General features: G+C 33.5%; 54 protein-coding genes (1 of these 54 cut by a window edge). 3 read left to right on the top strand and 51 right to left on the bottom strand.

Annotated features, from left to right (window positions below; all coding sequences use genetic code 11):
- Positions 1-787: the 5' portion of a murein biosynthesis integral membrane protein MurJ gene (murJ, locus tag C3E89_RS07505; RefSeq protein WP_236913448.1), read on the bottom strand. It extends 707 nt beyond the left edge of the window; the window shows 787 of its 1,494 coding nt (coding positions 1-787); its start codon is at positions 785-787; its stop codon lies beyond the left edge, outside the window.
- Positions 788-953: 166 nt separating this feature from the next.
- Here murJ (C3E89_RS07505) and C3E89_RS07500 point away from each other — a divergent pair, with 166 nt between their 5' ends.
- Positions 954-1,133: a hypothetical protein gene (locus C3E89_RS07500; RefSeq protein WP_236911831.1), complete on the top strand. Its 180-nt coding sequence runs from the start codon at positions 954-956 to the stop codon at positions 1,131-1,133.
- A gap of 46 nt (positions 1,134-1,179) precedes the next feature.
- Here the strand turns inward: C3E89_RS07500 and brnQ are convergent, their stop codons facing one another.
- From brnQ to C3E89_RS07455, 9 genes are all read right to left on the bottom strand, one after another.
- Entirely contained in the window at positions 1,180-2,475 is a 1,296-nt protein-coding gene (brnQ, locus tag C3E89_RS07495; RefSeq protein ID WP_236911830.1) for a branched-chain amino acid transport system II carrier protein, read from the bottom strand.
- A gap of 137 nt (positions 2,476-2,612) precedes the next feature.
- Positions 2,613-4,151 carry a murein biosynthesis integral membrane protein MurJ gene (gene murJ, locus C3E89_RS07490; RefSeq protein ID WP_236911829.1) on the bottom strand — a complete coding sequence of 513 codons (1,539 nt, stop codon included), beginning with the start codon at positions 4,149-4,151 and terminating at the stop codon, positions 2,613-2,615.
- Positions 4,152-4,242: 91 nt separating this feature from the next.
- On the bottom strand, positions 4,243-5,163 hold the full coding sequence (locus tag C3E89_RS07485; protein ID WP_236911828.1) for an S-layer homology domain-containing protein: 921 nt from the start codon (positions 5,161-5,163) through the stop codon (positions 4,243-4,245).
- 86 nt (positions 5,164-5,249) lie between these two features.
- The gene (locus C3E89_RS07480) at positions 5,250-6,362 is read right to left on the bottom strand and encodes an S-layer homology domain-containing protein (RefSeq protein ID WP_236911827.1); all 1,113 of its coding nucleotides are present in this window, start codon (positions 6,360-6,362) and stop codon (positions 5,250-5,252) included.
- Positions 6,363-6,556: 194 nt separating this feature from the next.
- Positions 6,557-7,267, bottom strand: coding sequence for an ABC transporter ATP-binding protein (locus tag C3E89_RS07475; protein WP_236911826.1), 711 nt, complete (start codon positions 7,265-7,267; stop codon positions 6,557-6,559).
- Complete coding sequence (locus C3E89_RS07470) at positions 7,267-8,037, bottom strand: ABC transporter ATP-binding protein (RefSeq protein ID WP_236911825.1); 771 nt, start codon at positions 8,035-8,037, stop codon at positions 7,267-7,269. The genes C3E89_RS07475 and C3E89_RS07470 overlap by 1 nt, the downstream gene beginning before the upstream one ends.
- A gap of 19 nt (positions 8,038-8,056) precedes the next feature.
- On the bottom strand, positions 8,057-9,049 hold the full coding sequence (locus C3E89_RS07465; protein WP_236911824.1) for a branched-chain amino acid ABC transporter permease: 993 nt from the start codon (positions 9,047-9,049) through the stop codon (positions 8,057-8,059).
- Positions 9,050-9,052: 3 nt separating this feature from the next.
- Positions 9,053-9,946 (bottom strand): branched-chain amino acid ABC transporter permease, encoded by an 894-nt coding sequence (locus C3E89_RS07460; protein ID WP_236911823.1) that lies wholly within the window; start codon positions 9,944-9,946, stop codon positions 9,053-9,055.
- 27 nt (positions 9,947-9,973) lie between these two features.
- Positions 9,974-11,137, bottom strand: coding sequence for an ABC transporter substrate-binding protein (locus C3E89_RS07455; RefSeq protein ID WP_236911822.1), 1,164 nt, complete (start codon positions 11,135-11,137; stop codon positions 9,974-9,976).
- A 326-nt stretch (positions 11,138-11,463) separates the two neighbouring features.
- Here C3E89_RS07455 and C3E89_RS07450 point away from each other — a divergent pair, with 326 nt between their 5' ends.
- Positions 11,464-13,554, top strand: coding sequence for a methyl-accepting chemotaxis protein (locus tag C3E89_RS07450; protein WP_236911821.1), 2,091 nt, complete (start codon positions 11,464-11,466; stop codon positions 13,552-13,554).
- 182 nt (positions 13,555-13,736) lie between these two features.
- Here the strand turns inward: C3E89_RS07450 and arcC are convergent, their stop codons facing one another.
- The 29 genes from arcC to C3E89_RS07305 form a co-directional block, all read right to left on the bottom strand.
- The gene (arcC, locus tag C3E89_RS07445) at positions 13,737-14,693 is read right to left on the bottom strand and encodes a carbamate kinase (protein ID WP_236911820.1); all 957 of its coding nucleotides are present in this window, start codon (positions 14,691-14,693) and stop codon (positions 13,737-13,739) included.
- A 100-nt stretch (positions 14,694-14,793) separates the two neighbouring features.
- On the bottom strand, positions 14,794-15,996 hold the full coding sequence (locus tag C3E89_RS07440; protein ID WP_236911819.1) for a phosphopentomutase: 1,203 nt from the start codon (positions 15,994-15,996) through the stop codon (positions 14,794-14,796).
- Between the two features lie 10 nt (positions 15,997-16,006).
- Positions 16,007-17,182: a YhfX family PLP-dependent enzyme gene (locus C3E89_RS07435; RefSeq protein WP_236911818.1), complete on the bottom strand. Its 1,176-nt coding sequence runs from the start codon at positions 17,180-17,182 to the stop codon at positions 16,007-16,009.
- Positions 17,183-17,191: 9 nt separating this feature from the next.
- A complete protein-coding gene (locus C3E89_RS07430) occupies positions 17,192-18,286 on the bottom strand; it encodes an aminotransferase class V-fold PLP-dependent enzyme (RefSeq protein ID WP_236911817.1) in 1,095 nt (364 codons plus the stop codon).
- 13 nt (positions 18,287-18,299) lie between these two features.
- Positions 18,300-19,202, bottom strand: coding sequence for a phosphotriesterase family protein (locus tag C3E89_RS07425; protein ID WP_236911816.1), 903 nt, complete (start codon positions 19,200-19,202; stop codon positions 18,300-18,302).
- A gap of 146 nt (positions 19,203-19,348) precedes the next feature.
- Positions 19,349-20,668 (bottom strand): YhfT family protein, encoded by a 1,320-nt coding sequence (locus C3E89_RS07420; protein ID WP_236911815.1) that lies wholly within the window; start codon positions 20,666-20,668, stop codon positions 19,349-19,351.
- 3 nt (positions 20,669-20,671) lie between these two features.
- Positions 20,672-21,040 (bottom strand): DUF2620 domain-containing protein, encoded by a 369-nt coding sequence (locus C3E89_RS07415; protein WP_236911814.1) that lies wholly within the window; start codon positions 21,038-21,040, stop codon positions 20,672-20,674.
- Between the two features lie 114 nt (positions 21,041-21,154).
- Positions 21,155-21,520: a PRD domain-containing protein gene (locus tag C3E89_RS07410; RefSeq protein ID WP_236911813.1), complete on the bottom strand. Its 366-nt coding sequence runs from the start codon at positions 21,518-21,520 to the stop codon at positions 21,155-21,157.
- 52 nt (positions 21,521-21,572) lie between these two features.
- A complete protein-coding gene (gene yhfZ / locus C3E89_RS07405; protein WP_236911812.1) occupies positions 21,573-22,511 on the bottom strand; it encodes a GntR family transcriptional regulator YhfZ in 939 nt (312 codons plus the stop codon).
- A gap of 160 nt (positions 22,512-22,671) precedes the next feature.
- The gene (locus C3E89_RS07400) at positions 22,672-23,904 is read right to left on the bottom strand and encodes an NAD(P)/FAD-dependent oxidoreductase (protein WP_236911811.1); all 1,233 of its coding nucleotides are present in this window, start codon (positions 23,902-23,904) and stop codon (positions 22,672-22,674) included.
- Complete coding sequence (locus C3E89_RS07395) at positions 23,901-24,350, bottom strand: 4Fe-4S dicluster domain-containing protein (protein ID WP_005583164.1); 450 nt, start codon at positions 24,348-24,350, stop codon at positions 23,901-23,903. The genes C3E89_RS07400 and C3E89_RS07395 overlap by 4 nt, the downstream gene beginning before the upstream one ends.
- Before the next feature lie 13 nt (positions 24,351-24,363).
- A complete protein-coding gene (cooS, locus tag C3E89_RS07390; RefSeq protein WP_236911810.1) occupies positions 24,364-26,247 on the bottom strand; it encodes an anaerobic carbon-monoxide dehydrogenase catalytic subunit in 1,884 nt (627 codons plus the stop codon).
- 90 nt (positions 26,248-26,337) lie between these two features.
- The gene (locus tag C3E89_RS07385; protein WP_109840504.1) at positions 26,338-26,754 is read right to left on the bottom strand and encodes an RrF2 family transcriptional regulator; all 417 of its coding nucleotides are present in this window, start codon (positions 26,752-26,754) and stop codon (positions 26,338-26,340) included.
- A 132-nt stretch (positions 26,755-26,886) separates the two neighbouring features.
- Positions 26,887-27,696, bottom strand: coding sequence for a pseudouridine-5'-phosphate glycosidase (locus tag C3E89_RS07380; RefSeq protein WP_236911809.1), 810 nt, complete (start codon positions 27,694-27,696; stop codon positions 26,887-26,889).
- Entirely contained in the window at positions 27,674-28,774 is a 1,101-nt protein-coding gene (locus C3E89_RS07375; RefSeq protein ID WP_236911808.1) for a sugar ABC transporter substrate-binding protein, read from the bottom strand. The genes C3E89_RS07380 and C3E89_RS07375 overlap by 23 nt, the downstream gene beginning before the upstream one ends.
- Before the next feature lie 41 nt (positions 28,775-28,815).
- Positions 28,816-29,784 (bottom strand): ABC transporter permease, encoded by a 969-nt coding sequence (locus C3E89_RS07370; protein WP_236911807.1) that lies wholly within the window; start codon positions 29,782-29,784, stop codon positions 28,816-28,818.
- Complete coding sequence (locus tag C3E89_RS07365; RefSeq protein WP_025640677.1) at positions 29,777-30,556, bottom strand: ATP-binding cassette domain-containing protein; 780 nt, start codon at positions 30,554-30,556, stop codon at positions 29,777-29,779. Before C3E89_RS07365 ends, C3E89_RS07370 begins: the two co-directional genes overlap by 8 nt.
- A gap of 186 nt (positions 30,557-30,742) precedes the next feature.
- Positions 30,743-31,582: a 3-methyl-2-oxobutanoate hydroxymethyltransferase gene (gene panB, locus C3E89_RS07360; protein ID WP_005585077.1), complete on the bottom strand. Its 840-nt coding sequence runs from the start codon at positions 31,580-31,582 to the stop codon at positions 30,743-30,745.
- A gap of 96 nt (positions 31,583-31,678) precedes the next feature.
- Positions 31,679-32,695: an HAD family acid phosphatase gene (locus tag C3E89_RS07355; protein ID WP_236911806.1), complete on the bottom strand. Its 1,017-nt coding sequence runs from the start codon at positions 32,693-32,695 to the stop codon at positions 31,679-31,681.
- 26 nt (positions 32,696-32,721) lie between these two features.
- Positions 32,722-33,687 carry a P1 family peptidase gene (locus tag C3E89_RS07350; RefSeq protein ID WP_236913447.1) on the bottom strand — a complete coding sequence of 322 codons (966 nt, stop codon included), beginning with the start codon at positions 33,685-33,687 and terminating at the stop codon, positions 32,722-32,724.
- A 31-nt stretch (positions 33,688-33,718) separates the two neighbouring features.
- Positions 33,719-35,176: an OPT/YSL family transporter gene (locus C3E89_RS07345; RefSeq protein WP_236911805.1), complete on the bottom strand. Its 1,458-nt coding sequence runs from the start codon at positions 35,174-35,176 to the stop codon at positions 33,719-33,721.
- A complete protein-coding gene (locus C3E89_RS07340; protein ID WP_236911804.1) occupies positions 35,145-35,351 on the bottom strand; it encodes a hypothetical protein in 207 nt (68 codons plus the stop codon). Before C3E89_RS07340 ends, C3E89_RS07345 begins: the two co-directional genes overlap by 32 nt.
- Before the next feature lie 31 nt (positions 35,352-35,382).
- On the bottom strand, positions 35,383-36,663 hold the full coding sequence (locus C3E89_RS07335; protein ID WP_236911803.1) for an ArgE/DapE family deacylase: 1,281 nt from the start codon (positions 36,661-36,663) through the stop codon (positions 35,383-35,385).
- Positions 36,664-36,750: 87 nt separating this feature from the next.
- Positions 36,751-38,241, bottom strand: a complete 1,491-nt coding sequence (gene panF / locus C3E89_RS07330; RefSeq protein ID WP_236911802.1) for a sodium/pantothenate symporter — start codon at positions 38,239-38,241, stop codon at positions 36,751-36,753.
- On the bottom strand, positions 38,241-38,561 hold the full coding sequence (locus C3E89_RS07325; protein ID WP_236911801.1) for a YhdT family protein: 321 nt from the start codon (positions 38,559-38,561) through the stop codon (positions 38,241-38,243). Before C3E89_RS07325 ends, panF begins: the two co-directional genes overlap by 1 nt.
- 123 nt (positions 38,562-38,684) lie before the next feature.
- The gene (locus C3E89_RS07320; protein ID WP_236911800.1) at positions 38,685-39,608 is read right to left on the bottom strand and encodes a ketopantoate reductase family protein; all 924 of its coding nucleotides are present in this window, start codon (positions 39,606-39,608) and stop codon (positions 38,685-38,687) included.
- Between the two features lie 37 nt (positions 39,609-39,645).
- On the bottom strand, positions 39,646-40,890 hold the full coding sequence (locus C3E89_RS07315) for a M20 family metallopeptidase (RefSeq protein WP_236911799.1): 1,245 nt from the start codon (positions 40,888-40,890) through the stop codon (positions 39,646-39,648).
- A gap of 68 nt (positions 40,891-40,958) precedes the next feature.
- The gene (locus C3E89_RS07310; RefSeq protein WP_236911798.1) at positions 40,959-42,290 is read right to left on the bottom strand and encodes an aminotransferase class III-fold pyridoxal phosphate-dependent enzyme; all 1,332 of its coding nucleotides are present in this window, start codon (positions 42,288-42,290) and stop codon (positions 40,959-40,961) included.
- 24 nt (positions 42,291-42,314) lie between these two features.
- Positions 42,315-43,712, bottom strand: coding sequence for an aldehyde dehydrogenase family protein (locus C3E89_RS07305; protein ID WP_236911797.1), 1,398 nt, complete (start codon positions 43,710-43,712; stop codon positions 42,315-42,317).
- A gap of 200 nt (positions 43,713-43,912) precedes the next feature.
- Between C3E89_RS07305 and C3E89_RS07300 the strand changes: the two genes are divergently transcribed.
- Positions 43,913-44,671, top strand: coding sequence for an IclR family transcriptional regulator (locus tag C3E89_RS07300; protein ID WP_236911796.1), 759 nt, complete (start codon positions 43,913-43,915; stop codon positions 44,669-44,671).
- A 58-nt stretch (positions 44,672-44,729) separates the two neighbouring features.
- On the opposite strand, the gene C3E89_RS07295 is transcribed toward C3E89_RS07300, so the two are convergent.
- From C3E89_RS07295 to C3E89_RS07240, 12 genes are all read right to left on the bottom strand, one after another.
- Complete coding sequence (locus tag C3E89_RS07295) at positions 44,730-46,460, bottom strand: 5'-nucleotidase C-terminal domain-containing protein (RefSeq protein WP_236911795.1); 1,731 nt, start codon at positions 46,458-46,460, stop codon at positions 44,730-44,732.
- Positions 46,461-46,548: 88 nt separating this feature from the next.
- Positions 46,549-47,391, bottom strand: a complete 843-nt coding sequence (locus C3E89_RS07290; RefSeq protein ID WP_236911794.1) for a transposase — start codon at positions 47,389-47,391, stop codon at positions 46,549-46,551.
- A 180-nt stretch (positions 47,392-47,571) separates the two neighbouring features.
- Complete coding sequence (locus C3E89_RS07285) at positions 47,572-49,554, bottom strand: 5'-nucleotidase C-terminal domain-containing protein (RefSeq protein WP_236911793.1); 1,983 nt, start codon at positions 49,552-49,554, stop codon at positions 47,572-47,574.
- A gap of 102 nt (positions 49,555-49,656) precedes the next feature.
- On the bottom strand, positions 49,657-50,583 hold the full coding sequence (gene ftcD / locus C3E89_RS07280; protein WP_236911792.1) for a glutamate formimidoyltransferase: 927 nt from the start codon (positions 50,581-50,583) through the stop codon (positions 49,657-49,659).
- 171 nt (positions 50,584-50,754) lie between these two features.
- Positions 50,755-51,837, bottom strand: a complete 1,083-nt coding sequence (locus C3E89_RS07275) for an ABC transporter substrate-binding protein (RefSeq protein ID WP_236911791.1) — start codon at positions 51,835-51,837, stop codon at positions 50,755-50,757.
- A 13-nt stretch (positions 51,838-51,850) separates the two neighbouring features.
- Positions 51,851-52,624 (bottom strand): ABC transporter ATP-binding protein, encoded by a 774-nt coding sequence (locus C3E89_RS07270; protein WP_236911790.1) that lies wholly within the window; start codon positions 52,622-52,624, stop codon positions 51,851-51,853.
- A 5-nt stretch (positions 52,625-52,629) separates the two neighbouring features.
- Positions 52,630-53,631, bottom strand: coding sequence for a FecCD family ABC transporter permease (locus C3E89_RS07265; RefSeq protein WP_236911789.1), 1,002 nt, complete (start codon positions 53,629-53,631; stop codon positions 52,630-52,632).
- A 54-nt stretch (positions 53,632-53,685) separates the two neighbouring features.
- Positions 53,686-54,021: a winged helix-turn-helix domain-containing protein gene (locus C3E89_RS07260; protein WP_236911788.1), complete on the bottom strand. Its 336-nt coding sequence runs from the start codon at positions 54,019-54,021 to the stop codon at positions 53,686-53,688.
- Positions 54,018-54,845, bottom strand: coding sequence for an XdhC family protein (locus C3E89_RS07255; protein WP_236911787.1), 828 nt, complete (start codon positions 54,843-54,845; stop codon positions 54,018-54,020). Before C3E89_RS07255 ends, C3E89_RS07260 begins: the two co-directional genes overlap by 4 nt.
- A 14-nt stretch (positions 54,846-54,859) precedes the next feature.
- Positions 54,860-55,666 carry a selenium-dependent molybdenum cofactor biosynthesis protein YqeB gene (yqeB, locus tag C3E89_RS07250; protein WP_336512937.1) on the bottom strand — a complete coding sequence of 269 codons (807 nt, stop codon included), beginning with the start codon at positions 55,664-55,666 and terminating at the stop codon, positions 54,860-54,862.
- A 24-nt stretch (positions 55,667-55,690) separates the two neighbouring features.
- On the bottom strand, positions 55,691-57,088 hold the full coding sequence (gene hydA, locus C3E89_RS07245) for a dihydropyrimidinase (protein ID WP_236911785.1): 1,398 nt from the start codon (positions 57,086-57,088) through the stop codon (positions 55,691-55,693).
- On the bottom strand, positions 57,069-57,671 hold a 603-nt coding region (locus tag C3E89_RS07240; RefSeq protein WP_236911784.1), incomplete at its 5' end, for an amidohydrolase family protein. The genes hydA and C3E89_RS07240, both read right to left, overlap by 20 nt.

Genomic DNA, 57,671 nt, shown 5'->3' with positions numbered 1-57,671 from the left:
AGTTTAACCAAGAAATAGAACCTATAGGCAATGTAGAAGCTATTGATTTATCTATAACTACATTAATCCTATTTATAGAAATCCCTATAACTATAGGTATAAACATTATAAAAAATTCTTTTATATATACATTCTTAAAATTTAATATCCTTTCATATCTATATCCTAAATTTATAGAAGCGGGTATTACAGAATACAGTTGTACAGCTGAAGCTAATATACCAGCTAACATCAATCCATAAACTCCATATTGATTCAAAAATATCAGAAACACTAAATATACTATATTATAATAAATCCAAGATTTAGTACCAGCTTTAAAAGCATGGAAACTTTGTAAAAAAGCAATAAAAACTGCCCTTATCATTATAAAAATAGTAATAGGCAATCCTATTTTCATAAGCTTTACAGTAGTTTTAAATTCTTCACCAATAAAACCTTTTGCTAAAACTTTAACTATTACTGGAGATAGGATCCAACCCAATATCATCAATATTATAGATAGAATTATTATAATGTGCAAAAGGTTATTTACATAATCTACCTTTCGCCAGCTTCCTTCCTTGTCTTCGATTTTTAGCAATATGGGTACCATGCCAGCACTAATCCCTTCTCCAATTATTTCAGCCAACAATGTGGCTGCCACAAAAGCTGTAAAATAAGCATCAGTTTCAAAACAACAACCTATTTTAGAAGCTATTAATGTTTCTTTCCAAAAGGTCAATATTCTATTTAGTATCCCAAATATAATAATAAATCTGGCAGATTCAAATGCCTTCCTCATCATCGATTTCAATTGTATTCCCCCGTGTTAATAATCACCATATCTACAATAGTGATTATTATGTTACCCTGATATAGTTTGATCAAAACATAAATGGCTAAAAGAAACTTAAAGGATACTTTTTATATTTTTGGACATAATAAGTATAAAAGGGAGAAGGGAGATATATATGGGGGAAAAATTTGTAGTGGTAGTAGATGAAAAATTTTCTGAACCTATGCCAAAAGAAGAAGCTATAAAAAAGGTTAAAAGCTATGATGATAAGACGGTTAATGCTTATATGGTATCAGAAGAAGAAGCACAAAGAATAAGATCTTCACAAAATTCCAATACTATGAAATTTAAATAGTCCAATGGCAAGGGAACACTTTCCTTGCCATTGAACTGTATTAGAATTATTGAATTCCTTCTTTTATATTCCTAGGCGAAACGAATGCCCCTATTATACCGCCAATTATAGCTGGTACTATCCAAGAGAACCCAGAAGATGCTAAGGGTAGCATTTTAACTAATTTCGATAAGTAACTTTTTATTCCTAACATTCCTAAAGTATCAACAGCACTTACTATCAAAGTAGCATAAATAGCATATCTATAAATATTATTATTTTTTATATAATCCCCTAAAAATACAATTAGTAAGATTAATACTATTACCAAAGGATACATAAATACTAAAATTGGTTCTGCGAAAGATATAAGGGACTCTACTCCTTTATAGGACATAATTCCACTAAATATGGTAGTAATTATTACTACCACTTCATATTTAAACTTGCCTTTACTTAATTGATTAAAATATTGACCTACAGTAGCGGTAAGCCCTATAGCTGTAGTTAAACAAGCTAAAGCTACGGCTAATCCTAATCCCAGTTCCCCAAAGGATTTTAAAGTATTGTTGGCAATATTCATTATTAAATCCGTTTTAGCTATATCTTTAGGAAATAATCCTCCACCTGTAGCTCCTAAATAACCTAATCCCCCATAAACAAATGTCAAACCTGCTATAGCAATTATCCCCGCCTTTTTAGTCATGGAAACCTGTTGTTTTTCATCTTTATATCCTTGTTGAATTAAAGAAGAAGATACTATTCCACCAAATAAAATAGCTGCTAAAGCATCCATAGTCTGATAACCTTGAGTAAATCCATCGGAAAAAGGTCTGGCCAAATTCTCCTCTATTGGCGTGCCCATAGGATGAATAACTCCCCTTATTATCAGTATGCCCAATAGTATCAATAAAGCCGGTGTCAATATTTTCCCAATTTTATCTATAATATCTGTTGGTTTTATAGTAAAAAATAGAACAATACTAAAATATATAACTGTAAATATAATAGGATTTGTATTGGGGAAGAGTGGCATAACACCCATTTCATATGCAGTAGCACCTGTTCTTGGCAAAGCCAATAAAGGTCCTATAGCTAAAACTATAGTAATTCCTAAAAATTTTGAAAATAATGGAGATACTTTATTTCCTAATTTATCTATACTGCCTCCTACTTTAGCCGATGCCATAATCCCCAAAAATGGCAATCCGATACCTGTTAAAAAAAATCCTACCATGGACCAATTCCACTTATCTCCTGATATTAATCCTAAAAATGGAGGGAAAATTAAGTTCCCTGCCCCAAAAAACATAGAAAACAATGCCAAGCCAAATATTAACGCATCATTTCTCCTTTTTGTCATTTAAGCACCTCACTTTTATACCTCTTTTAATATAGTCAATATTTTATCATTATTGAGATAATTTAGCAAACGTAAAATATTGTTAATTATCCGACAATTTGCTCCCTAAATATGAGCCGGTATAATTATTTACCGACTCACTTAATCAATCCTTTAATTAATATCCTAATCTCTTTTACTTTTAATGCGGAGCATAGTATGAAATATATCAGTGCACCAACTCCTATAGATGATAATAGTACAAATAGCTCACCTATACCAGTACTAATGAACCGACCTGTTAATCCAAAATACATAAAATATACTATTATTCCCATTACCATAGATGCAAACAGAGTTTTCATGAAACATATTAAATACCGCCTGATCCCCATAGGCCCTATTTTTTTTCTTAAACTTAAAAATAACAATAAAGTTGTAAAAGTAGCCGATATACTAGTAGCTAGGGCAAGGCCTGCATGATCCATAAATCTAATGAGAATTAAGTTTAATACTATATTCAATCCTACTGCCAATGCTCCATTTATCATAGGGGTTTTAGTGTCTTGAAAAGAGTAAAATACCCTATTTAACATAAGTCTTAATGAAGCTCCTACTAGTCCTAATGAATAAAATATAAGAGCTTGGGAGGTCATAATAGTAGCAGTTGAATCAAAGGCTCCTCTTTGAAAGAATATTCTTACCATGGGCTCCGCTAGTATTAATATCCCAATAGTTGCAGGTACAGTGATAATCAATATTATATTGATACCTTGTCCCATTATCTTTTTCACCTGCATATTATCATCCTGAGAAAAAGCTTTAGATAACATTGGAAATACTACCGTAGTTATAGCCATAATGAATACAGATATAATTAGATCCTTCAATCTAGAAGCATAAGTAAGAGCTGAAATGCTTCCTTCCACTAAGCTAGATGCTAAAGTCCTATCTATTACCGTGTTTATCTGTTGAACTGCTGAACCTACCATTACAGGTAACACTAAGATTAATGCCTTCTTTAAATAGGGTTCATGCAAGTTTATATCTACTCTATATCTATAACCCTGATGCTTAATAGCAGGAACCTGAATTAAAAATTGAGTAGAAGCTGCTACTACACTAACCAACATAAGCCCTTCTATATTTCCCTTATCTGCAAAAAACATTAAGAAAAATAGAAATACAAAATTATAAGGAATTCCCATAATAGCAGGAGGTCCAAATATCTCACTACTATGTAGATATCCAGAAAACACATAAGTAAAGCCTAGAAATATTACTATAGGCAAACCTATCCTATTCAGTTTTACTGCCAATTGGAATTGTTCTCCTTCAAAACCTTTAGCCAGTATTCTAATAACTATAGGTGATAGGAAGAAACCTAAAAGAGCCAATATTATAGTAATAAAAAATACCATATTAAGTATATTATTTAAATACTTTAATTTAGCTCTTCTGCCTCCCCTTCCTTCAATTTCAGTAAAAATAGGAATTAAAGTTGTATTTAAAGAAGCACCAATTGTAGTCATTAATATAGTTGTAGCAGTCATGGCAACAAAATATGTATCCGTCTCATAACCTGACCCATATTTAGAAGCAATTAATACTTCCCTTAAAAAACCTAAAAATTTGCTTATTAAAGTGAAAATTGCAATCATAGCTGCTGATTTAGCTACTTTACTTGTCTTTGTCATATATATTCTCCTTTTTTGCCTTCAAGTTCATACCTATTACTCATCAATTAAATATTATTCTACTCTATACATATTAATATATTATACCATACTAAACACGTACCAAAAATAAAAAATTACCCCATACAAAATTGTACGGGGGATCACCTAAATTTTTCTTATCTATTTCTACGGTTATAGTTTTATATGTTACCACTGTCAAATGTTCACTATTTTTACTTGGGGGAGTAATATTTAAGTAAACTTTATATTCTTCATCTTCATTAAGTATTTTTTCTATTCCCATAGAATAGCCAGAGGTTGGGAAAGACTTGGTAATAGTTACATATACCTTATCTTCTTCAACTCTAGAAATTATTCCTTCAATTCCTGAATAAGATTGGACAATTCCTGATAGTTTATAAGGAATATCCACAACTTCTGGCTCCTTAGGTTCTTCATTTTTTTTAACTGTCTTATCTTTAATTTCTTCTTTTCCATCTACCTGGTCTAAAAAATCATTAACTCTTTGTAACAGTATTATGACTTCAGCTTGAGTAGCATGAGCATAAGGATTGAATTTAGTCTTAGATTGGCCATTAATTAGGCCTGCATGGAATAAATCTGCTAATGCTTTTTTCTTTTCTACAGAAATTTCATCCATATCAGTAAAAGGAACTTTTTCCATGCTTGGCTCAATGGCCTTAATATCTAATAGCTTTTCTCCTAAGATCTGGGCCATTTCTATTCTAGTCATCTTCATTTTCCAACCTATTTCTGCTCTAGTATAGCCCTTGTCTTTTAATAAAGATGAAAAGGATAAAAGAAATTCATCTTCATAAAAGGGTTCATTAGGATTTAGGCGATTAAAGTTTTCTTTAGCCAGATAGGGAAAATAATAGAGCAAGAAGTCTTTTCTTATCATATCTTTAGACCAATGATCTCCTAATTTCTGTTCCATATCTACAGATGCAAAGACCAACGAAGGCATAGTTAGAACAAAAATTAGAATTAATAAAACCGCTCTTTTCATCCAATCACCCCTTAATCCATAGAAGTTGACAATATATTATCAACTCTATTATATCCCCTTTATCCTTTTAATTGGTTACATTATAGTTACAATTCTACAGGTAGGACCTTCCAATCAAATTTATAGGAACCTTTTTCCATATCATCCTTATCAATTTCTAGATGGATAGTCCTATAAGTTATCACTTGAGGTAAAATAGCATCTTTCTTTGGGGGAGCAATAATTACATAGGCTTTATATTTACCATCTGCATAAAGAATTTTTTCTATAGCCATAGCGTACCCAGGAGTAGGAAATTCTTTTGTGATTGATAGGGATATTTTGCCCTTATATTCTTTTACAGCTATCCCTTCCTTGCCATTATAAGTTGACTCTGTCTTTACTTGTTTAAAGGATACTTCCTTTACTATATCTGAATCCTCTATGGCTTCATCTACATAAAACTTATAAGGAGGCTTTCCTAAATATTTTGCATCTATTTCTATATTGGCTGTTAAATAGGTCACTACCTGTGGTAGAATTGTATTCTTCTCTGGTGGAATAATCGATAGATCTATTTCATACCTACTATCAACTTTCCTTATTCTATTTATCTTCATATCGTATCCTGGTGTTCTAAACTCCTTAGTAACAGATACAATTACTTTGTCCTTGTTCCTTGTGTAAACAATACCCTCTTTACCTTGTCTAGAATCAACAATATTTTTTACTCTGAAAGGAATAGTTTTTCTATTCCATTTATCTCCTTTCCATTCAAGTAACTTTCTGACTCTTTCTAAAATTACCTTTAGTTCTCCGTAGGTTACTTTACTGTTTGGATTAAATGTATGCTTTGATTTACCGTTTATTATTCCTTCTTTAAATAGCACTGTTAATTTCTCTTTTGTGGTCTTTTCAATATTTTTTATATCCTTAAAAGGTAATTCAGTAAAACTTATATCTATTATGTCTTCATCTATCAATAGTTCTCCTAAAATAATTATTAACTCTTCTCTGGTAACATTGCCTTTCTCTTTAGTAGGCTTCCAGGAATATCCATATTCTTCTAATAAAGAATTTAATGCTGAATTAAATTCTTCTCTGGATATTGGTTTGTTTTGATTTGGTTCTTTTGTTCTTCCACTTCTTTCTGCCAACACTGGTATTGTCATAGCCAAAATCAATACTACTACTAATGCCGAAGTTATGAACCTTCTCACTGAAATCACTCCTTTTTTTAAATTTTAGGGGTTCCCTAATCAACTATAGTATATAAAACAGAATTTACTAAAGTATTACATTCACATTACAATATGGTTACAAAGCCATAAATAGGTATATATGCCTATTAAAACAAAAGTCTTTTTCTACAACTAGAAAAAGACTTTTGTGAATTGCTTTCAATTTATAATCGTTACCTAGCTTCTCCTAAATAAGCTTCTTTAACCTTATCATCCTCCAGAAGATCTTTTCCTAGTCCCTCCAATACCAGTTCTCCAGTTTCTAACACATAGGCATAATCGGCAACTTCTAGGGCCTTTTTAGCATTTTGCTCTACTAACAATATAGTATTTCCTTGTCGATGTAACATCTTTATTATTTCGAATATATCCTTTACAAGAAGAGGAGCTAACCCTAGAGAAGGTTCATCCATCATAAGTACCTTTGGCCTTACCATTAAGGCTCTACCTACAGCTAACATCTGTTGTTCCCCTCCCGATAGGGTTCCTGCCTTCTGCCAACTCCTTTCTTTAAGTCTTGGAAACATATCATAAACTTTATTCATATCTTCTTTTATTCCATTATGATCTGTCCTAGTATATGCTCCTAGTATTAAATTTTCCTCTACTGTTAAATTGGCAAACACCTTTCTACCTTCCGGAACGAGTACTATTCCCTTCTTAACTATATCTTTTGTATGGAGATTAGTTAAATCTTCTCCATTATATTCAACTTTTCCTTCTGCCTTATCTACTAATCCCATAATGGCTCTTAAAGTAGAAGACTTTCCTGCCCCATTAGCTCCAATAAGGGTGACTATTCGATTTTCTTCTATGGATATATTAATTCCCCTAAGAGCATTAATACCTCCATACCTAACGTGTAGATTAGATACCTTAAGCATTACTCCACCCCCAAATAGGCTTCTATAACCCTTTGATCATTTTGAATCTCCTCTGGGTTACCTTGGGCAATTAAAACCCCATGATCTAAAACAAATATCTTTTCGCATATTCCCATGACTACTTCCATATGATGTTCGATTAAAAAGATGGTTAAATCAAATTCTTCCTTAATCTCCTCAATAAACTCCATTAGTTCTCTAGTTTCCTGAGGATTCATTCCAGCTGCAGGTTCATCCAATAATAATAGCTTAGGTCCTGTAGCCAATGCCCTTGCAATTTCTAATCTTCTCTGCATCCCATAGGGTAGAGAGTAGGCCTTTTCATCCATCTCATCCTTTAAGCCTACTTTTTCAAGAAGATAAAGGGATTTATCATACATCTCCTTTTCTTCAGTCCTATAATTAGGAAGTCGTAGTATTGAAGAAAATACATTGGATTTAATCCTTAAATGATTTCCAATAAATACATTATCTAAAACCGATAATTCTTTAAATAATCTAATGTTTTGAAAGGTTCTACATACGCCTAATTTTGCAATTTCATCAGGACTTAATCCTGTTAATAGATGCTCTTCTTCCTCACTTGGGCTAAATATAACTTGTCCTTCTGTAGGTTTATATACTCCTGTTACCACATTAAAGATTGTAGTTTTTCCAGCTCCATTAGGACCTATTAGACCTACTATTTCTCCCTTTTCTATATTTGCATTAAATTTATTACAAGCTATAACTCCACCAAATTTCATGGTCATATCATCTATTTTTAGCATCTTCCAATTCACATCCTTTTTAGCTTTCTTTCAATAATCCTTCTTTCCTAAATATAACTACTACCATAAGGATTATAGAAAAAACAACCATCCTCATTCCTGGCACTCCTTTTAATTGAACAAAGCCTAAGTTAATGGATTCATCTAAGAATCTTAAAGCTTCCATCATAACTGTAACTATTATGGCAGATATTACTGATCCCTTTATACTTCCTAAACCACCTAATACCACAATCAATAATATATTAAAGGTAAGAGTAATTCTAAACATATTTGGATCGATTGTACCTAATAATGCTGCTAGAAGCCCTCCACCAATTCCTGCTAAAAAGGAACCAAAGGTGAAGCTCATAACCTTATGTTTGAAAAGATTAATACCCATAGATCTAGCTGCTATTTCATCTTCCCTAATTGCTTTAAAGGCTTTACCATAACTTCCCTCCATTAAAAAGACCATAAAGCCAATGGTAATAAGTGCAGTTCCCCAGCTCCACCATACATTTGTACTATTTGGAATTCCCTTTAGGCCTAAAGCTCCATTGGTTATGGATTGGGTATTGGTAAAAACTACCCTTATTATCTCTGCAAAACCTAAGGTAGCTATAGCTAAATAATCATCGGTAAGCCTAAGAACTGGTGCTCCTATTAAAAATCCAAATAATCCTGCCATAACCCCAGCCATAAGGAGAGCAGGAAGAAAACTCCATTCCAAATTAGCTAAAAAAGGTACCATGGGTTTCATGAAAAAATTCATCTCTTTCATTGGAATAGGCATAGTAAGAATTGCTACCGTATATGCTCCTATGGCCATAAACCCAGCATGACCCAAAGAAAATAATCCTGTAAATCCATTGATAAGATTCATACTAAGCCCTAAAGTAATATAAATCCCACAAAGATTTATTATCCGTAATTTATAATCATCTAAAGTCCGATTGGCTATAAATAACCCTATTATTGTAACAACTATGATTATAATCGTAGTTTTATTAAATTTATTTTTTTCTTTCATAGTCTACACCTTCTCTGTAATTTTTTCTCCCATTAAACCTGTTGGCTTAACTAAGAGTATTACAATTAAAAGGACAAATGCAAAAGCATCCCTATATCCTGTTAAATTTGGAAGAAATGCGATTAACAAAATCTCTCCTAATCCTAATATAAACCCACCTATAACAGCACCAGTAATATTACCGATTCCACCTATAACGGCAGCTATAAAACATTTAAGTCCTGGCATAGCACCCATTAAAGGCATTAATTGTGGATATTTAGTCCCCCACATTACTCCTCCAACTGCTGCAAGGAAGGATCCTATAAAAAAAGTAATGGAAATAATCTTATTTATATCTATTCCCATTAAACTAGCCGTTTCATAATCCTTAGACAAAGCCCTCATAGCCATGCCAGTTTTAGTCTTGGTTATAAAGTAGGTAAGACCTAAAAGTAATATTATGGTAACTGCTGGAATAACAAAGGTGACTATACTTACAGATACTCCTCCTAGCCTTATTACCTTATTAAATAAATTAGGGACTGGGAAGGCCTTAGGCCTTCCCCCAAATACTACTATTCCAAAATTTTGTAAAAAGAAGGAGGCCCCAATGGCCGAAATCAAAATAGTAATCCTTGGAGATTCCCTTAATGGTCTATAAGCTATTTTTTCAAGGAGGAGACCTATAAATCCGGTAAATACTGAGGCAAATATAAACACAAGCCACCAAGGAATAGAGGTAAACACTATACCATAATAGGTAATATAAGCTCCTAACATAAATATGTCCCCATGGGCAAAGTTTATAAGCCTTAAAATTCCGTAAACCATGGTATAACCTATGGCAATCAAAGCGTATAAACTACCCAAGGAAATACCATTAGCCAAATGCTGCAAAAAATTTGAATTACCCATATTCAGTCCCCCTTATGACTAGAACCTTTATTTAGGTTCAACTGTAGTCAAATAAACAAATTCACCATTTTCAACTTTATTGATAACAGCAGACTTAACTGCATCCCCATTTTCATCTAAAGTAATATTTCCCGTTGCTCCTACAAATCCCTCTATTTTTGCTAATTCATCCCTTATGGCTTTTGGATCAGCAGATCCTGCTTTTTCTATAGCATCCATTATTACCATATAGGCATCATAACCTAAGGCAGCAAAAGCATTAGCTTCTTTGTCGAATTTTTCCCTATAAGCATCTAGGAAAACTTTAGATACATCAGTTACTGGCGATTCTGCTGTAAAGTGAGTACTGAATACAATTCCCTCTACTGAATCTCCACCAATGGATAAGAATTCAGGTGATTCCCAAGTGTCTCCTCCTAGAATAGGAGCGTCTATACCTAAATCCCTAGCTTGTCTTATTAATAGTGCAGACTCCCCATAGTTTCCTGGTGCAAATATTACATCTGGATTTTTTGCCTTAACATTGGTTAGCTGAGCGGAGAAATCCTGATCTCCTGTGTTATAAGAAGATATCTCTACTATACTATTTTCATCCCCTGTCAATTCTTTGAAAGCATCGATAAAATATTTACTAAGTCCTACAGAATAATCCTGTGTAACGTCTTGAATTACAGCTGCAGTTTTTGCTCCTAAATCATTTACTGCGTAGTTAGCCATTACCGTTCCTTGGAAAGGATCTATAAAACAAACCCTGAAATAATAATCATTATTCAACGTAACTAACGGATTAGTTGGAGAACATCCTACTGCAGGAACTTCTGCTTTTTTTACTATGTCTCCAGCTGCCATAGATAAAGAACTACCATAGCTACCAATAATAGCAGCAACTTCATCCTTCTCTATTAATCTTGAAGCTGCATTAGCTGCCTCTACTTTATCCGATTTATTATCGACTATAACTAATTCTACTTTTTTCCCTAATACTTCTCCTCTAGCTTCATTAGCCAACTCAATTCCTTCAACTGTCATTTGTCCACCAGCTGCATTAGCACCAGTCATTGGCTCAAATACTCCAATTTTTATTACATCAGAAGAGCCTCCACTAGAAGTATCTTGAGATTGACTACATCCTACTAAGGACGAAGCTACTAATACAAATATAAGTAACAATAATCCAAACTTCTTTTTCATTTAAATTTCCTCCCTTTTTATAATATTTAAGACATGTAATTTTACATGTCTTCTTAATTGGTCTGCGGAAATTGAATGAATCCTAGATAATTTAACAAATATTTTTATTTTTAAAAATGTTCGGTCTATTTAAAGTATATCCATCCACTTTGACTTTGTCAATATATTCTAACCCATCTAAGATATACATATTTGTGCAAACTATACAAAATTATTTATAAAATTCTAAATTTTTCATAAAAATAGAGGATTTTGCAAACTTTTGTCTAATATTCTAAGTATGGAAATAATAATCCTTAAATCTATTATAAAGGAGTGGGAGTTTAATGACCTCAAAAGGTAAGAAAAAGCCTAGAAAGAAAGTCACTAAAGTAGAAAAAAATAGCATAGGAAAAAGAATGATAATATCTACTACTTCTATCTTAATAGTATTGACTTTATCCCTAGGCCTTATTACTTATTTTATTTCTAAAGATGAACTAATTAAATCCTATAACGAATTTCTATATAATAAGGCAATAGATTCGGCAAATTTAGTTGATGAACAAATTAAAAGCTATACTCTTTCCATAGAAACTTTAGGAAATTTGGAAGCTATTGCTGATCCAGAAATTCCTATAGAAGAAAGGTATAAAGCATTAAATGTAGAAAGAGGAAGACTACAGTTCTCTACAATTGGTTTAGCAGATATACAGGGAAATTTATTGCTTAATAACGGTACGACAGTAGATGTTTATCAAGAAGAATATTTTAGAAGGGCTCAGGCTGGCCGTACATATTTTTCAGAACCTATAAGAAATACTGCTACGGGAAAAGTAGAAATAGTAGTAGCAGCTCCTTTAAAACATAAAGGTGTAATAGTAGGCGTTGTTGTAGCATATAAACCTGCTGAAGATTTCTACAGAATTGCTGACAGTATAAAATTTGGAGAAAATGGATTTGCCTATATATTAAATGAAACCATCGACATTGTATCTCATCCAACAGTAATAGGAAGAGCTACCATTGCCACTGACTCCGATGAAAATCCTAATTTTAGTGGTCTGAAGGATAGAGTACCTTCCAATATTGTAGATGAAGTCATAGAAATGGAAGAAAAGATAAAAGCTGGAGAACCAGGTATAGGTAAATATGCTGAAGGAAATAAAATAGTTCACATAGGATTTGCTCCTATTAAATCTAAAGGCTGGACTTTAGTGGTAAGCATAGATGAATCGGAGGTCTTAAGTGGATTAAATTCTCTAAAGCAAACTTTGCTTATTACCATGGGAATTGCTATAGTAGTAGGAATATTATTTTCCTTATTATTTAGTAGAAATCTTACAAAGCCTATTGCTAAAATTACGGATTGTGCCTATAGTCTATCCCAACTGGATTTTAGCATAGATATAGAAGAAAAATTATTAAAAAGAAAAGATGAACTTGGAAAAATGGGCTATTCTCTCCAATTAATAATAGACAATATGAGAAACTTTGCCCAGGAAGTCCAAGAGTCTTCTCATCAAGTAGCAGCTTCCTCAGAAGAATTAGCAGCCATATCTGAGGAATCAACAGCCGCAGCAACCAATATTGCTGAAGCCTCCAATGAGATAGCTGAAGCCTCTCATGCTCAGCTTAATGAAATACTAAATGTCACTTCCTCCATAAAGGAAATATCTGATCATATAGATAATGTGACTAAACAGACTAAAAACGCAGAAAACTTAGGAGGAGAAATAGTAGATAGGACCCAAGTGGGAAAGGAGAAAATAGAAGAAGTAATTGCTCAAATGGATAATATAGAAGACAGTACCTTAAGCGTTAAATCCTCTCTAAAGAATATTAGTCAGAGTTCTAAAGAGATGAACAATATGTTAGAAATAATTCAAAATGTATCAGAAGAAACCAACCTATTAGCACTAAATGCTGCTATAGAAGCAGCTAGAGCTGGTGATTATGGCAGAGGATTTGCAGTAGTAGCTGATGAAATTAGAAAATTAGCAGAAGAAACCCAAAAATCCACTGAAGAAATCCACAATCTCATTAATACAAACAATTTATTAATAGAAGAAGCCAATAAAAAGATGGATTCTAGTAGCCAAGAAGTGGAATTAGGAATAACAAGAGTTAATGAAGCAAAGGACAGTTTCAATAAAATTGCCGACCTGATTCATAAAATAACTATAGGTGTAAATGAAATTGCACAAGCCACAGGTAATGTAGAAAATTATGTTGAAAATATGGTAGTCTCTTCTACATCCATAGAAAAAATGAGCCAAGATATAGCTTCCCAAATCCAAAATTCCTCCGCAGCTTCGGAAGAACAAATGGCTTCTATGGAAGAAATTACTTCTTCAACTGAAAGCTTGGCAACTTTAGCAGAAGAACTTCAATTGCTTCTGGATAATATTAAACTAAAAATGCAGATAAAAAATTAGCCCCTTTAAGGGCTAATTTTTTTATGGGGTTGAAGATTAACAAAATATTTTGATAATCTTCATTTGTGTGTGGGTAGTTTAATACATAGACCATTATACCATAAAATAATCAAAAATGGATATTAAAATTATACATATTTTCACAATATAATCCTACCATTGTTATTACCTATAGTAGAAATTTATTTTTTACTATGGATATCCTCAATTTTAGTACCTACAGTTCCTTTCATACATTCCTTAGCTTTATCCAAGGATGTTATTATGGCCTTTCGCCCTTGTTTACTTTTTACAAATTTTATAGCAGCTTTTATCTTTGGAAGCATAGAGCCTGGAGCAAATTCACCTTCTTCTATGTATTTTTCAGCCTCTTCAATGGTAATGGTATCCAATCCTTTTTCCGTTGGTTTGTTAAAATTGATACATACTTTTTCTACTGCTGTTAGAATAATTAGTACATCTGCATCGACTATCTCCCCAACCAACTCTGCAGCTAGGTCTTTATCTATTACTGCAGAAACTCCTTTTAATTTTCCATCATCATCCCTTATTACAGGTATACCGCCACCGCCTGCAGTTATCACTATGAAATTTAACTCTACCAATGTTTTAAGTGTTTTAGATTCTATAATATTTTTAGGTTCTGGTGATGGTACTACTCTTCTCCAACCCCTGCCTGCATCCTCCTTCATTATATATCCCTTTCTCTTCTCTAATTCCATTGCCTCCTCCTTTGAAAAGAAAGAACCTACTGGCTTAGTTGGATTGCAGAAAGCTGGATCTTCTTCATCTATTAATACTTGGGTTATCATAGCCGTTATTCCCTTGTCTATACCCCTTTTTCTCATTTCTTCACCTATAGATTGTTGTAAATGGTAACCTATATACCCCTGACTCATTGCACCACATTCTGGGAAAGGCATATTGGGTATACCTATTGCCTTTTCATATACAGAGACAATTTGACCTACTTGAGGTCCATTGCCATGGACAATTACTACTTCATGACCTTCCTCTATAAAATCCACTATAGATGCTGCTGTTTTTTTAGCAGTTTCAAGCTGAGCTTCCGCTGATATATCCTCTGGATTTTCTTGAAGCGCATTTCCTCCTAATGCTATTACTATCCTATTTGCCATATATCCACCTTCTCATTTAGTTTTATCTATATAATTATAACTCAAATAAAATAAAAATAATAATAGTAAAGAAAAATTCTTTACTATTATTATCAACAATCTACTTAATATATTCTAAAAAACTATTTCCATTTTCAGTTTTTTCTACATTGAAATAATCAGAAATAGTTGCCGCAATATCTGATAAAGTATTTCTTTCTCCTAAAGCTACTTTATTCAACCTCTTACCATATACTAGTAAAAATGTTTTTTCCCTAGTATGTTGGCTAAAACCTATAGTTGGATCGTTGCCATGATCAGCTGTAATAAATAATATATCCCCATCCTTCATACTATTCATAATATCTCCAATATACTTATCCACAATCATTAGCTTTTTTACATACTTTTCTACATCTTGAGCATGTCCAGCTAAATCCGTTTCTTGAACCGTAGCTGCAATAATCCCTTCAGATAAATAACTCATAGAATCCAAGGTTTCTTTCATAACCTTTTCAGTATCTACTGCGGGAATTTTTGTCGCCTTTTCACATTCTATTACATCTTGCATCTTACCAATTAAGGTTACTTCATAATTGTTTCTAGCTAATATAGCACTTATCTGTTTTTCTGGATTTACCCCATATCCTAAGTGCCTACTTAAATAACCTTTATTATATACTCCAGATTTCGGTGAGTTAACACCTATTAGTCCATCTTTCCTTTTTTCTATGCTTCCTAGTATTTGCTCTACACTAACTCCTTCTCCACCGAGAGCTATTACTCTATTTACTTTTACAACAGATCTTACCTTTTTCCCTATATCTATAACTTTTTCGAAAGGAATAAAGTCTAATGGAGCAGTTACATTGTATATTTGACCGTAATCTGTTTCAATATTGTCTGCTACCACCACTAAATCGTCTACAAGAATATACGGTTTATTTTCTTCAGGACAAGTTACCTTATGGCCTTCCTTTATTAATTTGCCAATAACCTGTTCTCTAAAAAAAGAAAAGGGTTCTAATAAGGGTTTCTTTGGTTTAGTACCCATTATTTCTTGATGACCTACATAACTATCTGCACCATAATGTTCAAGATTTAATATGCCATAACTTCCTATATTGTCTATATTACTCAATCTATTATGGTTGATTATATTATTAATACCCAGCTTTTGAAAATTTGGTATTTCAATACTTTTAGCCTTATCCAATATATGACCAAAAGTATTTGCTCCTATATCTTGTGGCCTATATTTATGAACATCATTCATATAACCTATTCCCAAGCTATCAACAACTACCAAAATAGCACGTTTCATATTATCACCTCTACCTTAACCTATTACCAAAACTATCGTATATCCCTAAAACCCTAGGATTATTATTACTAATTCCTTCTACTAGAGCTACCTCAGATCTGGTTACAAAAATTTGTGTTCTAAAAGCATAGATTACCGTATCTCCTATAGAAATTTTTTTATCCCCTATTATCAGTTCACCATAATAATCAATATTGGTAGGTGAAATATCAGACGCTTCCAATATATTGTTTAACCCTTTTCCTAGGCTAGACCCTACCATCGCCTTTCTTATATTACCTCTTCTATAGTACCCCCCACCGAATACATAAGCTTTCCCATTATAGCAATGAGAAATTTCGCTAACATATACCATAGCTGGGATTTCAGGTTGATCCCTATATGCATTGATAGGAATAGTACCTGTAAATGCATGACCCGGTTCTCCATGAGTTCCACCAATATCTCTAATCATAGATATGGATGCTATAGAATTAGCACTAGGGGCATTTATTTGTTTTAATTTTATATTCAATTCTTTTTCTAATACCTTTGCACTATTAATCAATGTTTTTGAATTATGAGTTTTTTCTACTGTGCCTTTCTCTGGGTTATATAAAAAACAAGGGAAAACAGTAACTCCAACAATCCTTGCTCCCTTATATTTCATTATCTCCTTAGCAGATTCTAGCAATTTTTCAAATTTAAATCCACCTGTTTGTCCTTCATATATTAAATCATCACTATCTACTACTCTCAATAATATATCCTGTACTTTCCCTTGCTTTTCCGCTTCTAAGGCAATTTCTTTTGCTTTTTCAACCGAAAAAACAGTTACCACTTCAGGATCTAACTTTAATATTTCCTTAATCATATTAGATGGTATTTGAACTAAATGTCCTACGTTTCCTATCTTGATTCCATGCTTAGCTAATACCATAGCCTCCCAAGGATCTACAGCTACTGCCTTCTCTATGCCCACTTGAGCAATTCTCTTAGCTACTTCTGGATTTCTGCCAATTTGCTTAGTCATCATGTATATTTCTACATTGTTTTTATCCGCTTCTTCTTTTATTAGCTTTGCATTTTCTACTATCCTATCTAAGTCTAAAACATAAGTATTGGCTCGTATTTGCCCACTCTGGTGTAGATTAATTGCAGTTTCCACTAAATCTATATTCCTTCTCAATGTTATATCTAAAAACATTTAACCACCTCATATCAATACTTTATTTACTGCTTCTTTAAGAACCCTTATAATAGTATCAGCTCCAGATCTCATAGGATTAATCCTAATCATATAATCTTCTAGCTTAGGATTATGAGCTAAAAATGTACCCGATACTCTATAAAACATTCCCGTAACTTCATACCTTGACTCAGCTCCTACTGGATAAGGGGCTCCTCCTAGAATATTGGTATACTCTAGTACCTTTTTAGCTATAGGAGCTTCGAATTCTACAAGTATTACCCTTGACTGAGCATTTGCTATAAATGCAGACTTAACGCCTTTTATCTCTCCCTTATTTATTCTTGATACTACTTCATCTCCTACTTGTTTTTGAATGGCCAACATTACTGGAGCATATACTAAAGATCTCAATGCATCCATAGCCTCATAACCTTGTACCTGACTTCCACCAGAATAGTTCATATCTTTTATCCTATCTATGGTTTTCCTATCTCCTACTACACAACCTATTCCCTGAGGACCTAAAAGCTTAAATAATGAAAATGCGCTAATATCTCCGCCACTTTGAATTCCTATTTTCTCCGCCTTCATAACAACATAATTATCATCAATTAAAATATATAAATTTTTATTAATTTGTTTTAGTCTTTTAATTGCTTCCTCTAGGTTATATCTATCATCTATTCTTTGCCTTGAATGTTGGATGAGACAGAATTCCACTTCCTTAATTATTTTCTCATTAAAATCATCCATTATATTGAAATCCACCTTAACTTGTTCTAGTCCCATGGATTCAATAATAACCTTTGTAGTTGGATATATTGGTGCATCATGGATCAATATTTTATCATTAGGCTTAACTTTAGCATTTATAACATTTCTTATAGCACCAGTTCCAGAACCCCTTACTAATATACAGGCCTCTCCATGGAAAAAATCTGCTATTACTTTTTCTACTTTTTCAGTATAAGTAGGTTTCCCTATACCGGGCACTACTCCATAGTCTCCAGCATTTAAAAATTCATCACCTCTAAAATGTCTGTGAATTATATCTACAAGTCTAAATTGAAATTCTTTTGCCTTTTCTATATCCATGGTTTCTATTGGGTAAACCTTCAATCTTCTTCCTCCTTTAAGATATATTGAGTAATCTATTCGGATTATCCACCAAAAATTTACTAATCGTCTCTTCTTTAATTCCCGATTCAATTAATAAAGGTATAAATTTATCAACAATATAAGAATATCCAATTCCTTTATATTTTTTTAAATGGGATTTTCTAGTTAAATCTAAAGATAAGACAATTTGATTTTCATGTCCCCTTGCTACTAATTCTTTTATTAATTGAATTCTATTTTCATCAGGTTGATAATTTATTTTACCAATTGTATCAAACCCTAAATAACAACCCTTATCAGCAACTCTTAGATGATATTCCATATTATAATTTAAATCCATATGACCTATTAATACTTTTTCTAAATCAACATTTCTTTCTTCAAGTATTTGTATTTGCTCTAACGCCATTGTTCCCAAGGTAGTATGGGTAAAAATTGGCCTTCCTGTATTTAGATGTACATTTCCTATAATATAAAAAAGTCTTCTTTCTGTATCTGTAATTCTGTTATGACTAGTGCCCACTTCTCCTAAGACATGAGCCTTTATATGGGTTTCGTCCATACCTTCCTCAATATCCTTAATTAACATATTAGTTAATTCTTTATCACTTAATTGGTAAAAATATTGGGGTAAAAAGGGCTCTTTATAAAATCCAGTACTAGCAATTATATTTAATCCTGTTCTTTCGGCTAATTCTACCATTATTAGAACATCTCTGCCCATACCACGATTTGTAACTTCAACCAATGAATCCATTCCTTTTTTCTTAAGTTCTTTTAATTCTAACATTACCTCATTTGTATCGTTATAATTCGTATCAGGATCTTTTTTATGGCCTGATAAATCTAGTTTGATATGTTCATGTATATAGGTTTTACCAAGCCTTTTTACCTTTCCTTTTACTGTAGTAATCATATCCTTACTCCTTCTTTTTTCTAAATTTTTTAGATAAACCTGTCAATACTTTAATTACCATTAAAATACTGACAACTTTACCTAAATAGCAATTAAACTAAAGTTAAGGGAGAAGCTTCTCCCTTAACTTTAAAGGATTCCTTATTTTAGCTAATAGGGAATAAGCCTAATAGGTGAAGAATATTTACTATTAAACCCATTGTTATAGCACCAAGGGGTCCAATAGCCATAGATGCAATAGGCTTCTTTGAAACCTGATTTAAGAAAAATAGACCAATTACCCAAATATAACCTATAGTAGGAGCTATTGCATTAGCTGCTAACATACCACCAACAAGCAATGCAATATCTAATACTTTGGACATTGCAGTACGTGCATTATCTCCTAATTCTTTCATACCTGGAAATTTATCCATTCCTGTAGCTATAAATCCTAATAAAAGAATTTCTATTGCCATTATTAAAGCCCCAACAAAGAAAGAACCTACCATTCCCATGATCCCCATATTGATAAATAGGATTGCAGGAACATGAACTGCTTTAGTACCCGCCGGTGAATATACTCCTGAAATAATTGCAGTAGTCATTACTAAAGGTATAAAACCTAAAGTTCTTCCTAATGCAACCATTGCTGCTTCAGCATATTGACCCTCAGCCGTAAGAGTTAAAGAAGCTGGCCCTTCAGCAATTAACAATAGGGTTGTAGCCAATGCAACAATTCCACCACTAATAGCTAAAACAAACATATTTTTTCTAATCTTTTCTATATTTTTACCGAATACTGCAAATGCACTTGCTGTTTCCCCATCTGATTTCTTATTATGCCTTGCGGCAACAAAAATCATAGCAGCAATACCAAACAACAACGCCATACCATCAGCATTTAATACAACTTCTACTGTTTTTATAGAAAATTTACCATATAGAGATGTTATTTGTTTTATGATCATAGTTAAAACTAATACAATTCCACCTTTTACTACTCCTGCTTGATATGCAACTGCTATTGCTGGAAATACTGAAAAAGAAACAATTATTAAACTTCCTACTGTACCTAAATCCCCAGTAAAATCAATTGGTAGTACTGAAAAAATATCCATTATTACCTGCATGCCAAATAACAAAACAACTCCAAATAATGCACCTACCGATGTGGATATCCATTTGCCCTTTTCGTTATCCGGAAATAGAGTACCTATAATATCACAAGCCAACATAATAGTATGAACGATAATTATTTTGCCTGCAATAGATGTAGGAATACCAAATCCTATTACCAGACCAAATGATAAAGCAAAACTTGTAGCAAACAAAGTCTTTCTATCCATTGCTCCATCAAAATATTGAGAGTATAAAGGGCGTAAGCCATCATGAAATACTGCTATATTTTGGTTTGCTAGGTAAGTACAAATACCACCCAAAGCAGCCATGACAATTATGGTGAGTAAATTAATTTCAAATAACATTGTCTATTCCTCCTTATTCAATATTTCATCAATCAAAATTGGAATAACCTTCTCTGCGTCAGTATTTACAAAACCAAAAGCTTTCTTTCCATCTTTAACTGCTTTTCTCATTTCTTCCTCTGATAAAACCTTTCCAGGAATACTTACAGATAAACAATTTGCTGCACCGATTATGCCAATAGCCATAGCTAAAGCCCCTCCTGCTCCTGTTGCACAAGAACCAAAGTAATAATCTGCTTGTCCATTTTTTAGATCAAGTACAGCTTCTATATCCCCTTTGATATTAACTTTAACCTTTCCTTTACCATGTTCTTCAATGAGCTTTCCAATTTGTTGTTTATCCATCTGTCCACCGACAACAATATTTACCATTTAAATTCCCTCCTTTATTTTTTTCTATTTATATATCTATTAACTCATATATCCACAAATAATCACCTCTTTGCTTGTAATTCTTTTTCAACCTGTCATAATAGACAAGAGTCCTTAGTTATTTATATTATTTAAATTACATAAATGGAGAGCTATATATCCAAATTCTGATTCAGGTATTTCAATATTAAATTTTTCTTCCAATTTACTAATTAGTAAAGGTACTCTATCATAGATAGCAGAGGTTTTTACTTCTCCCATTAAAACATCATCAAGAGGCAAAATCTCTTCTCCTTTTTTAATCCTTGCTAAAGCCATTGCCATATGAGTTACTAGCATAGACCCGTTTTTCTCGGTTATTGTTAAAGACAATTCCCTCTCAATTATTTTTGTAAACTCCTTGATAATTTGTATTATATCTTCATCTATTTCTCCAGCATCTAATAATAAATTTAATCTCATTAACAACATATTATCCATTTCATTACCTCCAAAAGAATATACAGTTTTCAGTATATTGAAATTAAAAAAATTAATACATAGGAATAATCTGTCCTTCTAATACTCTTTTTTGAATACTTTCTATATATTCCATATCAATAAATTTTTTAATTATATTTTCAAGTTCTAAATTATTATTATTTATAACCATAACTGCCATAGTATCATTTTTATTTATTTCTAGGCTTTTTGGGTTTTTAAGCCTTTGCGTATTAAACTTTAAACCTTTTTCTTTAATCTCATCTTCATTCCATACTGCTGCATCTATTTCTTTATTTTTTAGTTTTTCTACTATCTGATTATAAGATGTTTCAATATATTTTACATCTTTTCCTTCACATTCATATTTAGTTAATAAAAACTGGTCTGGTGAAGTAGTATCTATTCCTATTTTCATACCATCCTCTATTTTATTAACATGATTATCTCTAAATAGTATAATATGCTCTCCTACATAACTTCCTTCTTTAAAAATATGCATCACATCAATAAATTTAAATTTATCTTTTTCATGAGTTGCAGCCAATTTAGACGTAATAGTGAAATCATATTTTCCCATATCTAATGCTTCAATTCTTTTTCCTGCCCCTCTCATGAAGGCTAAACTAAAGGGAATATCAGCTTTTTCAAAAGCTTTGTATAATCCTGTGGCTAAACCTTCATAACGTTTAGAATAAGGTAAAGGCATAACTCCCATTACTACTCCAAAGTCAGAAATACTCCATAATTTCTTATAATCAATAGATAATATAAAAGTACCCAAATGTCCTCTACTCTCAAGCCCTATTGCTCCTTCATCCTCTAAAAGCTTAATTGCAGATTGAACAGTACCTCTTCCAGTACTAAAATTCTCAGCATAATCTCCTACAGTTCTTATTCTATCCCCTATATTATAGCTAATAAGCTCTCTAGCTAAAAGCATTGCAACTTCGCCATTTTTAGACATTAACTTTCTCTTACAACTAAGCATATCTATCTTCCTCTTTCAACACATTATCAGTATACAAAATATTGTATATTAATAATAGCATATTAAGCAAAGGTTTGCAACGCTTTTTTATATAATTTAGAAGCAAAAAAATAAGTTCCCACTTTTCATCATTAAAACTTCTAATGGGAACTTACTAAATCTATATTATTTTATACTCAAACTCTCCATTGGGTTTAACATGGAAGAAATCTCCATAGCCTATCTTGAATATATTTTTATCTATTGAATCCATAGCAATTCCATCTCCAATTATCTTTGTAAAAGGGCCTATATAGGATATATCATTTTGAAATATAGCCCCATAGACAATACCATCTTTGTGCACTATCTTCTTATATATTTGTCCGTCATCATACATGCTAATCTGGTAACTATCGTCTTTAGGATTTGGATTACCTATAGATATAGTTGGAATACCATAGAAATTCATGGAGTTTTTAAATCCAAAAGAACTCTCTATTTTTTTATCAATCCCCACCATATTATATGCTGCAGATATACCTTCATTTACCGCTAAAGGCCATATACCCGGTTTATTTGCACAGACATCTCCTGCTGCATATATATCCTCTTCAGCCGTTTGACATCTATTATCGACTATAATCCCCCTGTCGAATTCAATATTTGTACCTTCAATAAAATCTGCATTAGCCCTAACCCCGGCAGCTACTACTACCATATCCGTTCCAATTCTTGTACCATCTGTTAATATTACCTCTACCACATTATTTTCTGAATCTAATACCCCCTTCTGAGCTAATTTATCCGTTAATATAGTAGCCCCTCTTTTCATTAACTCCCTTTCATAAGTTTTAGCACTTCTCTCATCCAATTGCATAGGCAATATATTTGGCCCCATTTCCACAATATGGACTTTAAGACCCCTATTTATAAGCTCCACAGCAATATCTATGCCTATCAATCCTCCACCAATAACTACTGCAGTTTTAGATATGTTTACAAGTTTGTCTATGGCCATAGCATCCTCTAAATTTCTTAGGGTAAATACATTTTTGCCTTCCCTTAAGTTTTCTACAGGAGGAATTGCCGCTGATGAACCTGTAGCTATAAGGAGTTTATCATATTCATGGAAAGTACCATCTTCTAATATCACCTTCTTTTCCTTTGATTCAACCTTACTAACCCTTTTGTTTTTTATCCATTCTATATTATTCCTATTGAAAAAATCTTTATCTATAAAGGATAAAGTCTCTAAATTTCTTTTTTTACCTATATATAGATAGAGCATACATCTGGAATAGACCTTATCATCAACAGATATTAGGGTAATAGAACTATTTTTATCTAATTTTCTCAAAGTTTTTGCTCCATTAATACCAGCCGCACTAGCGCCTAATACTAAATATTTCATTCCATCACCTCCACTGTATACAATGCTTTAGTAGGGCAGAATTCTACACATCTTGGAGTATCCTTGTTATCGCACATATCGCATTTCATAATGACTTCCTTATTTACTCTGTCTGGCTTTAAAACCCCATAGGGACAGGACATTACACACATAAAGCAAGCTGCACATTTATCTTTATCGTACTCTACTAATCCCGTTTCATCATTTTTAGTCATGGCACCACTCATGCAGGTAATTGCACACTCTGGTTCCTGACAGTGACGGCATACAATGGGAATGGGATTTTGCTTATGATCTAACTCTATATGATTTCTACTTTCGTTAGTCCTATCTTCTAAATCCAAATCATAAATAGACTTCCCCTTTTCATTGTGTTCAGCCATACATCCTAATACACAACCAAGACAGGCCATACATTTATCCTTATCGATCATTATCCTTTTCATCTCTAATCCCCCTTTAAATACCCAAGGCATTTCTTTTAGATAGGATAATATTTTCTAATTTATCTGCTGTACTTAAGACATCATCGTCCATGATTAACTTACCACCTGTTAATTCTTCCAAGTCTTCAGTCAAAACTTTAGTAACTATTTTACTGCCAGTTATATAAGGTGGTTTCGCTAAATGTAGAGGTAACCCTAAAGCAAGAGCAAAAGCACCATCTGCTAAAGCCTGTTCTTCTAACCATTGAGGCGCAGAAAGAATAAGTGGCAGTTGTGGCAAATCTATATTAAGTATTCTAGCTAATTCTGTAGCAACGGCTTCCAACCTTCCAATAGATAAACAGGGACCAAAGTTTAATACTGGAGGAATGCCTAATTGTTCACATATGCTTCTTAAACTATCTCCAGCTAATACTGCTGCCTGTGGAGACATAAGTCCAACATTTTCTAAACCTCCACTAGAACATCCTGCTGATAAAACTATAATATCCCTTTTTATAAGTTCCTTTGTAAGTTCAACGGTAAATACATCATGCCCGCCTGAAACCAGATTGGAACAACCAACGATTCCTGCAACCCCTTTTATCTTACCTGCTACTATTAAATCTATTAACGGCTTATAACTACCTCCTAAAAATTCCCTCAATGAATCCTCGCTAATTCCAGTTAAGGTATCATCATTTCCATGATTAGCTGGCATATTTATCTTTATTTTATTTCTTCTATTCTTATAGCTTTTTATCCCTTCTTCTATTACATAGAGAGAAATGTTTTCCCTATCTTCATAGGAATACTGAACAAATTCTGCCTTCTGCTTTTTAGCCACATCATCAATACATATCATCTTCACCATTAATTCTTCAGAAATAGGCTCTATACCTGGAAAAGTACAGTTAAACTCAGATAAAATCAAATCTATACCACCAGTAGCAATTAGAGCCTCACTAGTAAAATTGTTTCCAGAATGACCGGAAAATACATCCTGATAATGTTCTCCCCTTAACTGTAAATCTTGACCAACACAGGTTGAACCAACTAATTTAAATCCCTTTGCCCCAACCTCCTTAGCTTTTTCCTTTGCATAATATGAAACTAAAGCCTCTTGAAGGTGGGAGAATAAAGAATGCTGATGACCAGTAATCATGATATTTATATAGTCTGGATCTAAAACCTTAAACCCTACACTAGCAGGTCTTATCTGAGGCTCTCCTAGCATTATATCGTTCAGTTTGTTTGTTAAAAATAACCCATATAATCCGGTGGAAATACCAAGATTTAAAGCGTGTAACAACATATCTACAGGATCACTATTAAGGTTAGTAGAGGTTTTTACTAAGGAATCAAAGACTTCTGATTTTGCTCCTCCCGGTAATATGCCTAGTTCTTGCCATCTTTCGTATCGTGGTTCATAGGCTAGTTTTTCTACTAATTCCATTTCCTTAAATCTAGGTTTGTATAAATCCTCCAATACCTTTTCGCCAATTTTAACTGCTTTCTGATGATAACCTCCTCCATCAATTTCAAATAGTTCAGCTAATTGATTTAAAGTATTCTTGCCCCTTATCTCTCCCTTTTTTTCTCCAGTTTCTTTTAAATTCCAAGCAGCATTCTCTACTATATGGAGATAACAAGCGGATCCAGCAGTAACTGCTCTTAAAAAATTCCTAGCTACAATAGTATCCGATGTAGCACCACATACCCCTTTTGGAGCATCTGGAGTAATCCTACAGGGTCCATTAGCGCAAAGTTTACAACAAACTCCTTGGAGTCCAAACCCACATTTAATATCCTGAGTCTCTATCCTATGATGACAGGTGTCAAATTCCAATTCTGCAATAAAATTTTCCAATATTTTATCTGCAGAATTGCAAGTAGCAGCTTTCATTTTCAAAGCCATAAAAATACCCCCTTAATATTATACTTATCATGTTAACGTTTACCACTTTGGTGTACTTTTATTTAAAAATATATGGAAGTTATACACTTCCTATATTTTATAATCATCTAAAATGGTTTGAAAATTAATGGATTCTAAATCCTTTTTTAAATTCTCTTGAACATGATATAAAGCTTTATGAATAGAACAATTTTTTACACCAATATTATTACATTCCTCTGGGTCGTATAGACATCTATTTATATAAATAGGCCCATCTACGGCTTCTACCACATCTAATAAAGTTATATCCTGCGGTTTTCTATTTAAAACATATCCTCCATTTACCCCCATAAAAGATTCTACCAATCCTGCATTTCTCAATTTCTGTAGTAATTTTAATAAAAATCTAACAGGTATATTTTGTTCCTCTGCTATTATATTTGCACTTACCCTAGCTCCTGACTCCATTGTACATAGATAATATACAGCTCTTAGAGCATAATCTGCTTCTTGAGTTATTCTCATTGATCTTCTCCTTGTTTAAAGTTATACCAATTTAGTGTACTTTCATTATATGTTAATTATTTGGTATTGTCAATATCAAAAAAATATCAAAAATCAAATGGCAAAAATTTTTTGCCACTTGATTTCCTTATACTATCTATTCTCAGTTATTATCTCTGCTAATTTTATATTAGAAATTAAAGATTCAAGTTGAATTTTTGATGATAAACCAAAACTCAGTCTATCAAAACAAGCATTAGCTGCTGGATGATAATGTTGTCCTTTTTCTTCAGCTTCTTTACCAGCTCTAATAGCTTCCTCTAAAAAAGATCCATCTTTCAAGCGTTGATCCTTAGGTATTGGATTTAAAACTAGATTACAACCATATTCCAATTGATTTGCATCTTCATAGGATAATTTCTTTAATAGCCTATAAGGCTTAAGACTTAATATATATCCATCACAATATTCTGTTTCAAACCCTAATATATTTACCCCGTGATCCTTAAGCCAGTTTAAAGTCCCTTCTATATCTAGCATATCTTTAGGTGATGTAGCCACAAGGGTAATATCCATTTGGGAAAGAGCAGGTAAGTCATAACAAAGCCTTTCCTCTTTAATATCTCCTATTCCTCCTATACCAGCTGAAACTACTACCGGGCAGCCTATTTCTTTGGCTACTGCCATAGTACCTGAAGCTGTAAGATAGGCGTTTATATTAGTATTACACTCTTCTTTAACCTTACGGCCATCAAGTCTAGTCCAGCTATCCCTTTCCTGTCTTGATGTGATGAACTCCTCAATGGTTCCTATGCGTATTTTTCCCTTTTCCATCCAAGCTAACATTGCTCCTTTGGGCCAAGCAGATAATATCTCATAATCCTCTACGGATATAAGGCCATGGCCTAACAAAGCCGTTTCTACCAAGTAGTTTTTAGGTCTATTTCCATCCGTCAAAATCATTTATATTCTCCTTATTTACCACTGCAAGGGGAGAGTATACTGGGCCTTCCACTTCTTCACCTTGAACAATTTTTAGAGATAAAAGCAAAGCTGCTTTTGTATATACCGATGGAGAATAGGTAATAGAACCATCAAGACGCCCTTCCTTTATAGCTACCTGTGCCTCTTCTGTAAAATCTACACCATATACTATAATTCCATCCTTTTTATCAGCTGTTTCTAAAGCTTCTACTGCAGCAAGAGCCATTACATCATTACAAGCAAATATTCCTTTTAAATCTGGATGAGCTTGAATAAGATCTGTAGCAATATTATAAGCTGTATTTCTATCCCAATTCCCAGGTTGAATACTTACAATTTCAACACCTTCTGTGTTTTCAAAGACCTCTTTTGCTCCTTTAGTACGACCTTCACTCTGTCCAGCTCCAGGGATACCTTGTATTATTGCTACTTTGCCACCATCAGGCATTTGTTTTAACATATCTTCGGCAACCATTTTACCTTGATTCTCGAAATCCACAGTAATAATGCCATCCACATGTCCACCTTGTTCTTTTAATGCATCTTGATTTACTCCAGGCCCTAAATTTATTACGGGTACATTAGCTTGATTAGCTCTTAATAGCCCTGGAATTAAATTGTTACCATCTATTGGTGAAAATATAATAGCATCGTAATCCTTCACTATCATTCCATCTAATGTCTCAAGTTGGGAAGTAGTATCACCTTCTGTAGGTGCAGATAGCACTTCTACTTCAATTCCTAATTCTTCTCCAGCCTTTTCATATTTATCCTTCATATTTGACCAGAAGGGATTAGTAAGAGAAATTATTAAAACACCAATTTTTTCTCCTCCATCAAGTTCTGGCATTGGTTCCAATTGATCCATTAATATTTCTTCCATTTCAGCAATTTTAGAATTACCTTCCTCTTCACTATTATTTTCTTCTACTAAATCCATTTCTTCTGCATCCTTTGTACTATCTAATTCTGTAGTTTCCATATCCTTAGACGTACAACCAATTAGCATGCTAATTAACATAGTTAAAACTAATACTAATGATATAACTTTTTTCATTTTATTACTTCATCTCCTTTAAAATATGTTTTCTGCAATTATCAAATCTGTATCTGTCTTCTTTGCCTTATTTCTGATATTGATACAGATATGATAATGATTGCCCCTATGAACAACTGCTGATAATATGAAGAAATACTCAATAAAGTTAGACCATTTCTAACTACTCCTAACAGAAGGCAAGCTATTACTGTACCACCAATACTAGCTTTACCTCCTTTCATAGAAGTTCCTCCTAAAATGACAGCAGCAATAATATCTGATTCTAGCATAAACCCTGCATTAGGTTCAGCTGCATTAAGCCTTGATATATAGATTAATCCTGCTAATCCAGCCATTAATCCAGAAAATATGTAAATTGTTGTCTTGTAAAAATTAACAGAAACCCCTACTCGTCTTAAGGCCTCCTCATTTCCACCTAGAGCAAGGCTATATTGTCCCCATTTTGTATATTTAAGTAAAAAAACAGAGAGTATAGCCATAAATATTCCTAATATTATTGGAGGATTGATCTTACCAAGATCCCCTTTTCCAAAATATGTAATTTGGGGAGGAAAACCGTATATTGGCATACCCTCTGTTATTACCAAGCTAATTCCTCTAAATAGGGACATACTACCTATAGTCACAATAAAAGGAGCTATTTTAAGCTTTGAAATAATAACACCATTAATAGCACCTAATATCCCACCTATTAAAACCCCTATTATAGATGACAACACTACAGATACTCCACCCTTTAGCATTAATCCAATACATATTCCAGTTAGTGCAACAATACTTCCTACAGATAAATCAATACCTCCAGAAGAAATCACGAAAGTCATTCCTATGGCCATTATTAACTGTGTTGAAGTATGGTCAAGTATATTTCTTAAATTATTCCAAGTAAGAAAATATGGAGATTTTATTGACAAAAATATAACTAATAAAATCATAATTCCAAGTAAAAATAATTGTGTAAAAGGTTTTTCTATTCCAACAGACTTCTTATCATATTCTTTAATCAATACATTCACTCTCTCTTAAACAATTCTTAGCCCCAAGGCTAATTCTCTCCCTTAGTTCCTGCGGTGTAACTTGGTTTTTCATTACATCATCAACTACTTCACCATGTTCCAGAATAAAAATTCTATCAGATATATCAAATACCTGATATATATCATGACTTATAATTAGTACTGCAAATCCTTTATCAGGTAACGATTTTATCAAGTGATTAGCTGCTGTAGATTCCTTTACCCCCATGGCAGCTGTTGGCTCATCAAAAATTATTAGTTTTTTCCCCTGGTAAACAGCCCTTCCAATTGCCACAGACTGCCTCTGGCCTCCTGACAAATAACCTACAGGTGTTTTTAAATAAGGAATATTTATATTAAGGTTTTTTAGTAGAAACTCAGTTTCTCTATACATCTTTTCATAATCCAATATAAAACCGAATTTAGTTATCTCCTTACCTAAAAAAATATTTCCGGTCACATCCCTAAAATTATCTAAAGCCAAATCTTGATAAACTGTTGCTATACCTTTTTCATAAGCTAGTTTAGGTGTGATATATTTGTAAAGATTATCCTCTATGTATATACTCCCACTATCCGGTCTTATAGTACCAGATAGAATTTTAATAAGGGTACTTTTACCAGAACCATTATCTCCAACTATTGCTGTTATTTTATTCTTTTCAATTTCCATAGTTACATTCTTTAAAGCATTTACTTTTCCAAAACTCTTTGAAATATTTTTTAAGGATGCAAATACTATATTTCCCTTTGGCTCTTCCATAACTTTCTCCTTATTATCCTTATTATTCTTGAACCTTTAGCTATTTTAGCATAATTAATCCTTTTATTCCAATTAATAAAATCTATGTAAGTATAGATTGTATAGGTTTTTTTAATACTACCTATAAACAAAGACTCCCTCTCATTTTATATTGAAATAAGAGGGAGTTAAGGTGGGTTTTTGTCGCTATTGCTTCATTAGCTGGTCTAATACCTCCTGTTTCATATTGAAACTGTGAATATCTTCCGGGAATTTCTCTTCCCGGACTTCTTTCCCATATGCATTAAAGGCTTCCAATATAATATTTCCAACATCGGCATATTGTTTAACAAATTTAGGTACAAATTGGTCAAACATTCCTATCATATCCTGTGTAACTAATACTTGTCCATCACAATGTACACCTGCTCCAATCCCTATTGTAGATATTTCTAGGGTTTCAGTTATTAGTTTTCCCATTTGAGCAGGTACACATTCTACAACTACAGAAAAAGCACCTGCAGCTTCCACTGCTTTTGCATCTTCAAGTATCCTCTTAGCTGCTTTTACATCTTTACCTTGTACTTTAAACCCACCTAATTGAGAGCTAGTCTGGGGTGTCAAACCTATATGGCCCATTACCGGTATTCCTGCTGCTACTATTGCCTCTATCTTATCTGCCACATTCACTCCGCCTTCTAGTTTTATACAGTCACAACCCCCTTCTTTCATTAACCTTATGGCATTTTCCACTGCTTTTTCCACACTTACATTATAGGCGCCAAAGGGTAAATCTCCAACAATAAAAGTATTAGGTGCTCCTTTAACCACCGGTTTAATATGGTGAATCATATCTTCCATAGTTACCTTAATAGTTCCTTCGTATCCCAACATAACCATTCCTAAGGAATCACCTACTAATATTAATTCTATGTCTGACTTATCTACTAAGGCAGCCATTTGATAGTCATAGGCAGTGACCATTCTAAGTTTTTTACCTTCTTTTTTCATTTTTTTAAAGTCCAATGTTGTTATTTTTGTTTTCATTTTGATGTCCCCTTTCAATAGTGTTGCTAACTGTATCCGCTCATATACCTTGCTAATAATTGTGCGAAAACTAGAGCAAAATCATCAGTATGAATATTATTGATTTTTTAACAGAACTTCTCTTCTTCTTTCAATAGTTTCTTCTATGCTCAATCCCTTTTCATTGTTTATTATGGCTTTTTCCCAGTCTCCGTACATAGGATTAGGTAAAACTAAAAATTTTGTTCCCCATTTTTCTTTAAATTCATCTACGGCTTTAGCTCTTCCTTCCAATCCTAAAGAAGGTGAAAATGCATCAGAAAAATCTTCTAAATTATCACCTATCAATAATACAACTTCGTAATCTTTTTCTACTACATTTCTTCTACTTTCTTTGCTAGAGGGAGTCCCATCTTCCCTAACAAAAAGGTGCTTTTCATTATCTATTGGGAATCCAAGTTTTTCAAGACTTTCCAGAGTGGCTTCCCTAATTGCAGGCCATCTGTTGGTAATATAAAATACTTCACCACCGTTATCTACGACATAATTTAAGAATTCTACCGAACCTGGTATGGCTTTTGGTAAATCCGATGCCACCCATTCTTCCCAAGCTTGAGTAGTCCATTCTTTGCCACCCATTAATTGACAGGTATAAGATGTACTATCTATTATAGCATCGTCAATATCCACAATAACCGCAAGTTTTTCTTCACCTTTATTCCCTTCTAAAGCTTTATCATACAACATTTTTGCCAAATTAAACACTTGATAACTATTAGCCCTGTTTTCACCAGACATTAGCCATAATGTTCCCGAAACATTTTGCTCCAATCGCGGATCACTGGATATTTTACTACCATCTTCTATAACAACTCTGTTATTTTTAGCATCCCAAGACACTTTTTTGTTATCCTGTTCAGCGAATGTTCTTATGGGAACGTAGGTTTTGCCATTATATATAAATGGTTTTTCATCATCCTCAAATATAATGTCTTTACCATTCAATTGAATTTCAATTAAACTATCATCTACTTGTATGGTTTTAAGTATTGGTCTAGCAAATACTGTGCTCGCCATAATGGCAAAGACCATCAAAGTCATGAGCAAAGTTTTTTTATTAAAACTACGTTTCATTTATTATCCCCCCATTTTTAATTTATTTAACTCCGTAATTCCCTATAAGCCTTAAATCCATAAGCTGATTCTGCAGATTTAATTGCATTTATCACTGCTCTCTCCATAGTTCTTGCGGCTAAAAATCCCACCACATTAATATCTGCTTTCACTTTACCCGTAGCCATAGTGAATATTGTATCTCCATCGAATATAGAATGAGCTGGTCTCATGGTTCTAGCATAGCCGTTATGGGACATGGATGCTAATTTATTAGCTTCGGCTTTTGTAAATATTCCATTAGTAGCCACAACACCTATAGTAGTATTCCCGCTAAAAACATTCTTCTTTTCTGAGTATTTTTCAGCCATTACATTTTCTGTTCCAACTAATTTTTTCCCATCTTCATCTAGTAAACCAGCTAAAATCTCTCCCGTTTCTGGGTCTATTATATCCCCTAAAGCATTAACTGCTACAATAGCACCTACCTTTAAATCCCCTATTTGCAGAGCATAAGAACCTAATCCCCCTTTCATTGCCCTTTCTATTCCTAAAAACTTCCCTACAGTAGCACCAGTTCCAGCTCCTATATTACCATTAGGACATTCCTTATCTGTTGCATTAGTACAAGCTTTATATCCCATATTAAAATCTGGTCTTACCCTATAATCCCCTACTACCAAATCAAACAACACTGCACTACATACTATAGGTACTTTAGTTACCTGTACATCAAATCCAATATCCCTTTCTTCTAAATATTTCATAGCTCCAGAAGCTGCATCTAGCCCAAAGGCTGATCCTCCAGACAACATTACTGCATGGATTTTATCTACTAAATTTTGTGGATCTAATAGATCTGTCTCCCTAGTTCCAGGAGAACCTCCCCTTACATCGACGCCAGCTGTTGCTCCTCCTTCACATATTATGACTGTACAACCTGTAGCAGCTTTAAAATCCTGAACATGACCTACCTTTATACCATCAATATGAGTAAATGGTATTTCTTCCATTTTATACTCTTCCATAACTCAGCCCCTCCTTTTATGACATTGTCAATACCTGGATAATTGCAATTAATACTCCCGTAACCCCTTCTCCACCTAATAATCCTGATGAAACTATAGTGCCTTTATCTAATAGTTTTGGTTTTGTCTTGGAAACTACAAGATGAATTAATCCTCCTAAAAATGCGGTAGTTGATATGAACATAGGTAAATATATGCCAATACCTAAAGTCATTCCTGGTATATTGAGGATATATAATACAAATCCAATTACAAGGCCAGCAATAAAAGCACCTGTATTTGGTAAACCACCAACCATAGTGGATACAGCATAAGCTTGAGGTGCTGGCAACTCAGTCCCTGGACCCATAGTTCCATAGGCTTTATACATAACAAACATTACAATAACAGATACAACAGCACCAATTACTCCCCCTATGGTTTCAGCAATTAACTGAGCTTTTGGATCGGTTTTTAATATATATCCTGATTTAAAATCGTTTAACACATCTCCAGCTAATCCGCTAGCTACGGCAACTACACCTGCAACTAAGAATGCTTCCACACCGCCAATTTTCGTTATTGCTTTAACAACTAACAATACTATTATACCAAATATCTCCATTGGGTTAATCCCGGTTTGCCCGGTTATTGAAGCTGCCATAGCTGTAGTTAGCCATACTCCTAATATAGTTAAAACGGAGGCAATAAACCCCATATTAGTAAATACAGTTAATAGGAAAGCTATTGCTACCAATGCCATTGGTATCCATTTCATATTTACTCCGCCTTCTTTTGCTGCTTTTCCACTTATCATTGGTCCATAAATCTCTTTTGCTTTAGGAAGTATTCCCTTTACTAATATACCAATTCCAGTACCTACCATAAGACCAATACCTAAACTATCTTTAAAAGCAGTAGCTACCCCTACATCGGCAAACCAACCTACCTTCACCCCTATAGGTATTAAGAAAAAATAAGAAATTACAGCTCCTAAAAACCATACACCTGTAAACAAAGGTCCAATTAAATATCCAATTCCGACTGCCATAGGGGATACCCATAATCCAAAGAATATATTCTTCGCAGCTAACTTTTCTGGCAACCAAGCTCCTGGTATTTTGCCAAACCAATCTCTAATTGCTGTAAAAACTGCCGTAAGCCCTAGGGTAGAAAATAGGATCTTAGCTTTTCCTCCTCCTTCATCTCCTGCAAGAACAGTTTCAGATGCAGCAATTCCCATAGGGAAAGGTAATTTTTCACCTTCTATAAAATATTTCCTTATCAATGCTGTAAATATGACCCCTAAAATTGCTCCAGATAAGGTTACAGCTAATAAGGCCACAAAACTAACCTCTGCCCCTTGATCAAGCATCCAAATCCCTGGAATAGTAAAGGCTAATCCTCCAGCTACCATCCCCCCTGCTGACATAGCCGTATGAGTAACATTGATTTCATTTAGATTAGTATTTTTCATAAGTCTTAATATGGTCATAGACATAACTGCAACAAAAAATAGTTGGCCAAGGTAATGCACCCATCCTTAAAGCAACATACATAGAACTAGTAGTAATGATAACTGCTCCTATTGCTCCGATTATAATACCTCTAAATGTTAACTGCTCTTTAAAACTCTTTGCGTATTTCATGTTATCCATAGCAGGTTTCATCAAATTTACCCCCTTTGAACTTTATTTTTAGTCACTCTTCAACTCCTAATAACATGGCGGTAGCTAAGGCCATAATCTTTGCAGAATTTTTCATATCCTCTATTTTCACGTATTCATCTACCTTGTGGGCTAATACTAATGGTCCTGGTCCATATACTATGCATTCTTCCATATTCCCTTCTTTCACTACATATTTCTGGTCATCACTTCCAGGACTTAGTGAAAAATCCATTTCTTTTCCTAAATATTCATTTCCAGCTTTCAAGAAAGCATTTACAACATCTGTATCATCAGGAACTATGGTAGGCTCAACTTCCATGATTACATTAAATTCATAATCAAAATTAGGATCCTTGCTTTTTAATTCCTCGCATATAGATAATATCTTTTCTTTTGCCCAGGATACACTTTGTTCAGGGATAAGGCGCCAGTCGAATGTAGCTTTACAACGATTTGGAACCGTATTGACCTTATTCCCAGCCTCTACAGTCGTAATTGTTAATGTACTTTTTCTACATTCTACAGGTTGGATAGGATATTTAGAATCTGCCATTAATAACGGTCTAATTTTCTTATCAATAGCATTTATTACTTTTACCATATTTTCAATGGCATTCACTCCTTCATAAGGCATACTACCATGACTTTGAACCCCTTTTGTTGTCAACTCAAACCATAAAGTACCCCTATGCCCAAGACATACCTTATCCACATCTAAACATTCCGTTATTACACAGTAGTCTGTATTTTCCTTGTTCAAATATCCTTCTTTAACCAAATAACCCATTCCTGCTTCTCCTCCAGTTTCTTCATCTGGAGTAGCACTTGATATAATGGTTCCCTTTAACTTTATCCCTGCTTTTTTAAGAGCATAGATAGCGAATATTTGGGAGACAATACCAGATTTTTGATCAGAAGAACCTCTACCATATAATTTACCATCTTTTACAACTGCTTCATATGGGTCTACAGACCATCCATCCCCAGCAGGTACTACATCATAATGCCCAGAAAAATGTATATTAGGTCTATCACGGGTCCCTTTATATCTACCAATTACATTTACCCTTGGAAGACTTTCTCCTTTTGGCGCTAATTTAGGTAATAATTCCTCTGGAACATTAATATATTCTACTTCACAACCTATCCTTTTCATCATATTCCCAATTATCTCAGCACATTTAGGATAATATCTTCCAGGTGGATTCTCTGTCGGAATTCGTACAATTTCCTGGGCAAATTCAATTAATTCGTTTTCTAAGCTTTCTACAGCTTCATCTATAGCATTTTTTATCCCTTTATAATCTTTCATTAGACAATCCCCTCCATTTTGCCAATAGGTATCCAATACAAACCTAGCTTCATTAATAATCCTAATAATGAAGCTAGGTAGGATTATTTAAACGCCCCAGAAAATCTCAATTATTTCCTGAGATGGCTCTTCAGTTATATTAGAAACGATAATGAAAGCTATCAATGATAATATTAATGGTAAAACTATGGTATGCATCCCTAATGGTCTTGGCCATTTATAGCTAAACAATATATAACTTCCTATTCCAACTATCATTGAAGCAAGAGCACCTTCTTTGTTTGCTTTTTTCCAATAAAGTCCTAATATTACTGGCCACAAAAATGTTGAAATCAAACCAGCGTTAGCATAAAGATTTAACCACACCATTAATTCTGGTGGATTTAATGCTACTAAGAATATAATCAGTCCAATAATTAATGTAGCTATAAAACTAACCTTAGATATTTTTGCTGTATCCTTTCTATCCCCTGGTCTAATGTAATTTGCATAAAGATCATTAACCATAGCACCTACTACAATTAATAGTTGGGAATCTACTGTAGACATAACAGCAGCTAATGGTCCTGCTAATATTAAACCTGCTACCCATCCTGGGAACAAATCTACCGTTAAAGTTGGTACTACTAAATCTCCAGATTCTATCCCGGAAACCAAAGTCGTTCCAAAGGCACCAACTAAATGCATCAATAGCAATAGTATCATTGATATAATGGTTCCATATTTTATACCACGATGTAAACTATTGGTATCCTTATAAGACATAGCTCTTACAGCAACACTTGGAAGACCTACTATAGCAAAACCTACTAAGATCCAAAAGGAAGTAACATAAGCCTTGGTCATAAACCCTTCTGTTACACCAAAAGGCGATATTAAACCAGGGTTTATTTCCCTCATATTAGTTACAATATTACTAATTCCTCCCCCTGCTTGTACTGCAACAACAAATAGAATTATTGTCCCCATTGTCATAATAATCCCTTGTAGAGTATCCGTTAATGCAACAGCCCTAAAACCGCCAATAGTAGTATATACTATTACTGTTATTGCAAATATAGATAATGCAGTTACATAAGGTAATCCAACTGAACCTTCCAAAAGTCTAGCTGCCCCTATCCACTGGGCTGCCATTGCCGCTATAAAGAAAAATATAATAGATAGAGATACGATAATTACAAGAGGTTTACTCTTATATCTTGCTCTTATAAAATCAGTTATTGTTACCGCATTTATTTTCCTTGCAACTATGGCAAACTTTTTACCTAATACTGATAATGTAAAATAACCAGTGGGCATCTGGGTCATAGCTAAAAACACCCAACCTAACCCTTGAGTATAAGCTGTACCAGGTCCGCCAATAAAACTACCTGCACTTAAATATGTTGCAACCATAGTCATTGCAAGTACAAATCCACCTAAATCTCTACCACTAATTAAAAATTCATCTAAAAAACCTTCTCCAGTAGGGGCTGTTCTCGCTTTAGAAACATGTTTCATTGAGTAAAATCCAACTAAAAATACACCGATAAAATAAATAACTAAGGCAACTAATACCGATATATTTAAACCTGCCATTATCTCACCTCCCCAGAGAATTCCTTAGCTTCATCTTCATCCATATCTTCAAGTGGCATATTCTTGAAAAATTTATCTACCATTATAAAAGTTAAAATAGTAAACAATATGGCACCTACAACACTACTCATAAAAAACCAAGTAGGTAAACCCATTATATAAGAATATTCTTCGACAGGCTTTGAACCAAGACCATATCCCCAAGCATACCACCAGACTACATTGAGTATACCAAGAGCACCTGCATAAATAGCTTCTTTATTACATTGCTTATATCTAGGATCTTCAATAAATTTTTTATCATTGTCACCTATAGACATAGAGCTCCCTCCTTATACATCTAATTTAAGAAATAACGGACAGTTTTACCTCCCCTCTTTATAATTTAATAACTTTAAATGATATTACTTTTGGTGTCAATGATTTTATTATTATTGTAGTAATTAAACATCTCTTGCTAACTTCTCCTTAACTTTAATCATATCCATCAAAACTCTATTTACTGGTGTATCTAAACCTAACTTTTCTCCTTCTTTTACTATAGCGCCATTAATCTTCTCTATTTCAGTCTTTCTTCCATTCAATATATCTTGCAACATAGAAGATTTGTTTTCTCCAGTGGTTTTTGCTACATTTATTACACTAGAAATTACTTCTTCCTTACTAAAGTCTAATCCTAATCCATTGGCAACTTTAACTCCTTCGGAAACTGCTAAAGTTAATAATTCTTTACTTTCTTCCCATTTTAATAACTTACCATTTCTTATTTCAAGAATAGCAGTCAAAGCATTTATACCAACATTTACTAACAATTTAGACCAAACTAACTCCATTACATTGTCTGATATAATTGTTTCAAAACCAGCTTCGTTTAAAACATTTCTTATTATAGTGACATTTTCATCATTAATTCCTATTAGCTTTCCAATATAAGTTTTACCTTTCCCAGCATGCCTTATCTTGCCAGGTTGAATCATAGTTGCCCCATGAGATGTAGTTCCCAAAATAATATTATTTTCTGGTACATACTGACCAATCCCATCTGCATTTCCATAGCCGTTCTGTAAGGATAACACCATAGTTCTTGGCCCAATAATAGATAAATTATTTTCAATAGCATTTTTTGTATGGGTAGATTTAACAAAAACTATAACTAAATCCACAGGGCCTATACCTTTGGAGTCAGTGATCCCTCTAGGTTTTGTCATTAGTTCAATATTATCCTCTACAATTATCAAACCTTTGTCATTTATTCTATTTATATGCTCCTCCCAAATATCCACTAGATATACTTCATTATCCCCTTTAGATAAATAACCACCATAAAGACTTCCCATAGCACCAGAACCAATAATAGCTATTCGCAATAAATCACCTCCTTCCCAATTAATATTTCACTTTTAGTCATTCCTCATTTAAATAGTATAAAGCTGCTAAAATGTAAATTTTACTAATCTCTATAATATCCTCTATTTCACACCATTCATCTACTTGATGTGGAACCTCCCTATCCCCCGCTCCCGTCACAATAACAGGTATACCCTTTTCTACCGCTAAAAAGGTACCATCAGTAGCTCCTGGAACTCCGTTATAGATAGGCTTTTCCTTCATAATATTCTCATAGGCTTTAGCCACAGCTTTAACAACAGGTTCATCCTTTGAAGTAACTGTATAGGGCCTATCGTCCAATACTTCCATATAAGCATCAAATTTTTCATCGCCATAACGATATTGTTCCTTAAACCTATCTAATATTCCTTGAACCTGTCTCTTAATGGCATCATGTTCTTGTCCCGGTATTGTCCTTATGTCTAAAGTCATATATGCATCGGTAGGTATTACATTTATTTGGGCTATTCCCTTTATAGGGGTTTGTATTACAGTAGGGGTAATGCTCGGCCACCCTAAATATTCATGTTTTCCTAATCGATCTTTTTCAAAATTTTCTAGTCTCCTTAATTCATTAATAACTTTTCCCACAGCCCAATTAGGGTTATTTCCTGCTAAAGGCATACAACCATGTGCCATCTTACCTTTAAAGGAAATACCTATACGAATAGCACCTTTTTGATAGATGCATAAATGTTTTTCCTCTGGCTCGCATATTATTGCTGCATCTACATTATCTGCCCAACCTTTTTTGATAAAATCCTTTATACCTATCATTAATCCTTCCTCATCTACAGGTATGCATAATAGAATATTCCCTTTAAATTTCACACTAGAGTCCTTAATAGCCTTAACTGCATATATAGCTGCTGCTAGATTCTGTTTAGTATCACAAGCTCCTCGACCATAAATTCTTTTTTTCCCATCTACTTCCACTATTTGGCCTCCAAAAGGATCATAGGTCCATTTATCTATATCTCCTGCTGAAACCACATCTGTATGCCCTTCAAACAATAATGTTTTACCTTCCTCTTCTCCCCTTAGAAAGGCAATAACATTAGGTCTACCAGGAACTACTTCTTCTATATATACTTCAAACCCCTCTTCTAGTAAAAAATCATATATATATTTTGCTACTTCCTCTTCATTAGCTCCTTCAACTTCTGGATCATATACACTATTTATTCTAATTATCTCTTGGATAAATGCTATCATATTATCTACTTCAAGTTTATCTAACACCTTTTGATACTCTTCCATCCTATTCCTCCTAATCTTCTGAATACAAATATACAGTCTAAGCTTACAAATCCTATTTAATTTTTAGCTTATTCTATAATTGTATCTACATAGTCAAGCACCTGATCCATAATTTCCATACTCTCCCTTAATTGCTCTTCATTTATTATAAGAGGTGGTGCAACTATAATAATATTGTCATGGGTATAGGTCCAAAATCCTTTTTCAATTAACATACCCAGTATTTTTTTCATCAACCCTTCCGGGTCTTTACCATAGGGCACTAGTGGTTCTTTTGTTCCTTTATCCTTTACTAGTTCAATGGCAGAAAATAATCCTATATACCTTACATCTCCTACAGAAGAATGCTTCTCCTTCAATTCTTCAAGAATCTCTCCTAGTAGATATCCCATTTTTTTCGAATTCTCAATTAAATTTTCATCTTTATATACATCTATTGTGGCAGAAGCGGCTGCACATCCCATGGGATGACCACTATAGGTCAAACCACACCACAATACATTGTCATCAAAATATTTCGCTATTTCCTTACTTACAATGACTCCACCTAATGGAATATAGCCACTGGTACATCCTTTTGCTATGGTAATAATATCCGGTTTAACATTCCAATTATCCACTGCAAACCATTCCCCAGTTCTTCCCCATCCAGTCATTACTTCATCACATACCATTAAAATATTATACTCATCACAGAGTTCCCTTACTCCTTCTAGCCAACCCCTTGGGGGAATCAATATGCCATTACTTCCTACAACCGTCTCCTGGAAAATAGCAGCTATATGTTCCGGTCCTTCAAATTCTATTTGTTCTCGTAAAAGAGTCAAATAATATTTTGCAGCCTCTTCTTCAGAATCAAACTTTATGGGTCCACGGTAAGGATATGGATTAAAGTATTTGATAAAACCAGGAATTCCAGGTTCACTAGGAAATCTCCTTTTTTCACCAGTTAAATTAGCTGCACCATAGGATGCTCCATGATAAGATCTATAACCTGAAAAAATTTTGTACTTACCAGTATACATCCGGGCAATCTTTATAGCATTTTCATTGGCTTCTGCACCAGCATTGGTAAAAAACACCTTCCCCATATTATCCGGAGCTACTTCTAAAATCTTCCTAGCTGCTTCTGATTTAACATCAACTGCAAAACCAGGTCCAATATAGGGTAGCTTATCTGCTTGATCTTTTATGGCTTGAACTACTTTTTTATTGCCATGTCCAATATTGACATTTACTAATTGGGAGGACATATCAGTAAAACGTTTGCCTTCCGAGTTCCAAAAATAAATACCTTCCGACCTGGTGATAACCATTGGATTCAGCGTTCCTTGAGCTGACCAAGAATGAAGATTGTATGTTAAGCTTTCTTTTCTAACTTTATCTGTATAGTTAGCCATTTTATACCCCCTCACATAATTTAATTAATCATTCATTATATCTCCAAACAGCTCTTCATCTGTAGGAATAATTGGTGGAAAATATCTAGATACTAAAGTTGTGTTAATCATATGTTTCCATGTAATATTTTCAGAGGTAATATTTCCTCCCCAAGTACCACAACCTAAACTAGTAGTAAAGGGTACCCCATTAAACCAATTACCAGTATTAGCAAGAGCCTGTCCCTGATTAACGTTCATACGACTTACTTTAGTTTCAAGGGCTAATTTCATAATATTTTCTTCATTAAATGAATGTATTCCACAAGAATGGCCTCGTCCTTGGTAATTGGTTATTTCGTTAACCTTATCCACCGCTTCTTGAAAATCATGGTATTTATAAACCGTTAGGACAACAGAAAGCTTTTCCCCTGAAAAAGGATAATCTTTACCTATACCTTCCTCTTCCACCATAATAAACATGGTCTCTTCAGGAATATCTATATTTGCTATCCTTGCAATTTCTTGAGCTGATTGAGCAATAATTTCTGGATTTAAATGTCCATCTATCCAGAGAGCTGTTTGTAACCTTTTCTTTTCTTCTTCGTCTACTAAATATCCCCCTTCAGCTTTTAAAGCGTCTAACATAGCATCATACACTTTGCTTTGTACAATTATAGAATTTTCAGCTGAACAGGATGTGGCAAAATCAAAAGTCTTACTAGCTCTAATCTTTGAGGCTGCATCTTTCAAATCAGCTGTTTCATCAACGACTACCACTGCATTACCTGCACCTACACCATATGCAGGTGTTCCAGATGAATAAGCCGCTTTTACTAGTCCAGTACCGCCAGTGGCTAATACTAAATCCGTTTGTTTCATTAACTGGCTACTTATCTCCATAGTTGGTTCATCAATCCCTATTACTAAATCCTCAGGTGCATTATACTTTTTTAAAGTTTCACGAACAATTTTTACTATTAAAGCATTGGTTTTTTTAGTACGTGGATGAGGAGACAATATAATAGCATTTTTGCCTTTAATAGCGTGAGCAATTTTTACTGTAGGTGTAGCTTCTGGATTAGTACAAGGTACTAATGCTCCAATAACCCCTACGGGTTTTGCAATTTTCATCAATTTCCTTTCTTCATCTATTTCTATAACTCCTACAGATTTTTTACCTTTCATATCTCTAAGGGCACCCTTGGCCTTAGCCATTAGCTTATTATACTTGCCTTCATAATTACCCATTCTTGATTCCTCTACTGCTAATTTGGATATCTCCTGGGCTGGACCATCTTTAACTATATTCCAAACAATAGCTGTAACTAATCTATCTACCTGTTCTTGGCTATAATCTTCAATGGATTCCTGAGCTTTCCTAGCTCTTTTTACCAAACTAGCTACAAATTCAGATTCATTATAATTCATACTATTTGACATAATCATCCCTCCTATTACAATTTGATATGGATTAAAAAATCAATGTTGTTCCTTATTGTGGAATTTATTACTGCATTGCGGTATTTAGTTTTATTGTACCAAATATTCTGAATATTGACAAGCGTTTTTTATTACTATTTCAAATATTTTTTATTTTGATATACTTAGATATAGGATAATATTTAATGGAGGTATAAATTTTGAAAAACAATGAATTAGATAGGAATATCATAAAATCTGTTATAAAAGTATTTGCTATTCTTGAAATATTAGCAGAACATGAAAAGTTAGGGGTTAGTGAATTAAGCGAAATCACTGGATTTGGTAAAAGCACTACACATAGAATGTTAAATACCCTTAAGTATTTAAATTATGTTGATCAGGATCCAGAAACCGATGATTATTTTGTTTCCATCAAATTATATGAGTTAGGTAATAAGGTGGCTAATAAAATTCCTATTAAAAAAATAGCAAGGCCCCATTTAGAAAATTTATTTAACAGAATAAATGAAACGGTTAATTTAGGCATATTAGATAACCAATCTGTAATTTATTTAGATAAAATTGTATCTAAGGAACCTCTAAGAATAGAATTAGATATAGGCCTAAAAGTGCCCATATATAGTAGTGCTCTTGGAAAAACTTTAGCAGCTTTCAACTATGATATAGATATAGAAAATATTAAATATGTAAAATATACGGCAAACACTATTAGCTCCTATGAAGAATTTAATAAAGAATTGGAAAAGATAAGAAAACAGGGATATGCTTTTGACAATGAGGAGTATATAAAAGGATTGGTATGCATTGCAGTTCCAATCTTAAATTCAAACCAGGAGGCCGTAGCAAGTGTAAGTATATCTCTACCTGCTGCAAGATTGGATGAAGGAGACATAGGCTACTATGTAACAGAATTAAAAAAATGTACAAAAAATATAAAAGGAGATTTATTTCCATAAAAAAACAAGTTCTCATTTACAGCGAATAACTGTAAATGAGAACTTATATATACTCAATCTATTTTGCAGGTACTAATATCTTTTGTCCAGGGAATATTAAATGTGGATTATTGAGCTCATTATATTCTGCAAGTCTTTCCCAGGTTAGTCCAAATTTCTCAGCAATTCTCCACAGTACATCTCCCGATTTTACTATATAGGTTTCTTCTACTGCTACTTCTGGTTCTTCTATCTTTTCTGATTCTTCTCCTTTTTCTACTTCTGTTATCCTACCTTCAACAGAAATATCTACTTCTCCTAATTCTTGTATATACTGAGCTAACATCTCATCAAAAGCTGCAAATTCAGCCACAATATTTCCGTTTGCTAAAGCTTCATAACCATCTCCACCAGCAGCCATAAAATCATTAGTAGCTAATTTATATACCTTATTTAAATCTACAGGTTCGCCTTTAATTACTAGGTCTTTTACTCTATTGCCTGGTTCTCCAGTTGGATCTATTTTAAAGGTCATACCAGCTACTTGAGGGAATTTCCCTGCAGACTCTGGATATTCTGTAACCCCATGTTCTAGAGCATTCAATATATCTATACCTTTGATCTCCATCATAACTCCATAGTTACCAAATGGGAAAGCTTCTAATACATGGCCTTTAGTAATTTCACCTATTTCAATAGGAGATCTAATTCCTCCACCATTTGTTATAGCCACATCAGCTCCCGTTATACTAAGCATAGCATCAGCCATTAGGTTACCAAAATTAGACTCTTGGGTCCTAACTATTTCCCTATCTCCATCTAGTCTCACCTTAGTACTTCCAATTACCGTTGATAATACTTCCTTATTCTCTTCTTCTAAGCCTTCGATTATTCCTTTAACTTCTTCATCTTCTTTTAATTCTTCCGCTTCTTCCCTAGTAAATAGTGTGGCTTCTTTTTTAGTTATTTCACCATCAGTAAATTCTATATTTACAATTCCAATATTGTTAAGATAGTTTCCTGTTTGAACTAGTAAAGTATCTCCAATTAATCTTCCCGCTTCTAAAAGGGTATGGCTATGTCCATCTACCATTAAATCTATCCCTTCTACTTTTTCTGCTATATCAGAAGACTTTGGATTGCTTTCATCGTCTACACCAATATGAACTAAGGCTATTATCATATCTACTTCTTCTTCCTTTAATTTTTGAACCATTTCTTCTGCTTTAGCTACTGGATCTACAATATCTATCCCTTCAGTATTTTTAGGATTAGATTTATACTTGCTTTCTTCTGTAGCCAATCCAAATATACCTATTTTAAGTCCATCTACCTCTTTTATAGTATATTCCTCTAAATCCTTAGTGCCATCATCTTTAATAACATTTGCAGCTAATATTGGAAACCCTGCCATTTCATTTAATTCAACCAGCCTATCATAACCATAGTTAAAATCATGATTTCCTGGAGTCATAGCATCATAACCTATTTCATTCATTAGCCTAATCATTGCTTCCCCACGGGAAACGGTTATTATTGGTAAACCATGAATAGTATCACCTGCATCTAATACCAATACATTTGGATTCTCTTCCTTTAACTCTTTTACCTTTGTTGCTAACCTAGGGAATCCAATTTCATTGTCACCAGTTGTAACCCTACTATGAATATCATTAGTATGGACAATGGTAAGTTTGACTACTTCCCCTTCCTCAGCGAACACTAAATTTTGTACCGGTACTAAAAGCATACCTAATACTAGTGCTAAGGATAAAAATAGACTTAACAACCTTTTGTTTCTTAGAAACATTTTTAAATCTCCCCCTTTTTTGATTAAATATATTGATTATCAATTACCCGTTTTATGGGTATTATACACATCAACCTTTGTCCTAAACCTACTTTTTTAGGATATTTCTGGTGGAAGTCCCTGAAACTCCTATATTCTCCCCTATCTGCCTATATGAATATCCTTCATCTCTCCCCAGTTGTATATATTTAATTTTATATTTTGTTAAATACCTTTTTCTGGAACCCTTTTTTATAAGATTGAATTCATTTTCTGTAGGACAAGATCTCTTCAATATTTCATCTAAGGTAGTTCTTTCATCTTTTTTCGTTTTCTCAAAGGATCTTATAAATGCCTGTGAGCCTATTATTCCATTTCCTTCATAAAAATTCTTCAGATTTTCATAATTAGATATTTCTTGATCCATTAATTCAACATATTTTGTCAAAGATTCTTTCCTATCTAGAGAAAGTGTATCTAATAGAACATCTATATCTACTATATTTCCTATGTTCATTCTATAGAATATATCACTACTCCATTTGTATTCTTCTATTGAGTTACATATATTAGCTGCCACTGGATTATTGTGTATATATCTTACAAGTTCTAGTAAATAACTTTCATCTTGAATTAACACACTAGTATATCTACCTTTAAATACTGGACCTCTTCTCCCCATTTTCAAATTATAATATTTAGCATATTTACTGTTTATATTATGCATTATCCTACTAATAGAAATATTAAAAGTCCGCATTAAAAGATGATAATAATTATCCATTATAACATAGGCAAATATTTTGAAATCATAAATATCCCTAGATTCATTTAATAGTTCCAATAAATAAAGTTTATCTTTCTCCTCTTTAAAAACTAATCCCCTATTATTTCCCCTTTGGATTATATGATAAATAGCACCATAATATTGAATTCGAGGCTTTCTACCCATATTGTTCCCCCTAATCTAATTATCCTATATAGAATATTCTACATAAATTACATATTTCCTTCTTTTTCTTTATTTTATCCTTTTCCCGGGAAATATATAGGATTTAATATAAATTAGTCGAAAACTTTTATTATAAATAAGTTCCCATTAGCAAAAATGCAAATGGGAACTGTATGATAATTAATTTGCAGGAATTAATATTTTCTGTCCAGGGAATATAAGATGTGGATTCTTCATTTTATTATATTCGGCTAATTTTTCCCATGTAGTATTGAATTTTTCAGCAATTTTCCACAACACATCTCCTGATTTTACTACATATTCGTCTACTTTTACTTCTTCTACTACTACTGACTCTTCTACTTCTATAGATGAAGATGCATGTTCTCTTAACACTTCTTCAGGTATTAAACCTTCTTTAATCAATTCATATACATTTAAGGCCCTACTATTAATACTTCTTCCGTCTTCAGAAGTTGGAATTTCTATTTTACCTTCATTAACTTGTTCTATTATATAATCTCTAAGTGGATGATCTAAATCTGCACCAATTATTTCCCAATTATTATCAACCTTTGGTTCTATAGTCCCTGACTCCCTTATATATTGGGCTATATAGGATCTTAAAGATATTGGGTCTGAGTTGAAATAGGGTTCTCCACTAATAATTCCCATACTTTGAAGACCACTAAGTCTATAGTTGTTTATAGTCAATTTAAAAGTATCTTCATCTTTAACAGGTTCACCTTTAAACTTCAAATCAACTATCCTCTCACCTGCCGGCTTAGAAATATCTATTTTATAGTCTACTCCTTGGAACATATCATAATTATAAGCCCTAATATCTGGATTAAAGCTTATAGTTATATCTCCTGGTTTATAGGTATTATAATAGGAAGCTGACCATTCCATATAATCCTTTAATTCCTTACCTGTAACTTCTACTCCTACAAGGGTATTTGGGTATTTATATATGTCGAAAATACTACTATAAGTAATATCCCCTTTCCTTATATTAGAAGAAGGTTGGAATAATGCAGCTGAAGATATATCTGCTCCTGAATATTTAAGCTGTACATCGTTGATTAAATCCATTACTGCCGTGTCTCTAATTTGTCCCTCTGGAATACCCTTCACTTCAGAAGCTGGATGGAAATCTTCTGTTGCTTGACCTATTACATCTTCTAAAAATTCTAAGGTAGCTTCATGGTATTCCTTAGCATATTCTTTTAATTCCTCTGAAGCTTCATAGTCGGTTACTTCAATTAATTCTACCTTCCTATCAATTACATTCCATGTTTCTCCATCCTTCTTAAGAGTTAAATCAAATCTTACTACCTGTCTTCCCGCATCCCTTGCACCACCAACCAATGTAGTACCTACGGTTTCAGCCACTGAAGCATGACTATGGCCGACTAGCATAGCTTGAATTTCTGGATTCTTTTCAATTGCAAGCCTTACTGAATCTGCTTCACTATATTCTTCCTCTAAACCAGCATGGGCTGTAGCAATTATTATATCTACTTGATCTTTTAATTCCTTTACATATTTGTCTGCAGCTTTATCTATAGCTTCAAACTCTAATTCCGTTACCTTAGGTCCATCCCATCTTGGAATATTTGGATTACCAAGACCTAAGATACCAATTTTAATACCAGCTACTTCTTTAATAATATATGGTTTAGCAAAATTAGTTCCATCTTTCCAGTAGATATTAGCACCTAAGATCGGAAATTCTGCTTCTTCAACTATTTTGTCGATTAATTCAAGTCCAAAGTTAAACTCATGGTTTCCCAAAGTCATAGCATCATATTCCATAAAATTCATAACATCGATTACTGGATGAGGTAAATCTAGTTTTGTATTATATAAGTCATCTGAAAGGATTGTTCCTTGAATAGTGTCTCCGTTGTCCAATAACAGGGTATTAGGATTTTCCTCTCTAATCTCCTTAATTACCGAATATACTTTAGCTATACCTAAATCCTCTACCTCTTTCCCATCTTCATAGGACCAATTGTATATATTTGCATGTAGGTCAGTAGTTCCTAAAATAGTTAATTGTACCGTTCCTTCTTCTGCTTGTGCCGGTAAAGTAAAAACTCCTATAATCAGCAAAAATGAAAGCACAAGGCTAAACAGTTTTTTACCCTTATAACTCACGCTAAATCCCCCTTTTTAAATATAATTAGTATGTTTATACCCTTTTATGGTAATAAAAACCTCCCATTTTGGTATCAGACACCTAAGGGAGGTCTACAATCATTATTCCATTAGATGAGATTCTAGTATTTGGTCTCGTCTCAACCCTTGTAATCCCAAATAATATTCTAAATTGTTTAGCAAATAATCTAATTTCACTGGTCCTACTAATTCTGAACCGGTAACGGCCACTCCATACTTTTTAGCCTCTTGTTTTACCAATTCAAAAGTTCTATAAAGTGGTGTAGATGCACAGTCAAACATATTCATAGAAACTACTACTCCTTCTCTTTCTGGGAATTTAATACCAACTGCCCTAACTGTAGAGAATCCGCCACTAGGTCCTCTTACTGCTTTTGCTATTTCTTTAGCTATATTTACATCTTCTGTAGCTAAAAACACATTATAGGCAGTTAATCCTTCCATATCAGCACTAACTATAGTTGCTCCGGATTTTTCGCTTAACTTTCCTTCTACTGATAAGTCTGGCTTTCTATTATCATAATCCGGATGATTAGAATCCTCTAATAATGCCTTTAACCCTTCATATTGTCCCTTTCTTATATAGGAGATGCTTTTTTTATCTTTTGTTCTAGCATTTTCTGCTGAAAAGTATATTGGTACTTTATACTTTTCAAATAATTCCTTTCCTATTTCTTCTGCTAACTGGACACATTCTTCTAAAGAAATATTTCTCAGTGGAAAAATAGGTATAGTATCCTGAGCGCCAATTCTTGGATGGGTTCCTTCTTGTTCCCTCATATCTATAAGCTCATAGGATTTCCCAGCCATAGCAATTAAAGCTTTCTTTAAAGGCTCTGGTTCACCTACTATTGTAACTACCGTTCTATTAAAATCATGTTCTGGTTCATAACTTACTAGTTTTACGCCTTCTCTATCCTTAACTTCAGCTACTATGGCTTCAATTACATCCTTTCTTCTACCTTCACTAAAGTTTGGAACTGCTAATATGTACTTCTTAGCTACCATATTTAAGCCCCCCTTTATCTATAATCCTAAATATGATAGCATAAATTCTATAACTTTTCTTTGTAGGTTTTCTATAAAGATATTATTTTACAAGGCTTTAAATTATTACAATTATATTACAAATAAGTTGCCTATTATGTACCAACCATAAATTAGGCAACTTATTATAAATTAATATCTTGTAGAATTTCTCAACAACTCTTCTATTTCTCCCTCAGTTAGTTGATAATGGTAGAATAGATTATAAAACTCCTTTACCTCTTCCGCCATATTATAATCGAAAATATCTGGATATAGAAGATTTCCTAACCATTTCACTCCTAATATCCTATTTACAGAAGGTGGTCTATCAAACCAATTGAAAGGTTTGTTAGGTATTTCATATATTTCTCCATTTTCTACCGCCTTTATACTTTGCCAAGCTGGGTCCTCAAATATCCCTGAATAATAACCTCCTCTTTCATCATCCCAAGAGATGATTAAATCTGGATTCCATATTAATAACTGCTCTATTGATACTTCCGATTTTCCCTTATCCCCTTTTATTTCTACCTTCGCTACATTTTCCCCTCCTACCATATCAATTATTTCAGCATGCCAGGAGTTGGAAGGTTCCGTTTCTAGCCCATTAGGTCCTTCTGCATAGTATACTCTTACTTTTTCTTCTTTATTCATCCTAGATATATTATTTTCTATATCTTCTATAGTTTCCTTGCAGTAATTACCCAGTTTTTCTGCTCTTTCTTCTTCTCCCAATGCCTTCCCCAATATTTTATAAGCCTCATCTAATTTATGTAAATCAGAATCCAACAAAATTACAGGTTTTCCCGTTTGTTCTTCCAGTTCTTCAGCTTTTGATATGGTACCATCATCTAATTCTTCCATTATTATTAAAAAAGCTGGATCCATCTTTTGCATTTCTTCTATATTAATAGCATTTTTACCTGCACCACCTAGATTAGGTAAGTCATGGTATTCTTCATCAATAAATCTTTTTTCTCCTTCTCTTAAATTATAATTCCATCCTATCATTTTTTCTGGATTTAAAGAGTATAAAAGTATGGTTCCTGTAGGTATGGTGGCGAAAACTTTTTCAGCCTTAGCTGGTATTAATACTATTCTTCCAGCCATATCTTCTATTTTAATATACTCTTCGTCTTCTAAGTCTTCATTTGCTACCTCATTATTACAACCTACCAATAGGGAAAGTACCAATACTAAAATAATAAATAAGGAAATACTTCTTCTAAACATATTATTCCTCCTTTCAAAATGCAGGTATGCATATTTTGCTAGCTTTATCTTTCGAATCTATTTCTATAATTTTTAAATCCACATTATATAGTTCTATTAAATCCTTTTCTTTTAAATTCTCCTTTGGATTATCTATTTCTACTACCTTTTTATCCTTTACTAATAGAGCTTTCGTTCCATATAGAAAAGCATGTTCAGGACAGTGGGTAGCCATTATGACTGTAACTCCTTCCCTTATCCATTCCTTTAAATGTCCTAACATAACTATTTGGTTGCTAAAATCCAAATTGTTAGTCGGTTCATCCATAATTATAATTTCAGATTGCTGGGCTAAAGCCTGAGCTATTTTTACCAATTGTCGTTCCCCACCACTTAATTGAGAGTATATCTTGTCCTTAAGATGTAAAATTTTGAGTTTTTCCATGGCTTCTTCAGCAATTTGTTCATCTTTTTTAGAAGGAAAAGAGATAAGGCTTAAATAAGAATTTCTTCCCATTAAAACTATATCCTTAACCTTATATTGAAAAGTAGAACTAAAGGATTGAGGGATATAGCTAATCTTATTTGCTCTTTTTCTCCAATTCCAACTTTTAATATCCTCATTATCTATTAAGATCTCTCCTTCAAAGGGTTTTAATAGACCTAGAATTGTCTTAATTAAAGTGGATTTACCTGACCCATTTGGCCCTAGTATACAGATAATATCTCCGGAGTTCCCAGTAAAGCTTACATCTTCTAACACTCTCCTTTCTCCATAGCCACAGGTTAAGCCTTTGATCTCAATCATTTATCTCAACTCCTTACCTTATTTAATAATAGAAATATAAAAAAGGGAGCTCCTATAAGGGAAGTCAATATCCCAAGAGGTATTTCTACTGTTGTAACTGCCCTTGCTATATTATCTATTATCAATAAATATGTACTGCCTAATAATAGGGTTGTAGGCACTAAAATTCTATAATCAGGACCTACTAATATTCTCCCTAAATGAGGAATTACAAGGCCTATCCAACCTATTATGCCACTAATAGAAACAGAAGCTGCTGTCATAAGAGTAGAACAGATTACTACTATCATCCTAATCCTTCCTGTATCAAGACCTAAAGTCTTAGCCTCATCTTCATCTAAGGAAAGTACGTTTAGTTTCCATCTTAGTAGGTATAAAGGTACTATCCCTACTGAGATAGGAACGAATACCCTTTTAACGTCTTTAGGTAAAATTCCAGATAAACTTCCCATTAGCCAAAAGGTTATTGTAGGTAGTTTGTCCTCTGTATCAGCAATATATTTTATTATTGAAGTAAGAGACGTGAATATGGAGCCTACTAATATACCGATAATGACGAGCGAAATTAAAGGATCTTCTTTTACTTTTATACTAATTAGATAAACTAAAGCTACCCCTAATATGCCGAATAAGAAAGCTGATATTTGTATTCCTACCGTATTAAAAGATAAAAATATGGCTAAAGCAGCTCCAAAAGCAGCCCCTGCTGAAACTCCTAATATATCAGGGGATACTAATGGGTTTTTAAACATTCCTTGATATACTGCCCCAGATAAGGAAAGGGATCCTCCTACCAACATTGCTGCTAATATTCTAGGAAGTCTAACCCTAAAAACTATAGTATCTATTGTGTCTGCCCAAGTTTTATCTATAGGAAAAACCTTAGATAAAAGAACTTTTATTAAAGTTCCAATGGGAACAGGATATCTTCCGATAGCAAAGGATAGGAAAAAAACAAATATTAGTAATCCCCACAAAAACCTCCTTTTATTTACTGCATCTTTCATAAAAATCTACCCCTTCATCGTTATTCTTTAGTTAATATAACGCTTCCAAAAAAATTAAATATCTTTAAAATATTTATTGAAAATTTCTTCCACCGACTTCTCTGCTTCTTTACAAAATTCTTCATATGCCTTTACTATCGCCTTTCCACCAGAGGTTAAGTAGGACCCTCCTCCATCAACACCACCTGTTTCCCTTTCTAAGAGGAAATATCCTAAAACTCTTTCTGCTCGATTTATAATAGACCAAGCCTTGCTATAAGACATGTTTAATTCCTTTGCAGCCTTGTTTAGGCTCCCAAGTCTATCTATGGTTTTCAACAATATATAAGGTCCTCTTCCAAAAACTTTCTCCCCATTTTGTACCATCCAAAATCTACTTTCTAATTTCAAAATTTCCACCTGCTTTTATAAAGATGAGGTACATCTTTTCCATATTTTACTGCCTGTATTTCTGCCATAATGGATAAAGCAATTTCTTCGGGAGTTTCTCCTCCTAAATCCAATCCTATTGGACTATAGACCTTTGATAAATCTTCCTTTGAACAGCCCCTTTCTAAAAGATTGTTAAAAGTAGTTTTAACCTTATTTTTGCTTCCTATCATCCCAATATACTTGGCCTTGGATTTTAGTACTACTTCTAAAACATCTTGATCATGTTTATGCCCGTGGGTTACTATTATAATGAAGGTATTATTATCTATATCCATCTTTTTTAAATTTTCCACTATATTGCCTAGAATTAAATTTTCAACTTGAGGAAATAATTGTTCATTTACTCTTTCTTCTCTATTATCTAAAACGGAAATGGAATAACCTAGTATATTAGCCATCTTAGCAATTCTTTCTGCCACATGACCAGCTCCTGCTAGGATTAACTTTTCTCGGGAGTTGTATACCTTAATAAATAGACTCACTTTACCACCACAAGCCATAGGCAAAATATTGCCAGTTTTTGAATCCCTATCTAGATTATAGTCTATTAATGAGGATTTGTTTTCTTTTATGCAATTAATTGCATCTTTTCTTGCTTTTTGTTCTAAAACTCCACCACCGATTGTCCCTTCCAGTATATTTCCTTCCCCATCTACTAGCATCATACTTCCAACACCTCTAGGTGTCGAACCCTCTGCTTCTACAATAGTTATCATAGCTACAGATTGATTTTTTTCTAAACATTTATTAAGTTTTAATAAAACTTTTCTATCTTCTAGCATATTTGGCACTCCTTTCAAATGGATTTCTTGTTTCTTAAATATTCTATCCCTTCTAAAACTCCATCACCAATAACTTTTGCCTTATCTGAAATAGTAAAAGCATATTCCTTTATACATCTAGGATCTATATCTCCTATTTTAACCCTCTTTTTTACATACAATCCCTCTCTTATCATGCCTCTTAAAATCCCCTTGAAAGGTGCTATTACTTTTTCATCTCCTACTTGACATATTGCATTTCCTTCATATACTATATCTCCTATTTTATAATAGACTTTAACCACCCCATTACAAGGGGCTCTAAGTACTCTCTCCTCTTTATATCCCATTACTTCTCCAGGAATACCTGTATCTTCCTCTGCCTTTCCATAGTGAATTATTTTTCCTAAATTTGGTCCCCTATTACTTTCTATTACTAAATCTACATCTTTTTCTGCTTGAAACCCAGGACCAATTCCTATGGTAATTGGAGCCATAGATTTATTGGTGCCTAAGTTTCTCTTTGCAATTATAGCATCTACAACTGCTAAGGGTTTAACCTCCTGAATTATGCCCCCTTCTTCATCTATATAGACTGGAATAGCATCTGCATTCCAAATTTTATAGATATCATCTTTATCTTTAGCTAAGATTCCTTTAATACCTTCTACTATTGTTTCACCCTCATAGACAGCCTCACTAAAAGCCACCTTTCTTCTAACGGTTAAAGGTTTGTCTATTTCTAAAATGATTATTTTATACCCAGCTTTATGAAGTTTATAGGCTATCCCTGACGCTAAATCTCCACCACCTCGTATTATTATGGTATCCAATTTTGTCACCTTCTTGTATAATAAAGTTTAAGACTAGTCGTATTCACTTCCCCTAATGGTCAATTTCCTTTTCTGATACGTTCCCAAAGGTTTTGATATCAAAAGTTTCTCATCCTTTACTATCATCTGTCCCCTTAGAAAGACATACTCAAACTTACCATACTGGGTAAATCCTTCATAAATATTATAGTCTACATTTTGAGTTTGATTTTCTGCTTTTATTATAGACTTAACCTGAGGATTAAACACCAAAATATCAGCATCACTTCCCCTTTGAATAACTCCTTTTTTAGGATATAATCCAAAGATTTTGGCTGGATTTTCACAAAGGACTTCTACAAGTTTTTCCATATTTATTCTGTTTTCCATTATCCCATAGGTATATATTAGTTTAAATCTATTTTCCACTCCTGGGGCTCCATTTGGAATCTTAGTAAAATCATCTTTTCCTAATTCTTTCTGCCCTTCATAATTGAAGGCACAATGATCCGTTGCTATAACATCTATTGCTCCATCTTTAATACCTTTCCACAATATTTTATTACTTTCTTTATCCCTTAGAGGTGGTGACATTACATACTTAGCCCCTTCAAATGGGTCTTTTACTTTAGGTGTATAATATTCTTTATTTAACAATAGATATTGGGGGCAGGTTTCTACTAACACTTTAAGCCCTCTTTGTCTTGCTTTCTGCACCTCATTATAGCCTTCCTTACAGCTTAAATGGACTATATAAATGGGACTATCTAACAACTCTCCTATGGTAATAAGTCTTGATATTGCCTCTCTTTCCAAGGATGATGGTCTGGTTTTTTCATGGTAGACTGGCTCTGTATTTCCCTTTGAGACTGCTTCCTTTCTAAGACTATCTATTATATCGCCATTTTCACAATGAAATCCTATTAAAACCCCTAACTCTTTAGATTTTTTCAAAGCTTCATATATAGACCCATCATCTACCTTTAAATCCTCATAGGCAAAAAACATTTTGAATGAGGTTATCCCCTCCTTAACCATCTCCTCCATCTCTATAGAAGTATTATCATTCCAATCCGATATGGTCATATGGAATCCATAATCAGTATAGGTATTATCTTTTGTCCTATTCTTCCAATCCTCTAGGGCTTCCCTTAGGGTACCTCCCTTTACTTGTTCAGCAAAATCTATAATAGTGGTAGTTCCACCCATAATTGCAGCTTTAGTTCCCGTTGAAAAGCTATCTGCTACCATTCCTCCAGCCTCAGCATCAAAATGGGTGTGTACATCTATACCACCAGGAAGTATATAGAAACCTTTTGCATCTATTACTTCATCATTAGGCTTTACTAGATCTATTCCTATATCTTCTATCTTTTCTCCTACTATCCGAATATCCTTTACCATAATTCCTTTTGAACTTACTATTTGTCCATTAGTTATTACAATCGCCATCTATACACCCCTCTAACACTTTCCCTGCCAAAATCTTGTTATATTTTCCTTTTTCCAATGTTATGTTTCCATTAATGATAACATAATCTATACCCTCTGGGTATTGTTTAGGTTCTACAAAAGTTCCCTTGTCTTTTATCTTTTCTAAATTGAATATTACAATATCTGCAAAATTTCCTTCTTTTATTTCCCCCCTATTTTTTAGCCTAAAAGTTTCTGCCGGTTTCTTTGTCATCTTATATATTGCTTCTTCTAATGATAAGACTTCTTCCTCCCTTACATATTTACCTAAAACTTTGGGGAAAGAACTATATAATCTTGGATGAGGATTATCAGAAATCATTCCATCAGTACATACATTTTGTTCAGGTCTTTTTAAAATCTTTATGATATGTTCCTCCAGTCCATAAAAATCCACCATTCCTACAGAGTTTTCTTCTTCATATATAAGATCAAAAGCTGCATTATAAGGGTCTTTACCCCGTATTTCTCCTAATTCTATAAGGTTTTTCCCTATTATATCCTTGTTTTTATTGGTTTTTACAGAAGTTATAAATATCTGGTCTAACCCTGCAAAACGGAT

It is taken from the genome of Clostridium sp. Cult1, assembly GCF_021655095.1.
Classification (GTDB): domain Bacteria; phylum Bacillota; class Clostridia; order Tissierellales; family Tepidimicrobiaceae; genus Schnuerera.
The sequence above is the reverse complement of the archived record's forward strand: the minus strand, read 5'-3'. Positions and strand labels throughout refer to the sequence as shown.

Excerpts from the sequence above, each read along its gene's own strand:
- C3E89_RS07455 (WP_236911822.1), bottom strand. The coding sequence starts at position 11,137 with ATGAAAAAGAAGTTTGGATTATTGTTACTTATATTTGTATTAGTAGCT.
- C3E89_RS07355 (WP_236911806.1), bottom strand. The coding sequence starts at position 32,695 with ATGAAACGTAGTTTTAATAAAAAAACTTTGCTCATGACTTTGATGGTC.
- arcC (WP_236911820.1), bottom strand. The coding sequence starts at position 14,693 with ATGGCAAATAGGATAGTAATAGCATTAGGAGGAAATGCGCTTCAAGAA.
- C3E89_RS07385 (WP_109840504.1), bottom strand. The coding sequence starts at position 26,754 with ATGAGAATAACTCAAGAAGCAGATTATGCTCTAAGAGCTGTATATTAT.
- brnQ (WP_236911830.1), bottom strand. The coding sequence starts at position 2,475 with ATGACAAAAAGGAGAAATGATGCGTTAATATTTGGCTTGGCATTGTTT.
- hydA (WP_236911785.1), bottom strand. The coding sequence starts at position 57,088 with ATGGCGATTGTAATAACTAATGGACAAATAGTAAGTTCAAAAGGAATT.
- C3E89_RS07275 (WP_236911791.1), bottom strand. The coding sequence starts at position 51,837 with ATGTTTAGAAGAAGTATTTCCTTATTTATTATTTTAGTATTGGTACTT.
- C3E89_RS07265 (WP_236911789.1), bottom strand. The coding sequence starts at position 53,631 with ATGAAAGATGCAGTAAATAAAAGGAGGTTTTTGTGGGGATTACTAATA.
- panB (WP_005585077.1), bottom strand. The coding sequence starts at position 31,582 with ATGAAAACAAAAATAACAACATTGGACTTTAAAAAAATGAAAAAAGAA.
- C3E89_RS07500 (WP_236911831.1), top strand. The coding sequence starts at position 954 with ATGGGGGAAAAATTTGTAGTGGTAGTAGATGAAAAATTTTCTGAACCT.
- ftcD (WP_236911792.1), bottom strand. The coding sequence starts at position 50,583 with ATGGTAGCTAAGAAGTACATATTAGCAGTTCCAAACTTTAGTGAAGGT.
- C3E89_RS07450 (WP_236911821.1), top strand. The coding sequence starts at position 11,464 with ATGACCTCAAAAGGTAAGAAAAAGCCTAGAAAGAAAGTCACTAAAGTA.
- C3E89_RS07375 (WP_236911808.1), bottom strand. The coding sequence starts at position 28,774 with ATGAAAAAAGTTATATCATTAGTATTAGTTTTAACTATGTTAATTAGC.
- C3E89_RS07340 (WP_236911804.1), bottom strand. The coding sequence starts at position 35,351 with ATGAAACCTGCTATGGATAACATGAAATACGCAAAGAGTTTTAAAGAG.
- C3E89_RS07395 (WP_005583164.1), bottom strand. The coding sequence starts at position 24,350 with ATGAAAAGGATAATGATCGATAAGGATAAATGTATGGCCTGTCTTGGT.
- C3E89_RS07325 (WP_236911801.1), bottom strand. The coding sequence starts at position 38,561 with ATGTCTATAGGTGACAATGATAAAAAATTTATTGAAGATCCTAGATAT.
- C3E89_RS07435 (WP_236911818.1), bottom strand. The coding sequence starts at position 17,182 with ATGTTTTTAGATATAACATTGAGAAGGAATATAGATTTAGTGGAAACT.
- cooS (WP_236911810.1), bottom strand. The coding sequence starts at position 26,247 with ATGGCTTTGAAAATGAAAGCTGCTACTTGCAATTCTGCAGATAAAATA.
- C3E89_RS07460 (WP_236911823.1), bottom strand. The coding sequence starts at position 9,946 with ATGGGTAATTCAAATTTTTTGCAGCATTTGGCTAATGGTATTTCCTTG.
- C3E89_RS07255 (WP_236911787.1), bottom strand. The coding sequence starts at position 54,845 with ATGCTAGAAGATAGAAAAGTTTTATTAAAACTTAATAAATGTTTAGAA.
- C3E89_RS07270 (WP_236911790.1), bottom strand. The coding sequence starts at position 52,624 with ATGATTGAGATCAAAGGCTTAACCTGTGGCTATGGAGAAAGGAGAGTG.
- murJ (WP_236911829.1), bottom strand. The coding sequence starts at position 4,151 with ATGACAAAGACAAGTAAAGTAGCTAAATCAGCAGCTATGATTGCAATT.
- C3E89_RS07295 (WP_236911795.1), bottom strand. The coding sequence starts at position 46,460 with ATGTTTCTAAGAAACAAAAGGTTGTTAAGTCTATTTTTATCCTTAGCA.
- C3E89_RS07290 (WP_236911794.1), bottom strand. The coding sequence starts at position 47,391 with ATGGGTAGAAAGCCTCGAATTCAATATTATGGTGCTATTTATCATATA.
- C3E89_RS07365 (WP_025640677.1), bottom strand. The coding sequence starts at position 30,556 with ATGGAAGAGCCAAAGGGAAATATAGTATTTGCATCCTTAAAAAATATT.
- C3E89_RS07410 (WP_236911813.1), bottom strand. The coding sequence starts at position 21,520 with ATGGATAATATGTTGTTAATGAGATTAAATTTATTATTAGATGCTGGA.
- C3E89_RS07485 (WP_236911828.1), bottom strand. The coding sequence starts at position 5,163 with ATGAAAAGAGCGGTTTTATTAATTCTAATTTTTGTTCTAACTATGCCT.
- C3E89_RS07305 (WP_236911797.1), bottom strand. The coding sequence starts at position 43,712 with ATGTCAAATAGTATGAATTATAATGAATCTGAATTTGTAGCTAGTTTG.
- C3E89_RS07400 (WP_236911811.1), bottom strand. The coding sequence starts at position 23,904 with ATGAAATATTTAGTATTAGGCGCTAGTGCGGCTGGTATTAATGGAGCA.
- C3E89_RS07440 (WP_236911819.1), bottom strand. The coding sequence starts at position 15,996 with ATGAAACGTGCTATTTTGGTAGTTGTTGATAGCTTGGGAATAGGTTAT.
- C3E89_RS07465 (WP_236911824.1), bottom strand. The coding sequence starts at position 9,049 with ATGAAAGAAAAAAATAAATTTAATAAAACTACGATTATAATCATAGTT.
- C3E89_RS07470 (WP_236911825.1), bottom strand. The coding sequence starts at position 8,037 with ATGCTAAAAATAGATGATATGACCATGAAATTTGGTGGAGTTATAGCT.
- C3E89_RS07415 (WP_236911814.1), bottom strand. The coding sequence starts at position 21,040 with ATGGTAAATATTGTTGTCGGTGGACAGATGGATAAACAACAAATTGGA.
- panF (WP_236911802.1), bottom strand. The coding sequence starts at position 38,241 with ATGGCAGGTTTAAATATATCGGTATTAGTTGCCTTAGTTATTTATTTT.
- C3E89_RS07475 (WP_236911826.1), bottom strand. The coding sequence starts at position 7,267 with ATGCTTAAGGTATCTAATCTACACGTTAGGTATGGAGGTATTAATGCT.
- yhfZ (WP_236911812.1), bottom strand. The coding sequence starts at position 22,511 with ATGCTTAGTTGTAAGAGAAAGTTAATGTCTAAAAATGGCGAAGTTGCA.
- C3E89_RS07315 (WP_236911799.1), bottom strand. The coding sequence starts at position 40,890 with ATGGAAGAGTATCAAAAGGTGTTAGATAAACTTGAAGTAGATAATATG.
- C3E89_RS07420 (WP_236911815.1), bottom strand. The coding sequence starts at position 20,668 with ATGTTATTTGAAATTAATTTACTCACCATAATTGTCATGGCTGCTTTG.
- C3E89_RS07335 (WP_236911803.1), bottom strand. The coding sequence starts at position 36,663 with ATGAAAGATTATAAAGGGATAAAAAATGCTATAGATGAAGCTGTAGAA.
- C3E89_RS07425 (WP_236911816.1), bottom strand. The coding sequence starts at position 19,202 with ATGATTACTACAGTAAAAGGAAAGGTAAAAAGGCTTGGTAAAACCTAT.
- C3E89_RS07310 (WP_236911798.1), bottom strand. The coding sequence starts at position 42,290 with ATGGCTAACTATACAGATAAAGTTAGAAAAGAAAGCTTAACATACAAT.
- C3E89_RS07380 (WP_236911809.1), bottom strand. The coding sequence starts at position 27,696 with ATGATTTTGACGGATGGAAATAGACCTAAAAACTACTTGGTAGAAACG.
- C3E89_RS07345 (WP_236911805.1), bottom strand. The coding sequence starts at position 35,176 with ATGACCATATTAAGACTTATGAAAAATACTAATCTAAATGAAATCAAT.
- C3E89_RS07350 (WP_236913447.1), bottom strand. The coding sequence starts at position 33,687 with ATGGAAGAAATACCATTTACTCATATTGATGGTATAAAGGTAGGTCAT.